This window comes from Paenarthrobacter sp. NPDC089322, assembly GCF_040684895.1.
Classification (GTDB): Bacteria; Actinomycetota; Actinomycetes; order Actinomycetales; family Micrococcaceae; genus Arthrobacter.
Genome location: NZ_JBFBGW010000001.1, coordinates 365,040 through 420,331, shown reverse-complemented (window position 1 = coordinate 420,331; position 55,292 = coordinate 365,040). Strand labels below are relative to the sequence as shown.

The window sequence follows — 55,292 nt, the reverse complement described above, 5'->3', positions numbered from 1 at the left end:
CGCCCCGGACGTTAAGGCTCTCCTTTTGGGCGCCCTGCAGGATCAGGAGGGAAACGAGGTTGGCCACAGCACCCAGGACCGCAGCCCACAGCATCACGTCTGTGTGGATCTCGGGTGACTCCCCGAACCGCCTGACGGCCTCAATCATGATAACCACGGCGATGACGATAAGGATGAGGGCATTGGCCAACGCGGCCAGCACTTCAGCCCGTTGGTAGCCGTAGGTGCGCTGGTCGCTTGCGGGTCGCGTCGCGATCCAAGCGGCCATGAGGGCTATGAAGACACCTGCTGCGTCGGACAGCATGTGGCCTGCGTCGGCAAGCAATGCCAACGAGCCCGACAAAACGGCGCCAACCACCTGGATGCCCACCACGCCCAAGGTGATGGCCAGTACGGCAATAAGCCGCTTGCGGTGTTTGCCCGTAGCTGTTACTCCGTGGGAGTGGTTGTGGTCGTGCCCCATGTTTATAAGGCTAGCCCCAGCCGAGCTCATGCAGGCGGTCGTCGTCGATGCCGAAGTGGTGCGCGATCTCGTGGACCACCGTAATGGCTACTTCATCGATCACTTCCCCGCGCGTAGTGCAGATATCCAGGATGGGCTGGCGGAAAATCGTGATCCGATCCGGCAGGGAGCCCGCTTCCCACCACGAATCACGCTCGGTCAACGGCACGCCCTCATACAGTCCCAGCAGGACGGTGTCCGGGTCTTCACCCGGTTGCGGCGTGTAGTCGTCCTCGATGAAAATCGCGACGTTGTCCATGGCACTGGCCGCTTTGGGCGGTATCAGTTGGAGGGCATCGCTCACGGCTTCCTCGAATTCCTCCGGGGACATCTCGAACGGAGCACCATCGGGGAGCCCTTCTTCCTCGACAGGACTGTGTACGGCATTGCGGTCCGAGAGCGGTGATGACGGGCGCTCGCCGTCAGGAACGATGGGCAGGCCGGGAGGAAGATTCACGGGCATGATTCGACTGTAGTCCGCGGAACCACCATTGACGCTATGTGTGATGGGAGATACAGTTTTCCGGGTTCGGTTATGCGTATAACTAACCCCATCGACTCCCATCCGACGACAGGTACCCATGACCCGCCAAGGCAATAAGCACGGCCCCACGATGCACGACGTCGCGGCCGCTGCCGGAGTGTCGCAAGCGACGGTTTCGTTGGTCCTCAACGACGCCGGCGGGGCAAGGTTTTCCGAGCACACCCGGCAACGCGTGCACGAAGCTGCGCAGCAAATGGGCTACCGCACCAATGCGCACGCGAAAGTCCTGCGCGACGGCGTAGCCGGAATGATCGGCTTCGTGGGAGACCACGTGGCCACAGCGCCGTTCGCCGGCAAGATCATCGAGGGTGCCCAAGCCAGGGCATGGGAAGCCGGGATGCTCCTGCTCACCATCAACACCGGCGGGGACCACGACCTCGAAGCCGCTTCCTTGGAGGCCATGCTCTCGCACAAGGTGGCCGGGGTTGTCTACGCGTCCATGTATCACCGAATGGTCGATGTCCCGCGCGCCTTGGGTGAGGTTCCCGCCGTCGTACTTAATGCCCAGGACCGGAGCGGCAGGTTCCCGAGCATCGCGCCGTCCGAAGTGCTGGGAGGTTACACCGCCACCAAGCGGCTGCTCGACGCCGGCCACCGCCGGGTTGCTTTCATCAACATCGGCGACGTCGAAGAAGGGCTGCCGGCCGTCGTCGGGCGTCTTGAAGGCTACCGGAAGGCGCTGGCCGAGGCAGGCATCCAGCCCGACGACGAACTCCACCGTCCGGGCGACGGGCACGAAGACGGCGGCTACCGCAACACGCTTGCCCTGATGGAAGACGGGAATCCGCCAACCGCCATCTTCTGCGGCAACGACCGAACAGCCTGGGGCGCCTACCAGGCGCTCGCTTCCCTCGGTTTGTCCGTTCCGAAGGATGTTTCCGTGGTGGGCTTCGACAACCAGGATTCCCTGGCGCCCTACCTCCGGCCGGGACTGACTACCCTTGAACTTCCCTTTATCGACATGGGACGGCGTGCCGTGGAGCTGATCCTCTCAGGCATGCCCTCCCCGGGTCACACTGAATTGTTCGAATGCCCTTTGGTCGAACGGCATTCCGTGGCCCAACCCTCGCACCTCCCAACCAACGAACAGGAACCGTATGACCGCCAACCCTTCCCTCGCACCCGAGCCCCTCGACGTCGTCGTGGTTGGTGAGGCGCTCATCGACATCGTGCAATCACCGGACGGGCAGACCGAATACCCCGGTGGGTCACCGGCAAACGTCGCCTACGGACTCGGCCGCCTGGACGTTAAAGCCGGCCTGTTGACGGCGATCGGCCGCGACGAGCGCGGCGACGCTATCACTGAGCACCTCCAAAGCGCCGGTGTGGTTTTGCTGCCCGGGTCGAAATCACTGGGCAAGACGGCGACGGCTACCGCACAGATTGCCGCCGATGGCTCCGCGGAGTACACGTTCGACATTGACTGGGCCCTCGCACCGATCACGCTGCCCTACGCCCCGAAGATCCTGCACACCGGATCCATCGCCACGTTCCTTGAGCCCGGCGCGCACGTGGTCCGCAGCTTGTTGGAGCAGGCGCAGGGCGGGTGCATGGTTACCTATGATCCCAATATCCGCACCGACCTTCTGGGCAGCCACCACGAGGCGCTGTCGCTGTTCGAGGAACTGGTGCCGCTCACTGACGTCGTGAAGTTGAGCGAGGATGACGCCCGCTGGCTGTACCCGGGCAAGGCCCTGGAGGACACCGCCGGTCACCTCCTGGCCCTTGGAACGGGACTGGCGGTGGTGACCCAGGGTCCCAACGGTTCGTTGATGGCCACCCGGCAGATGCAGCTCAATGTGCCGGCCATCCCCTCCGACGTCGCGGATACCATCGGCGCGGGTGATTCCTACATGTCGGCGCTCATCATGGGGTTGCTCCTGCGGGGCAGCGACGGGCTGGCTCCCACCGTGCTGGAACGAATCGGCACCACGGCGTCCATGGCCGCGTCCATCACCGTGGGCCGTCCCGGCGCCAACCCGCCCACGCATCGCGAGCTCCTCGCCGGCATGGCACGCTAGCTTTTCGCCGCGGCGCCCGTCCTCGGCTTGGACGTGCGCCGCGTGAGGGCCACGCCGAGCAAACACACCACACCGCCGATCAGCCCCCAAATCGTGGGGACTTCCTGCAGCACCGCCCAGGAGATCAGGATCGTGGTCCCGGGGACCAGGTACGTAGTGGCGGCCAGCTTCCCGGCGGAGATCAAGGACAGGGCGTAAGCCCAGGTGGTGAAGGCGATGGCCGTGGGGAAAATGCCCAGGTAGACCAGCCCGAGGGTGGCCGGCAGGGGCGCCGATTGGATCTCACCCACCAATTGCCCCGTCCACGGCAGGCAGCAGACCGTGCCCACCATGATGCCGAACCACGTTGCCTGCCCGGCGGTGAATTTCCGCAGCACCGGCTTTTGCAGGATCGCGCTAACCGAGGCAAGCACAGCGGCAAGCAGGCACAACAGCACACCGGCGACATCCGCCGTCGAACGTTGTCCGGAACCCAAGGCGATCATCGCGACGCCGCAGAACGCTACGCCGCTTCCGATCAGCAGCCACCGCGGGAAGCCCTCCTTGAGGACCACGCCCGCAAGGACCGCGATGAGGATCGGCGACACATTGATCAGCATGGCGCTGGTGCCGGCGTCGAGCATGTGTTCCGCCGCGTTCAGGGCCACGTTGTAACCGGCGAACCACATCACGCCGTACGCGACGATTGGCAGCCACTCACGGCCGCTTGGCCACACCTTCAGCGACGGCAGCACCACGATTCCAAGAACGACGGCGGCAACCGCCAGCCGTCCGAGGGTCAAGGACCCGGGTGAAAAGTTTGGACCCACTGCGCGGATCCCCACGAACGCAGAGGCCCACAGGATTACGGTCACGGCAACGGCGATGATGCCCGATTTGCTGATCCGTGCTGCCGGCGCGGGGGTGTTGCGCGGAGGCAGGTCGGAGGACGGCTGGCCGGGTTCGGCCGGGGTTGTGGTTGTCATAGAGCCAATCTAGCCCCGGGCCGGTGGGCTCGGCTGGCGGTTTTCGGTCGCGTCACGGCAAGAAACTGCCATTGTTTTACGGCGGCCCCGGCGACGTGTCCGAGGTCACGCCGCCCTCGATTTGGGAATATCGGTGACTATGCTCTAAAGTTTTAGAGTCCAGTTCGGACGAGCGAGAGCTGAAAAGAACGCATAAAGCGTTGTTTCCTGCTGCAAAATCCGAATTGAGTTCAGGCCCCCATCGTCTAGCGGCCTAGGACACCGCCCTTTCACGGCGGCGGCACGGGTTCGAATCCCGTTGGGGGTACGCAAGGCAAGTGGTAAATCGGACTGAAAAAGTCTGGTAAGCTGGAAGCCTTGAAAAAAATGCAGTAGAGATACTGCGACGCGGTAGAGATGCCGCAAGCAAGGCCCTGTAGCGCAGTTGGTTAGCGCGCCGCCCTGTCACGGCGGAGGTCGCGGGTTCAAGTCCCGTCAGGGTCGCTCTGAGCGCCGGAAGCAATTCCGGTTCTCATGGTGACATGTCACCTAGGCTCTGTAGCTCAGTTGGTAGAGCGTTCGACTGAAAATCGAAAGGTCACCGGATCGACGCCGGTCGGAGCCACCAGCGAAAACCCCGCAGTTCCCAGTCATATTGGGAATCTGGCGGGGTTTTTCTTTGTCTGATGCAGAGTCAGGATTCGGCTTGGATCGGGTCGAATCGGGAGAGTTTTGAGCCAGGGCTCTGGTATTCCCATGGTAGCTGGCGGCCCGACGCTGCCTCCCGGCCCCACCCGCGCAGCATGCCGGGGGGGGACAACCCCTATTCGAGTGTGACAACTCCCTGACTCTCTGGGATTTACCGACGGCTGTGACTTCTCCCAAGAACCGGGCTTCTCGTGATACTGCTTACGCGGCATCCCGCAGGGCCAGTCCGGCCCTGAGTATGTTCAACGCTGCATTGATGTCAGCGTCATCACGGTGCCCGCACGAAATACACAGAAAGATCTTGTGGTCTCGATTGGCCGGCTCTCGATGCCCGCATGCACTGCAGGTTTGAGAGGTGTAGGCGGGGTTCACTTGAATGAACTCGCGCCCGGCGCTTTCAGCCTTGGCGCAAATCAGATCCAGGAACAGACCCCAACCTGCATCGCGTATGGACCGGTTGAGGCCGGTCTTTGAGTTTCCTCCATTCGGGAGGTATCCGCCGTTTCCGTCAGGACGGGGTGCGGCCCGTCGGGTCATATTGACCGGCTTAAGGGCCTCCACGACTATGACATCGTAAGCATCCACGAGTTGTCGGGCAGTCTTGTGGAGGTAGTCTCGGCGTTGATTGCGTGTCTTTTGGTAGAGGCGGGCAACTCTATCCCATGCCTTCAGGCGCCTCCGGGAGCCGCGTTGGCACCTAAATACCTGGCGCTGGGCGCTGGCGATTTTGCCTGCTGAAGTGGCCCCGAACGTCGGGTTCTCGATGCGATGCCCGAGAGAGGTGAAGGCCAGTCCGTTCTTTCCGGTTGCGAGATCCAGCCCAATCATCGCGCCGGTTTTCGGAAGTGGAGCGGGTTGTTCTTGCTCGGCGACGAGGTGAACAAACCACCGATCGCCGTCGAGTTGCGCTGAAAGTCGCTTTACCTTCCCGATAACTGGACGATGTTGTTTGACCTTGACGTGACCAACGCCCTGAAACATGGCTCGGGTCTGTGTGGGATGGGTAACTGAATCCCACTTGGCCCCATCACCGTTGCGGTGTTCCACGGAGGTGAACCGGCGCGGACCCTTGTACCTTGGGTAGCCCGCCTTATTCTCCCCGGCCCGAATCCGGCGGAAGAATGCTTTAAAAGCTTTGTCCAGACGACGGAGCGTCTGTTCCTGGGCGGAGTAGGACCATCGAGCCTGATCGGGGTCGCTCGCGCGTATCGCCGTCAGCTGCGCATCCTGGTCCTTGAACCAGACTTGCTTCCTTCTCTTCCAAGCTTCTCTGCGCTCCTGCAGGGCGGCGTTGTAGAGGTCCCTGTGGTCGGCGAGCATGGCCCGCAGCAGTGCTTCCTGCTTCGACGTCGGATACATCCGGAACTTATACGACCGGATGATTTCGTCCACCCGCGGTCTTCATGTGGCGAAAGCCACCCCCTCGATAGGCGCCTAGTTCTGCCATGTGTTACTAGTGCGGCAGACAAAGCAAGTGTACTTCAACTGGCATTGAATAGTGCCTATACGTCCGCAGCAGTCTTCAGAAGAGCAAACGCTCCGATGGGCTGATCGGCGGGCGCTTGTCGGGGGTCGCATCCGGGAGATTCGCCTTGAGCAGGGTTTGTCACAAGAGGCCCTGGCGCTGGAATCAGGTCTGAGTCGCACTATGATCATCGGAATCGAGTGGGGCCGGAAGAGTGTTGCCTATGAGCGGTTGTGGGACATCGCGGCCGTCCTTGACTGTGACATCACGGACCTGTTTGTCCCTGCCCGGAGCCGCCCATTCGTCAACCCATACCGGGGTGGAAGCAGGGCGATGAGCAAGCCATAGGGGAACGGGAGCCATTGGATGACCTTTGCCCGGGCTGGACGATTGCGCTCTGTCGCAGACGTGCGCGCCCAGGGGCCCGGCATTGGGCGTGGGTACTTTGGCGTCAAGCGTTACCTACGCCGGAACAGTTGCTTTATGGGCGGATTGACTGCGGGTCCGGCCACGTTCTCGAACGGCTGACCGTCCAGCCCGTACGCGAAGGGCTCTCCACCGGGAGTGGCCCGACCAATGGGCAATCCCTGAAGCATGGCCCACAGCACTGTCTGCTCGCTCATTTGCTTGATTCCGAAGAGATCCTTAATGACAAGGTCAGGGGTGTCGGATGCGCGATGGTGTTCCAGTTCGCTGTTGCGGCGCGAAGTCATCGGCACCATGTGGTCAGGGCGCACGCACAGGGAGTTGCGGCACACATGGTCGAGCGTCAGGCGGTTCCCATGGCCGCCCATGAAGAGTCCATAGGAGTATCGATGGGCAAGCCACTCATGATTGTCTATGCTGATGACGCCGTAGCCGGGCCGCACTTCACCCGTTGGGCTGACACCCACCTTGTTAATTCTCCCTGTCCAGGGCCAGCATCCGAACAGGCCCGCCAGACCTTCCTGAGTTGGGGCAATTTGGCTCAGGAAGTTGCTCAGTGTGCGGGCCATCGCTTCGGGCGTCCGGATGGGCTCTTGCAGCAGCATTGGTTCATGCATCCGGCAATAGCCTTGGCGCGAATATCCGGACTCCAGCCGCGTCCGACAACCTGCTACCTTGCAAGTGGGCTTTTTCCGATGTTCTTGTCGATAGTGCATTTCGCAAAGCCCTTTGGCGTAATGCGGTCGCGGTGGGACGTAGCCTTGCTTGCCGAACTTCAACACCCTGCAGGTCACCGCCACTGGAACACCGGTGGCGAGCCAGCCCGGTGTCGGAACGGGACTGGATCGATGCGCACCTGGTCAACACCGCCTTGGATATCGATGTCGACGACCCGGCAGTGGGATGTTCGGTGATGTCTGTCAGCCACGGCTCGTTGGGAGCCGCGGCAGTGAAGTTCCGCTCTACCAGGTCGTCGTGGACCGGCGGCCCTGGGTTTGCGGTTCAGGCCACGATTGTTAAGAACACGGACCGGATGCCATGGTCCCTGCATAACCGTCGGACCTTGTTCTCGCCGGCCGTGATGCCTTTCTCGGGAATTTCGTCGGCGACAAACCGGTACCCGAATGCCGGGGCAAGCTCTACCTCTGCGCCGTGAAAGACGTCTATTCCGGCAGGATCGTCGGTTATTTGCTGGACTTGCGGACGAAGTCCTCGCTGGCCGTGGCCGTACTAGAGAAAGCGGTGCGGGCACGCCGCCAGACAGGAATCATAGTGCACTCGGCCCGAGGGTCCCAATTGCGCTCTCGCCGTTTTGTTAAATCACTCCGACACCATGGCCTGACAGGGTCGATGGGCCGGGTCGGTACGTCCCGACAACGCCGCCATGGAATCGTTCTTCTGCTGCTGCAAAAGACTGTCCTGGACCCCCAGCGGTGGGTCGCCCGGCAAGACCTCCGGCTGGCGGCCTAAGGCCCCGAGTCAACAAACCGGGGCAGTCCCACATTATGGCTGAGGGACTGCCAGCGTAGCTGGTGCCCCAATTGTGGCCCATTTACAAGCGAACTGAATCAACGTGTGCCCCTTCGCGGAAGTGGCCGACCGTCGATAGTCGTAGCAACCGCGGGTTCGGTCCTTTGCTTTTTATGTCGCGAATGAAGTCACGGTTCAGTTCCTCGAGTTGAGCGACCAGGTTGACGTCGTCGAATAGAACGACGTCGATACCGGCATCGCGTAACGCGAAGTAGCCCAGGCCCCGGATGGCTGGGTTCGGGTCGAGCATACCGATGACGACTCGCTTGAAGCGACGCTCAATGACGCGCTCAACACATGGCACTTTTAGATGGTTTCGCGTGGTACAAGGTTCCAACGTCGTGTAAAGGGTTGGGCCAACGAGCGTCGCGTCCTTAAGCTTCTTCTCAAGGAGCACGTACTCCGCGTGATCACCTGGGTCTTCTTCTCCGCGGTATGCCTCATCGATGGGAACTCCACTTGGACTGACAACAACTGCGCCCACCTTCGGTGATTTACGACCAGGCTCACTGACAGATTGCGTGCTCGATCAACGGCGAGTTCCATCATCTGTCGATCACTTGGTTTTTTATCACCTAATGATGCTAACGGGCGAAGCGACTTAACACAGGGATTACTTCTTTGGTGCCTTGGCTGCGGCTGCTGCCGGAATCCATCGGTAGAGGAGGGCACGGAGATCCCTAGGGCGTCTGCGACATCTCGAGGCTGTGTTCCGAAGTCGGCAGCATCTTCATGAAGGCTCTGGAAGATCGGTGTGGCTTTCCATTCCAACCAGCGCCGGCAAAGGCCGCTGGAGTCTTTACCCGTGGCGCGGTAATCGTTGTGGCAATGTCAGGGCGTTGTGTCAGACTGCCAACATGGCGCAGCCGTCGGACAAGTGGGGTTGGGAGCAGACAGGGCCGGTTTGGGGTGCCCGGGCTTTCGCGCCGCGGGGCGGTCAGGACCACCTAGGTCTGGGCTCGGTAAGTTCGGACCGGATCCTGCCGCTGTTGTCGCCGGGCGTCAACGTGCTGACGATTCATCCGCGCTACTGGTCGTTCTACTCATGGGTCCTGGACACCTTTTGGGGCACTGAGTTGCCGCGTACCCGGGCAGCGTTTCGCGATTTTTATCGGCCTCGGGAGGCTCTCTTCGCGATGGCTTGTCACGTCTGTGACGCGCTCGAGCACGCCACGTTGGGCGGCAACATCGTAGGGTCGATGCGGGTCCGAGGCCTGGCAGATCGTGATGAGTTTGATCCGCAGTTCGACTACATCAAGGAACCGCTCGGCGGATACGGGCTGTACTACCGCTCCACCATGGAGATGATGGGCGCCCTGGTCGTGGCCGGCCCGGCCAACGGTTTCCCGTTTGACGCGCCGACCCCCGTGGGCAAGGCGCTGGCTGCGGCCTTTGGCCGGGCCGTCAAAGCCACAGTCTTGGGGCAGCGCATGGTGGACGATGGACTGGACGCCGTGGTCCCCCGCGATGACCTGGTCGCGTTCGCCCGACAGGCCTGCTTGTGTCAACTGCGGGTCGCAGACGAATTCGACCTGCCGCTCCTGCAGGACCTGTTCCTCCATGCCGGTGCGCCCGCGGAGTCTGCAGCTCGCCGGAACACACTGCGGCTGATTCTCGACCTGAGCCAGCCCAGCCAGGATGTGGGAATCGGCCGAACTCAGTTCCGCGAACTTATCTACTTTCGCACCCTCGGAGATGCGATCTATGAGCCTCAGTCCGATTTGGTGGCTGTGGCCCGCAGGTGGCGGATCTACCAGGCCCGAGAGTACTTCTCCTTCGCCTTCAACCGACTCTTCGGCTGGGTCGTGCGTCGAGGCCTTCAGGAGTCCGCCGACGGCCTCAGCTTGGTCCCCGCTGCCCGACTGTGGAACCTGATCGACGATGCTCTCGACAACAACGGATTCGCAACAGATCGCCACCTTGGAGGCCAAGGAGTCGTCGGTGCCGGGACGTCTGTGGCCGTGTTCGTCGATGCGATGTCTTCGATCGTCGATCTGGAACCTGGCCTCGACGCTCCGTGGCCGCGGGCCGAGCTGCTTGACGAGCAGGCACTTTACGACTCGTGCCACAACGTCGATGACGACGCTGAGACTGTGGTCGCCATGCTCGCGCTGCTGCTGTTATTGTATCGACGGTTCGGGACCCCTATCCGAACTGCCGAGCTAACCGCTGATCAGGACCTAGTCGCCGAAGGCCGGTCGCTGCGCATCGGCATGGCCCGATTCTTCACGTTGATGCACAGCAAGGTCATAGCCGGCGCCACTATGTCGGAGCTGGCGAAGTGGGTGATCAAGGACTTCGTGATAGTGCAGCACGAACGCGTCGCCACGAGCAAGCTCCCGGACGACACCTTCCGTTTCCGACGGGTCGGAGACCACATTCGGTTCTTCGTGCAGGAGGCGCCCGCCCAATTCAACAACAGCCGGTTCGACGCCCTAAGTGCGACCGTCCACGAACTCGGCCTGGTCTCCGCGCTCCGCGACCCGGCACACAGGTTGACGTCGGCGGGCCGCCGTCTCCTCCGAGACGGAGATCTACCGACCGGTGCGCTGGAGGAGGCAGTGAGTGAGTACGCATCCCAGCCGGGGCGGGCGTCATGAAGGACAGCACTCCGCAGCCCACACTGGTCCTGCCCGAGCTCCTACAAGGCCAGTGGTCCAGCTCGTTGATCCTCACTTACGGCGCGGACCTCGGTTTCTTCGAACATCGCTTGGCTGGCCAACTGGCCCGAGTACCGTTGCGGTTGGTGCTGGGCGACGGTCGAAGGTTGGGGGAGAAACTCGCCGAAGCTGCCACGACTGGGCAGCGCTTAAGGATGGCCAACCGGTCCTACCTGGCGGCGCCGATTCGCCACTCTAGGGCAGCACACGCCAAGCTCATCCTGCTCCTGGGGCCTCGCGAGGGTGTTCTCGTGGTTGGTTCGGGGAACCTCGGACACGATGGCTACGCTTCGCCCGGCGAGTTGTGGCATGTGTTCCGCTACCACGAGGAGCAGCCCCAACATCTGGATGAGTTCGCTTCCGCACGGGCTCTCATCGAAGGTTTGGCCATTCGGGAGCTGCTGGATCCACCAACGGTCGACCTGCTCCAGACGCTCTGGGGCATGGCTCCCTGGCTTCCCACCGCACCTATGGCATCCGCCGCCGTGCGCCACAACCTCGACCAGCCGCTGATCGACCAGCTTGCCGCTGTAGTTGACTGGCCGGTCCGCGAGATTATCACCCACGCACCGTTCCACGACCCAGAATGTGCGGCATTGGAGCGCCTCGTGGAATTGTTCACACCCGAGAGGCTCAGGGTTCTGGTCAGCAGGGACACTTCCGTTGACCCCAAACGTCTGGTTTCGGCATTATCGAAGACGACGAATGCGGCGCTGGAGATCATCGAGGTCGCCTCCGACCCCGCGGCCTACATACACGCCAAATGGATCCATCTCAAGGGCGACACCGCCGAGACGATCCTGACAGGCTCCGCCAACCTCTCCCGATCCGCACTCTTACGTACGGCGCACGATGGGAACGTTGAAGCCGGGATCATCACCACCGTAGACCCCGGCGGCTTCGCAGCGATCTACGACCAACTGCGGCACAGCGACGTCACTGACGCCACAGCGATTGGCCTGACTTTTCGCTCGACTGAAGAGACAGTGGAAGCGTCAGCACATCCGGTCGTGCTGTGGAGCCGACTCGACGGACGCCGCCTCACGATCATGTTCGACCGCGCCGTCGACGATGAACTCGAGCTCGTGATCTCCGCCTTCAGCGCGGGCGTCATGTGGACAAGGAAGCGCTTGAACGGCCAAATCGTGGAGTTTGACCTCAATGATGAGTCCGCCGCGGTGGTCGCCGAAGGTGGCGCCCTCACCATCCAAATCGGGAAGGATGCATCCAAACCCAGTTATAGCTGGCCGTACCAGCTGGCGGCTATCCGGGGACGCCTACAAAAGGCCGGCAGCCGGGACCAGTTGCAGCAAATCGGCAACCTGCCCGACCGTGATGCCGACCTCTACGCGCTCCTCCAGGAATTGGAGAGCAGCCTGGTCTTCGACCCCGTCTCTGCTTGGCGTGTTGCTCAACCGGGCAGCCAGCCAGCGGCCTCGAGCGGCATCGGCGAAGTCATCAGCTGGGAAGACCTCGACTGGAGCAGAGTCCGTCGCGATCCGCGCTTCACCGGATACCTCAAAAGCGGGCGATCCACCGGAGAGCCACTCACCGACATCCAACTCATTCTCGCCGCCATCGCCGGACGTTTAGGGGACCTCGGCGTCGAAACAACCACAGCGGGGGCCGGGGCGGAGGACGACTCTGAACTCGCCGACGAAGGAACCCAAGACGCCTCGGAAATTGCCGAGGATATCGAGAATGAACTCGACGATGAGCTCGCTCGCCGCTCCCTGAATGTGACCACCCGAACCCGCATGGCCTATAACCGCTTCGTGAAGCGGTACACGGCTGCCACCGGCGACCGTGCCTTCACCGACGAGCTCGGCCCCATCGTGTCCGCGAAGAACGCGGCTATCTTCAGCAACCTCCTCGCCAGCCTGCTGGAACGCGGCGCCGTCGACCCCAACCTCGCAGTCAAAGCCCAAGTAGTCATCTGGCGGCTTATCTGGGGAACGCCCGACGCACCAGGCCTTCTCACAAACCTTGAGGCCGACGAACGAACTCAAGTCGACAAGCTGCTCGAGGACACCAACGTCCGGGCGACGACCCTGCGCGCGATAGCGCGAACCAGTGGCCTCGATTTGGACCCGAATACTCGCACAGCCGTGCGCGACCAAGTGCGCGGCCTGATCGTCGACGACGACTTCGACCTCAATAGGAACCTCTTCACAACCGCGCAGCCGCAACTCGAGCTCGTTCAAGAACTCGTGGCGGTCGTGACCAACCTCGCGACGGAGTCGACCCCCGATGAACTTATCGTTTTTGTTATGGGTCCACTTGGGCTTAGGAATACCTCGGCTGAATGGAAACAACGCAATGTCCGGCGACGACTCGGGGCACGAACCATCGATTACAGATCTGATGTGCTCGAAGTTTTGGCACCGATTTCGTCTCTCACTCACGACATGGTGCGGCATGCGTTAGAGCGGCTCGCAGTTGCAGCCTTCCTCGGCGGGCTGGACGGGTCCTACCTACGAATCCGTTTCGCCGGAAACGGTTCAGACGTGGCCTACTGGGATCGGCAAGCCAAGGAAGGAGTCGTGATGGTGCAGCAGGTGGATCGCAGGATTGACACCTTCGACCCGCCGTGGCCTAAATGGCTAATCAAACTCAGAGAAGTCTCGGAAGCAATCAGAGTCAGCACAACATCTGATGCAGTGTAAGAATCACTCCGTCAAAGCAGACGTATTCGGAAAGGCAAAACTGCCTGGCACATTACTGACTGTTTTACCCCAGCTTGTAGGGTTCCCTCTGCGGGTTCCCCAACAATGATGGTGTCGCCAGACTGATGACGCTAGCTGGCCGTTGCAACCGCACGGAAGCAGTTGCCCTCTACGAGAGTGTAGTGGGTGCGCCCAACCAGGCCGCGCACTGGTAGGGGACACACCGGCGATGCCAGTGTCTCTGCAATCGCCATCCCGGAGTCTGCGTGTAGGTCCGTGACCCTGATTGCCGCATGGGATTCAACAGGCTACACCCGAAGTTCGACCCTCCAGCGAAGGCGACTGAGGAGCCACAACCCTCGGCGACGTCATGATGCCTTAAACCGACCGTTGAACAGCACTAAGGTGCCGTAGAGGAGTTCTTAGTAGTGCTTTACGTGCATTAGGTGAGGTAACGAAACACTCCCCAAACCGGGCTTTTCACGACGCAGCCTTCTCGATGGCTGGCGCCGAAGGTCGGTCGCCGGTTGGCCGATGAAGACTGAAATACTGCCGGGGCTCCGCAACCCAAGCAGATAAAAGAGGTGCGTAGATGTCGCTGCACGCCCGGTTCCTGACGGTCAAATTCCTCAGCTTCCCACTCTCGGCCGTCCAAATCACTCTTTGCCCATCTCATCCCATTAGATCGGGCTCGGCTGCGGCCCTCGATCGCCTATTGGCCTGAGGGACCGCAGTCGCCGCCCGTTTGGACTTCCTACGTACCGGCAGGAACGGCTATGCCGACGTACTGGGTGGAAAGGTATTCCTCAATGCCCTCAAGTCCACCTTCGCGACCGAGTCCGGATTGTTTTACTCCACCAAAGGGGGCTGCCGCATTAGAGATGATCCCTGCGTTCAGCCCCAGCATGCCGGTATCAAGCTTCTCGCTCATCCTCAAACCACGGTTCAAATCCCTAGTGAAAACATAGGCAGCAAGCCCGTACTCGGTGTTGTTGGCGAGTCGGATCGCTTCCTCCTCCGTTGAGAAGGTAACGATGGGTGCGACGGGGCCGAATATCTCTTCGGAGAGGATGGGAGACCCCTCGGTGACTCCTGTGAGAATTGTTGGCGCGTAGAAGTAGCCAGGCCCATCAATAGGGGCCCCGCCGGAAACTGCCGTGGCGCCGGCAGATACCGCCTCTGTCACCAAGAAGTGGATTTTGTCCCTGCTTTTGGCATCGATTATGGGCCCGATCTGTGCGCCTGGCTCCGTTCCGCGGGCGGTAGTCAGTGAGGCCATGCGTGCTGCAAATTTCTCCGTGAACTCGTCAGCGATTGACTCCTGGACGATGAACCGGTTCGCAGCGGTGCAGGCTTCGCCCATATTGCGAAGCTTCGCAAACATGGCGCCATCCACGGCGGCATCAATGTCCGCATCGTCGAAGACTACGAACGGCGCATTCCCACCCAATTCCATCGAGGTTCGAAGCACCATCTCCGAGGCATCGGCAAGCAGGCGCCTACCGACCTCCGTGGAACCGGTGAAGGATAGCTTCCGCAACCGGGAATCTTTGATCAGCGGTCCGGTCGTGGCGCCAGCCCTCGTGGACGGAACCACGTTGAGAATGCCGGCGGGAAGGCCGGCCTCTTGCATGACCTGGGCAAATAGCTGGGAAGTAAGTGGAGTCAATCTGGCTGGCTTGAGTACCACGGTGCACCCCGCGGCCACGGCGGGCGCGATCTTCCTTGTGGCCATAGCGAGGGGGAAATTCCACGGTGTAATCAGGAGGCAGGGCCCCACCGGCTTCTTCTGAACCAGAAGACGTGACTTTCCATCGGGCGAAACCGAGTAGCGGCCCCATGTGCGGACGGCTTCTTCCGAAAACCAGCGCAAAAACTCGGCCCCATAAGCGACTTCACCCTTGGCTTCGGTCAAGGGTTTGCCCATCTCAAGCGTCATAAGCAGGGCAAAATCATCGGCCCGCTCTGTGACCAACTCGAAAGTGCGGCGAAGGATTTCGCCGCGGTCCCTCGGTGCCACCGCGGCCCATGACTCCTGGGCGGCAACGGCTGCGTCGAGGGCAGCCAAGCTGTCTTCGGGGCCAGCGTCCGCGATGCTTGCCAGGACCTTGCCAGTGGCGGGATCTTCGACGTCGAATGTTGCGCCGGAGGTAGCCTGACGCCATTCGCCGCCAATCAGTAGGCCAGTGGGTACCGAGGCGAGCAACTCGCTCTCGCGCGGGACAAATGTCATCTTGTTCTCCTTGCCGGGTGGTGTCCTCAAATTCTATCGCTGTGCGGACGTTCTGTCTGTAATGCGGGAACATATGTTTCTTGCTTGGGGCTAATCCGCCCCGTATCGTCGATGTGAAAAGGTTGTCCGCGGGGTGAGAGAAGCAATATGACTGAGAATGCGGAGGCTTCCGCCGGAGGCATGGGCTTGGTGAGTAAGTCGGTCGCCGTTCTTCAGGCGCTGGCCGCGTCGGGGGAGCTCACTGTTGGGCAGTTGTCAGCGGCGACGGAGGAGCCCGTGAGCTCGCTGTACCGATTGCTCTCGTCGCTGGACGCGATTGGGTGGGTTGAGCAAGGCACCAAGCGCGGCAAGTTCCGCCTAGGCTTGGACTTCCTCCTGTTGGGATCTCGACTCGAAGCCCAACTTGACCTTCGCCGGCTTGCCCTCCCGGAACTGACCAGGCTCCATGAAGCCTCCGGGGAGACCGTGTTCCTCTGCATTCGTCGTGGCTTCTCGGCCGTGTGCATCGAGAGAATTGACGGGCGGGATGTCCAGATACACAGCCTTCGGCTGGGTGAGTCGCTGCCGCTGGGGGAAGGGGTTGCCCCCAGGGCGATACTCGCCTTTGAAGCCCCGGAGTTCGTGGCCCGATACCTTCAAGATTTCGCCTCCAAGTCCCCCATTAGCGCCATAGCCCCCGACGGTGCTCAGCTGGTAAAGCTATTGGCTGAAACAGCTGCGAGTGGTGTGGCAGTTGCCGAGGCTGACTGGGTTGATGGCATTGGAGGTGTTGGCGCTCCGATCTTTGACCATAGGGGTCACGTCGTGGCTGCCCTATCCATCAGCGGACTGTCGCGCCGCCTCTTTTCCGGCGAATTCGATGCCGTTGCGTTGGTGACCCAAGCGGCGCGGGCCGTGAGTGAAAAGCTCGGTTCGGATTTACGTGATGGGGGGGTGGACCATGGCCAAGCCAATCCAGTTGCTAGCTAAGAGTAGTAAGCTGCTCCACTCCTTGGCCGAGAAGGGAGCCCTGCCAATCAGCGAATTGGCGGAGGAGCTCGATATGCCGCGGCCCAGCGTCTACAGGTTGATCGATGCGCTGAAGCTGGTAGGTCTCGTCTCCACGGCCGAGGATGGGCGTAGTCAGCTTGGTGTGGAAGTACTTCACCTGGCCCGCGCGGTTCTGGACGCGCTCCCCGAAGCCAGGGCGGCGCAAGGCGAACTTCAGCGGTTGAATCAGGTCACGGGCCAAACTGTGTATCTTTGCGCCCCTAGGGGTAGCCGGGTGGCCTGCCTTGATTGGGTCAGGGGCACCCGGGTCTCCCTGCTTGCTCTCAGTCCTGGCGGCACGTTGCCGGTCAACGCTGGCGCAACCAGCCGGGTTATCCTTGCGTATTCTCCCGGCCTGCTTGCTCGACTTTCAGGTGCTCCACTTGAAGTATGGACGCCCAAAACTCTGACTTCGTTGGAGGAGCTGGAACGCGACGGCAGGGAGATTCGCGAACGCGGCTACAGTGTCTCGAACGAAGATGTAACCCTCGGCGTTTCGGCACTTGGTGTTCCGGTATTCGGGCGCGCTGGCGAACTCAGCTGTGCCATCTCACTGGCCGGGTTGACTGGTGAAATATTGGGGAACGAGTCGGAGTACGCCACCGAACTGCTGACGTCCGCCTCCAGGATCCAGGAAGCGCTCAAGGCCCCTTAATATATTGCTGCCGCGGCGCAGCCACCCCGCACCTCTTTTAATTGCCCTCAATACGCGCACTCATCTTCTATTCTCATGGCATAGACAGGCTGTCCGTTTGGCGGTAGATTTAGATCACGTCGTTGAGAGAGGTTTACCCCATGAATACAAAAACCGAGGTCCTCACGGACGTGGACCTGAGCGGCATCATTCAGGAAGCCCGATGGCGGGTCATTGACACTGTTGCATCCAGCAAAGCCGGACACATCGGTGGACCCTTGTCTGCTATGGAGGTGCTTGTATCGCTGTACTTCAGGCATTTGCGAATAGATCCAAATAGCCCTCAGGACCCTGACAGGGACCGGTTCATCCTGTCGAAAGGCCATTGCGCAATCGGCCTCTACACGGTCCTAGCCCTACGCGGATATTTTCCAGTCGACGAGCTGGCCAGCTTCGATCACGGAAACTCCCGGCTGCAAGGGCACCCGGACATGCTCCTGACCCCCGGAGTGGATGCGTCCACTGGATCATTGGGCCAAGGACTCTCGAGCGGTGCGGGTATGGCGCTCGGGGCCAAAAAGCTGGGAAAGGATTTCCATACCTGGGTCATGCTGGGTGACGGCGAGATCGAAGAGGGCATGGTGTGGGAGACGGTCCTATCCGCGCCAAGGTTTGGGCTCGACAACCTCACCGCGATCGTGGACGTCAACGGACTTCAACAATATGGTTGGCCGGCGGGGCCGGGGGACCGCTTCGACCGCAGCGAACCCGTGGGGCACGTGGACCTGGAGGCCGTGTTCACCGGCTTTGGCTGGAACACGATCAGCATCAACGGGCACGACCTGAAAGAGATATCGGACGCGCTCAGTTTTGCCCAGTCGTTTCGCGGAGTTTCCGGGAAGCCCACAGCCATTATCTCGAACACTACCAAGGGGTTCGGCGTCTCCTTTACCCAAGGAACTTACAAGTGGCACAACGGCATAGCCACTGAAGAACAACTGCGGATCGCCCGCGAAGAACTCGGCCAGAACATGGAGGCAGCCAAGTGAGCACCAAAGCGCAGCGTCAGGTTTGGGGTGAGACGCTATCTGAACTTTCGGACCTGGACGAGCGGATACTCGTTCTGGATGGCGATCTTGCAACGTCAACGAGGGCAGATATCCTGGCCGAGTCTCACCCCGAAAGGTTCATCCAAGTCGGCATTGCCGAGCAGAACATTGTTGGCATGGCCTTCGGCCTCAGCACCGTCGGATACCGGCCATGGTTGTCCTCGTTTGGCGTCTTTTTCACTCACCGGGCCCTGGACCAGGTGAGAATGCTGGTTTCACAGACCAAAGCACCGGTTCGTATTGCGGCGGCCTACGCCGGCTTGCTGAACGGTTCCAGTGGCAAAACACACCAGGACATCGAAGACTTCGCCATCATGCGGGCCATGCCGAACATGACCGTCATCGCCCCCGCAGATGCTGTGGAAGCGCGCGCGGCGATCAAGTGGGTGGCGGAGTACGACGGACCCGTTTACATTCGCTTCGCGCGCGACGCCGTTCAGGCCGTCTTTGAAGACGACTATGTCTTTACCCCGCACAAGCCTGTGGTCCTGCGGGACGGCACAGATCTCACGGTAGTTTCCACGGGAGTGCAGACCTCAAGGGTTTCGCAAGCCTTGGACTCCCTCGAGCTGGAAGGCATTCGGGCGAAGCACATTCACATACCGATGTTGAAGCCCCTGGATGACCATGAGTTGCTGCATGAACTCGGAGGCGCTCAGCTGATTGTCACGGTGGAAGAACACAGCGTGCTGGGTGGACTTGGCGGGCTCGTTTGCGAGCTTACTGCTGGATCACAAGAGCCCGCGGGGGTGATCCGGATCGGACTCGCGGATCGCTGGTCCGAGTCTGCACCCAACGATTTCCTTTTGGATAAGTACGGGTTGTCTCCGGCCAAGGTCGCCCAGCAGATCAAGGCTAGCCTGAACACGCGGAAGTGAATGAAGGCCACCATGACCAAGCCACTCCAGACCCTGAGCCCCCGTGGCACAGTGAAACAGGCCCCGCCGTCATCCGTGTCGCGTATCGTCACCCTCACTCCCGCCCCGGCGATAGATAGGGTCTATTTCCTTGATCGAATGGTCGAGGGCCACGTCAACAGAGCCACCAGGGTGGAAACGTACCTCGCAGGGAAGGGCATCAATGTTGCTCGCGCCCTCAGTCTGGCCGGGAACGTTGCCACCGCCGTGGTACCCATCAACGCCGAGGACCTCGAACTGGCCGAAGGAAGCGAAGGCGTTCGCAAGAAGGTCTTCAAGACCGTGGAGGTCACTGCACCTACACGAGTGAACGCCATCATTGTGGACACGGACGGTGCGACCACAAACTTCAATGAAAGTGCGGCGCCACTGTCCACCGCAAAGTGGCAACAACTCTGCGCGGCAACACTTCATGAAGTCGAACGGGTCAATGCGGACTGGCTCGTCCTCGGAGGATCGCTCCCAACGGACATCTCCACAGGCCGCGAAGTCGATCCCGGGAATCTCTTCAGGGCGGCCCGCCGGGCAGGTGCCTCAACCTGCCTGGACACCTCAGGCGACGCTCTCAAGGCCTGGGCGTCCTCATCAAATCCGGTGGACCTCGTGAAACCAAACAAAGAGGAACTGGCAGACATCACCGGTACGCAGTTGAGGACCATGCGGGATGTCGTCTACGCCGCAAACCTGCTCCGGAAAAGGGGAGTCCGGACAGTCTTGGCCAGCCTGGGAAGTGACGGACTCGTTGAGGTGAACGAGCATGAGGTTCTCTGGGCGCGAGGCCCCTCTGCCAAAGTCCTCAACACCACTGGGGCGGGGGACGCTGCCTTGGCCGGATATCTCAGCGCGCTGCCCCACGCCTCAGCTGCCCCCTACCCACGTGAGGTGGTTCGTGAAGCACTTGCCCGCGCGGTTGCCTGGGGTGCGCTCGCCGTCCAGGAACCCACTACCATCCTCCCAAGAGTCGTTTTCTCCCCAGAGGGCATCTCCGTTTCCGCACCGGACCCCGACTACCTGCTCTCCCGGTAGGCTCGCTGTGACTTACCGGCCACAATCCGCCAGGGCCCGAGCCTCGCAACCACGGGCCCTGGCTTCCTTTTTCCAGCGTTTCCAGCGGCTGGTGCCTAAGGAATGTAGCGGTTGCTGCGCAGGAAGCCCAAGTGGTTCAGGAGGCTCTGGTGGGTGTCGATGCAGTCGTGGAAGCCAGCCTGCCGGATCTTGATGGTGCTCTGCAGCATGTCAAAGTCGGACGCCAGCCAGCCCTCGACAAAGGGCCACGAGGCAATGGTGTCCCATGGGGTTGGACGGAGTCCGTGCACGCGTACCATGTTTTGCCAGAGGTCTTCCTTATCGCCCATGTTCTCAACCAGCGGCAGTGGCTGGGGTTCCGCCGTCGGGATGTCGAAGAACGCTGCCAGGTCGTCCCAAAGCTGGCTCCAACGGAAATTATCGCCGTTGGTGACGTTAAAGATCTCTGCGTGTGCGCTGTCAGCGGTCAGCGCCCACGCAATGGCGCGTGCCAGGAGCGCCGAATCCGTGGCTTGATGCAGGGCATTCCACGTTCCCGGGAGGCCAGGGAAACGCAGCGGCACACCCTGCTCCTTGCTGACTGCGGCGAAAACGGCCAATCCGTTAACAATGTTCATGGGAGATCCCGCGCTGAAACCGAACACTCCGTCGGGGCGCAGGACCGTCCAGGAGAAATGCCGGTCGAGAGCGCGCTGTTTCAGGGCGTCTTCCTGGTTGTTGTAAAAAATGGGTCCCAGGAAGCGTGGATCAGATTCCTTCGCGGGCGTCTTGTAGTGGCCGAGGTGTTCACCATAGGACTTTCCGCCTCCCACCATAACCACTCTCGTGAGTTTGGCGCCCAGGAACTGCAGGGCATCCAGCGTGTTCACCAGCATGGCGGTGTTCGGTGCAACGGCTGCTCGCATCGGCATGTCCATGTAGGCGGCGTAGACCACGTGCGTGACTGCCGTCAGGGATGCGAATCGTTCCTTCACTGACTCCGGATCGAGGAGGTCTACGCTGACGTGCCGAACGTTGCCTCGTGCTTTCAATTCCTCCAGCGGTCCACGCCTGGCAACAGTGACTACATCCCACCCTGTGTCCGCGAGGTGCAAAGCCGCGGCCCGCCCTATGACTCCGTGTGCTCCAACCACCATGACCTGGCCTTTGCTCACTTTCTGAACTTCTTCCATCACATTCCATTCCACATTGCCGGGTTTCCATCTGAAAATAGCTTGGGCCGGGCCATAGGCCCGGCCCAAGCCGTTATGCACGCGTGGTGAGCGCGTTGTTGCCGTAACGTTCGACGGCGGTTCCGCCCTTAGCGGGAGTCGGCACCTTCGAGCGCATCGTCGTTCGCCACGGCCTGGACGTGGTCGTGCGGGTCTCCCTTGTAAGCCCAGATCCGCTTGTATGAGCCGGACCCGAGATCGTCCAGGAGGTCAGGTCCTACGGGATTCCAACCCAGCTCCGTGCGAGCTTTCGCTGAGTCAACACGGCTGTTGCTGGAAATTGCCACGTCCACCCAGCGCTGGCCCAATGCCTGGTACGCGACCTCCGGCGTGCATGATTCCGCGCCCTGGAGTCCAACCAGCCGGGCGATGGTTTCGGCAATGTCTCCCATACGGGCTTCACCGGCCGCCAGGTTGTAGGCGCTGCCGGCCGGAGCCTTGTCCAAGGCCAGGAAGTAGGCTTCAGCAAGGTCAGCGATGTAGACATTGGACCAACGGTTGTCACCTCGGCCAACGAAGAGGCTGCGTCCGGATGTTATGGCCTGGCGGATGAGCAACGGCAACTGTTCGCTGGCGCCATCGCCAAAGATCATCGAGGGACGTATGACCACGGTGTGAATGCCTCTGCTGGCGGCGTCGATCACGGCAAGGTCCGTAGCATACCGCGTGGCAACAATCTCAGCAGGGGAGTGCTGGACCTCTTCGGTGTAGATCGTCGGGTTCAGCTCGCCCTGTGCCAGGTCGGTGTATATACCCGTTCCGCTGGTGCGGATGAATTTCTTGTTGGTTCCCTCCAACGCAGAGAGGAACACCTGAGTGGATTCAGCATGATCGGCCGTTGCCGTATCGACAACTGCATCAGCAGCCAAGGCTGCTTCCCGGAGGACTGCAGTATCGTCCAGCCCTCCGAGTACAGGAGCGATCCCGCGGGCACGCAGCGCCTTGGCGCCGCTTTCGCTCCGGACGAGGCCGCTGACCGTGTGGCCGGATTGGAGCAGCCGTTGGGAAACGGCCTGTCCGATGTATCCTGTGGCTCCAGTGACGAAGATATGCATGGGGTTCCTTAGTGTTTGCGTAGTTTCTCGGTGCGGAGTTGTCAGGCCGGTTGGCTTAGCTGCTCATCCTGCTGGCCTGCGGGCAGGATGCTGGGACGGTCGTCGTCCAAGAGGAGTCGCCGAATGCGTGAGCAGACGCTTTCGGCCAGGGCTCCGATCGGGGCGTGGTCCGGGTGTACGAGGTACCGTTGGTAGTCCTCTTCCGAAGCGAAGACGGACACATAGCCGGTGACGTTGAAGTCGTCGAATGCGCGGATGACCCGTACGTCTTCCAGTTCCGGGATCTTTCCTGGAAGGCTCCGCAGAGTGTCCTCAAAGGCGGTCCGTGCCTCACTCGTGATGTCCTCGGGAAAGGTGAAGCTGACGAGTTGGTAAAACATCGTGTTTCTGCGCCTATCTCTGTTGTTGTTTCATTTGTTCGGTATTGGATTTGTGCTCAACGGTGATGAAGGCCAGCTGGGACTGTCCGATGTTTTCCAGATCGTGAAGTAGGTATTCGCCGGGCCCGAAGTGAAAATGACGGGTATCACCCACTGCGTAGTCCACTTCCCTGGTGGTTCCATCGTCTTCGTGCTGCCTGCTGTGTCCGGCGCTGACAGCGGTCCAAAAGTAGTCCAGGACGTGGCGGTGGGCGTGGAGCCGTTGACCCGGATCCAGCCTGATCTCCCACACCCTCACGTCCTCCGTTTCGGAGACGATGCGCTGTCCCACCGTGAAGTTGTAGGCGTTGTCATGAAAGTCCTTGAGGATTTCGGCGGACCAGTCATTGAAGTTCCGGGCTACGATGGTCCCTGCCCGCTGGCTTCCCTGCGGAACGGTGGCTTGGTTTTCCTGGGTTGTCACGAAGTGTCCTCTCGATATGGGGCGAGGGAGGATCACACGAACGTCGTGACGCCTCCGTTGACGGTGTATTCGGCCCCGGTGATAAAGCCTGCGGCCGGTGAGGCGAGGAAGAGGATCACTGGAGCGACGTCGTCGGCTGTCCCAAGTCTCCGTACCGGGAGCCCTGAATCTTCCACGAAAGCCTGGATTGCTTCTTCCCGTGGCACATCGAATTTGCGGGCTTGCGAGTCAAGGAAACCCCCGGGCCGATCCCACATTGGTGTGTAGATATGCGCCGGAGCAACAACGTTGGACCGGATTCCTTGTGGCCCGAATTCCCGCGACAGGAGCTTGGACAAGGACAAAATCGCTGCCTTTGAAACGCTGTAGTCCGGAGCGTCCACCAACGGGGTTCGTCCTGCTTCTGACCCCACGTGAATGATTGATCCGGAACCGGCTTCAAGCATGTGGGGAAGAACCTCCCGGCTCATCCTGACGTAGCCCATGAAGTTGAGCTCCATAGTGGATTCCCACATTTCATCGGTGACATCGAGGAAGCCCTTCCGGACCGCTACAGCCCCTGCGTTATTGACCAGGACGTCGATCCCGCCAAAGCGTTGCAGGGCCTGCCGGACTGCGGTCCCAGGTGTACCGGGAAGGGACAGGTCCGCGGAGATGTGGAGAAAGTGGTCGGCATTTGTGCTGGTTGTGCTTGTCATTTCCCCAAGTTCGCGGCTGACTCCAACAACGTTCGCTCCTTCCTTGAGGAAATGTTGCGCGGCCGCGAGCCCGATTCCTTGGCTCGCACCTGTAATGAGGACAGTTTTGCCACTGAAAATTCTGTTCATGGTCCAATTGCCTTCCTCTGTTCATGCAAATCAGATGTTCGCAGAGGACACCGAGCCTAGCTGCCAATTGGCGGCGGGTCTCGGGTTCGAGGGTCAGGAATTGGCTGTGTGATTTTGCGTTGGTGGGTGGTGGAGAATCCTGAAGCCCTCGATCGGGGCTTGTCTCAATGGTTCCACGAAGGTGGGCGGGGCGTCCAAGACCAGAATGCAATACCGGACCAAAGCGCTGCTTATGGCTTTGGTCCGCCGAATTTCGGCCGCTGGCCTGGAGTTCAGGACCACATCAGGGCGTAAGATCCCTCGCGGAGCTCGTCCTGCAGGCCGGGACCTTTGGGCTGCCATCCAAGCTCGATTCTGGCCTTGGTTGCATCAACACGGCAGTTGCCGGCCAGAACACCGTCGACGAAATTCACGCCGTACGCCTCGTAGGCAGCGTCCATGGTGCATGACTGTGCGTCCGGGTACCCAAGCATTGTGGCGATGTCCCGGGCAACGTCAGCGAGGGAAGATTCGCCGGCAGCAATGTTGTACAAACTCCCGGTGGGCGCCTTTTCCATTGCCAAGGCAAATGATTCCGCGAGGTCCGCAATGTACACATGTGATTGCCTGTTGGCGCCAGGACCAACATAGAGGCTTCGCCCCGCCGTGATGGCGCGCTTGATCAGCCCACCTATCACCGGCCCGCTGGCCTCTCCGTAGGGAATGGAAGGCCGTAAGACGGTGGTGTGAATGCCTCTTTCGGAGGCCTGCTGGACCTGGGCATCCGTTTCGAGGACTTCAGCCAGTCCGCGAATGGGAGATACGGCCTTTCCCTCTTTGTGGACGATCCTGCTCAGTGAACCGAGTGAGGCGTCCACGTACACCCTGGAGGTGCTGTTTCGAATGTATCGTTTGCCGGTCCCCTCCAACGTGGCAAGGAATAGCTTGGCAGCTGGCAGGTGACCGGAGACGTCTACCACCGCATCAACGAGCTGAGTGACATTCCGGATGGTTTCGCCGTCTTCAAGCGTGGCCAGGATCGGAGTTATGCCCCTAGACTCCAAGACTTTCGTCCCTGTTACGGTGTCTGTGAGCCCGAATGTTTCGTGGCCCGCCGCTTTGAGGCGCAACGCAATGGCCAGTCCGACGTATCCGGCTGAGCCGGTGACGAGTACAGACATTCTTGTTCCTTTCGGCTGAACGCCTACCAGACGCTGCGGATCCCGCACTGTACGCCCGCCAACATCGTTTCATGGTAACTGTGGGGCCTCTAATAGAACTCCGTTTTGGCCCCCATGAGCATTGGTTATGGCTGGTGGTAAATTTACCTGCGGCGATGGCTTTCGGGAGGTTCAAGAACGGCGGGAAGTTTCTGCAGAAGTTCCACATATCTTTTGGCCGTTGGCGAGAGTTTGGTGCGGCTGTACACGGCGAGGTCGCGGGTCAAAGCCGGAAAGGGCTCCACAGCGACCCCAGGACCGTCCATAGGCAGGGCGTTTGCCGGGAGCAGGGCAACTCCCGCCCCCGCGCCGGCCAGTTTCACGGCGCTGTCTATTTGACCTGTGTGGAACACGAAGTCCGGGGTGACGTTGGCGGATTGCATGTATTCACGGATGAATTCACCCAGCCCATGGTTTCCCTCGAAAGTGATCCAGGAATGCGCATCGAGCGCGCTCACCGGAAGGACCCCCCGCGATTGTGGCGCGCCCTTGGGCACCTTGCCTTCGTAGGGCTGGACCTTCTTCAGGATGGGGTCATCCGGAGCCAGGTACAGCACGAATATTTCATGTCCGAGATCGATGACGGGTCCGCTCCACTGCTTGGGTGTGGGCCCAACGGCGAGATCGCCGGCCCCGGATGCCACGGACTCTTCCAGCGTTCTCCTGTGGGCGTATTCCAACAGGGTGACCGGGATCCTGGGATTGTCCGTGTGCCATCGGAGGAGGGACGGAGGAAGGATTCCGGCGGCGATCGAAAGTACGGTGGCGATCACCAGTTCCCCCGCTTCTCCGCTTAGGACCTCGCGGGCGGCCTTCCTTGCATCTTCGGCTGCCTTCAACGCAATCCGGGCATGCTCGGCATACGCCCGCCCGGCCGGGGTCAGGCGCACAGTTCCCGTGGTCCGCTCAATAAGCTCCCCACCTGCCGCACGCTCAAGCGCGCGGATCTGCTGACTGAGCCCCGGCTGGGAAACGCGAAGGATCTCCGCGGCGCGAGTGAAGGATCCTTCCTCGGCAACTATCAGTAGGTACTCCATCTGCCTCAAAGTCACCCTATAAGCATAGGTTATGCAACCTGCTGGAAATAGCTCTTGGACTTTCCTGAGCGCTGCGCCACAAGCTGGAGGCGTCACATCATGCAAGCGGCTTGGCGTCCGCAGTTCAAACGCCCAAGTGCCGAGCGTCGCCATTGCTGCAGCACTGCATCAATCCTTGGAGGAAAAACGATGAAAAACGGTATGTTCGTCTTCGACTGCGTGGTTCACACGCAGGATTTCACTGACCGGCAGGTCCGGCCCGGCGGGGACGGCCGCCAGGTCCGGTCCCACCGCACCAACCAGGGACAATTCAACAAGCTCATGGCAACCAAGGGGCCCGCCGACAAGCCGGACTTCTATGATCCAGTGGACGTTGAATGGGCAAACAAGACGCTTTTTGAGGAGTCGGACACCGATATAGCCATGGTGTGCACCGTGCCGCTTTTCGGGCAGTGGCAGAACTCTTTGGGCCCGGCAGAACTGAACTATCAGCTGGCCGCTTCGAACCCTTCCCGGTTCTACTTCACCGGCGGAGTTGACCCAGTGTGGCAAGGGCTGGATTTCGCGCTGGAGGAGATGGAACGGCAGGTTAAGGAATGGGGAGCGGTCAGCTTCAAGTTCTACCAATATCACGACGAGAACCATCACTGGCGCGCAGACGACAAGGAGATCGCCTACCCATTGTGGGAAAAAGCCATTGAGCTCGGAATCAAGATGGTTCAGTTCCACAAGGGATACCCCTTGGGCATGCAGCCAGTGGAAGCGTTTCGTCCCAACGACATCCAGCTGGCAGCCTACGATTTCCCGGAATTGAACTTCGGTATCCACCACCTTGGCGATCCGTACGTTGATGAACTGGTGAGCATCGCGTCCCGCTTCCCCAACATCTACCTGATGCTTCCGCTGTGGCATAACCAGTACTACCTCCAGCCCTATCCCATGCTGCACCGCCTCGGCCAGACTCTGCTGTTCGTCGGAGCGGACAAGCTCTGCTATGGATCAGAGGGGTTCTTGTGGCCACACATGCAGACGTACATCGACACGTGGGCAAACCTTGAGATGCCTGAAGAACTCCAGGACAAATACGGCTACCCGGAGCTGACCCCTGAGATCAAAGAGCAGGTCTTCGGCCTGAACTTCGCCCGGGGACTTGGGATTGATCTTGAGGTCAAGAAGAAGGAACTGGGGCTGCTGTGACAACGATCGAGAGCGCGGGTCCTTTGGAAGAGGACCTTCAGGAGGCGCTGTCCTACATTCGGCCCCTGCTTAAGGGCCACTCCGGCGACCTGACAATCGCAGCTGTGGAGGACGGTGTGGTCACTGTTGATTTCCACAATGCTTGTCACTCATGCCCTGCTATTTCGGTGACGTTCGCCGGCCTCGTCCGGTCCCGCCTGATGCAGGTGGACGGCGTCCAAGATGTCAGGTCTTCGCAGGTCCATGCATCACGCAGGGCCTTGGACCGTATCGCCGCGACGCTGGGAGGCCCGGCGCACTACAGGCCCGCCCAGTCGACCTCAAGGCCGTCGCTTCCGCTCCTACCTAAGCAGCCCTCTGCCTGCCAATCGACGGCACCCGCCGACGCGGGAGGGCATTGACATGAGCCGTGGCAAACTCTCGTTCAGACTCGACGACGGCGTCGCGATGGTGACCGGTGGGGCGTCCGGCATAGGTAGTGCCATAGCCATGGCCTTAGCCGAAATGGGCAGTCATGTGGCACTGGTTGACCTGCCTTCCAGCGATGCTTCGGCAACTCTGAAAGCAATCGAAGCAGAGGGAAGAAGTGCCGAGTTTATTGCGGCCGACGTGACCAGCGCTGAGCAGATGGAGGCTGCCGTGCGTCGGGCAGAGGGCGCATTGGGCCCCCTGACCACGGCAGTGAACTCTGCGGGAATAGCGCATGCGGTTCCAGCGGAGGATATGACTGCTGAGCAGTTCGAACGCGTCTTTCGTGTGAATGTCACCGGGGTCTTCCTTAGCTGCCAGGCGCAATCCCGGGCCATGAGGGAGAACGGAGGGGGTGCAATCGTCAACTTGGCTTCCATCTCCGGAATTGTTTCCCATCGAGAGATGCTGCAGTCGCACTACAACAGTTCCAAGGCCGCTGTTGCGCAACTGTCGAAGTCGTTGGCTACCGAATGGGCGCGGTACGGCATACGCGTCAACTCCATCTCTCCCGGTTTTACGCGAACGCCCATGAACGATCGCGCCGAAGTGGCGAGCATCCTGGATGAGGCCGTAACCCGCAACACACCGATGGGGCGCCCTGCAGATCCGTTCGAAATGGCAGGGCCAGCACTGTTTCTCCTGTCTCCTGCTGCCAGCTTTTGCACGGGTGCGGACCTCGTCGTCGATGGAGGGTTCACCGCTTGGTGAGCGCCTCTGGCTCATTGGATCGATAACCCAGGGTTATCAGGTTCGAAGAAACTTTGACTTGGACTTATCGTGACGGTCCTCACAGACTGGAAATAGCTTCGCAGGTTCCCGGCATTGTCGCCGGCACCGCGGTAAACCCCGCTACCCCCACACTGCGAAAAGCCACACTCCCCAACCCTCATCACCCTTCGAGATTTTCTTACAGAGAGGTAAGGCCCATCGTGATGAACGAATCAAGCCGCACAACGCAAACAGAACCAGTCCACGTTGGACAGCGGAGGAAGCCGCGTTCCCGCCGCCCCTTGGGCGTCGCCTTGGCAATGCTTGCCACAGCCGCTTTGGCTCTGACTGGTTGCAGTGCGGACAACGCCGCCAATGCAGGCGGGACGGGCAAGAAGACAATCGGTGTTTCGATGCCTGAATTTCATTCCCTCTTCTACGTCGCAGCAGTTGACGGCATGAAGAAGGCCGCTGCTGACGAGGGCTATGAGCTGGTGGTCCTCAATGCGAACGGCAATTCGTCGCAGCAGGTCAACCAGGTGCAGAACCTGGTGACCCAGCAGGTCGGGGCAGTCATCTTCGCCATGCAGGATGCAACAGCCGGCGCAGCGGGAGTGGCGGAGGCAAAGGGCGCCAACATCCCCGTCATTGCCATCGACCAGCGCCCTCAAGGCGATGTGACCACGTTTATTGGCAGCGATAGCGTCAAGGCGTCCACAGAGTTGTGTGATTACCTGGCCAAGCAGATGGGCGGCAAGGGCAACCTCGCCATCATCAAGGGTGTTCTCGGGTCCTCCACTGAAATTGAGCGTTCCAAGGGATGCGGAAGCATTTTGGAAAAGAATCCGGACATCAAGGTGGTCTCCACGACCAACGCTGACTGGGACGAGAACAAGGCCTATAACGTGGCCCAGGACGTGCTGACTGCCAACCCTGAGCTGCAGGCAATCTTCGCCCAGAACGATGGAATGGCCCTGGGTGCGGCCAAGGCTGCAGCCCAGGCCGGCCGCTCCAACCTCAAGATCGTCAGCGTGGACGGATTCCCACAGGTTTACGACGCCATCGAGTCCGGACAGGTTTTGGCCACGATGTCGCAGGAACCGTATCAAATGGGCGAGCTCGCCGTCCGCACTGCCATCAAAGCCATGAACGGCGAGGCCGGCTCCATTGAGAAGGAACAGCTGCAGCCCACCGTCCTGGTCACCAAGGAAAACCTCGAAGAGGCCCGTTCCGCCGGATACTACGGCCCCGCGAAATAGCAGAAGTCCGGCCTGCCCGGAGCTCCACCAAACTAAGAAGGAAATCATGTCAATCCTGAGCACGGGACCGGCCCATCTTAACGGAGGATCGCTGACCGAGGAGCCCAAAGCCCTCAAGGGCATTGGCCTCACCAAACAGTACGGCGGCAACACTGTGCTGCATGGAGTGGACATCACCCTGCGAGCAGGCACGGTTCTTGGATTCATCGGGGAAAACGGCGCAGGCAAATCCACCCTCAGCTCCATACTGGCAGGCATCAAATCCCCGGATGCCGGAGAGATGTTCCTGAATGGGCTTCCCTACGCCCCTACAGGCCCGGCTTCGGCGCTGAATAGCGGGGTGGCCATTATTCACCAGGAAATCAAGATGGTCCCGCGGCTTAGCGTTGCCGAAAACATGTTCCTGGGGCGCTGGCCGAAAAAACGGGGCCGCGTGGACACGGCTTCCATGGCTGAGCAGGCCGAGGCGGCCTTGGCCGTCCTAGGTGCCAAGATCAACCCGCGCCAGGCGGTTGCCGGGCTCTCGATGGCGGCGCAGCAGGAAATAGAGATCGCAAAGGCCATCCTACGGGATCCGTCCTACGTGATCTTCGACGAACCGTCAGCTTCTTTGGGACAGGAGGAAACGGAAAAGGTTCTCGACCAAATCCGGGTTCTTCGTGACCGGGGTGCGGGCGTCATTTACATTAGCCACCGACTGGATGAAATTTCGGCTATTGCTGACGAAATTCTTTGCCTTCGTGATGGGCACAGGGCCATGGCATGGGAGAGGGGCGATGTCAGCAAGGACCAGATGATCCGCGCCATGGTGGGCCGCGAGTTCGTTTACGCGCATGAAGCTCCGAAGCCGGCAGAGCCGGATGTCGTGTTGGAGGTCAAGAACCTGGCTCGTCAGGGAGTCTTCAGCGATATCTCTTTCTCTGTGCGCAAGGGGGAGATCCTTGGGATGTCCGGCCTCGTAGGAGCAGGCCGCACCGAAGTTGTCAGGACCCTTGCCGGCGCCGACCGTGCGGACACGGGCACCATCACCGTCGACGGCAAAGCCGCGAAGATCAGCAACGTTGCCAGTGCCATTCGACAAGGCATTTTTATGGTTCCTGAGGACCGCAAAGGCCAAGGACTGAACTTGGGCAGAAGCGGCGGAGAGAACATGGTCCTGCCGTGGGAGAAGACGCTGACCCCCAGCGGATTCGTGTCCAACAGGACCGTGAAGCGCGTCGAGCGCGAACAGGCCCAGGAGTTGGACATCCGGGGGAACCTGGACATTCCTGTCCTATTCCTCTCTGGAGGAAACCAGCAGAAAGTCCTTTTGGCGAAGTGGCTGGTTCGGAAACCAAAGGTCCTCATCCTCGACGAGCCCACGCGTGGCGTGGATGTCGGTGCAAAGGCTGCCATCTATGAAATTGTCCGCAAGCTGGCCGCTTCGGGGGTAGCCATCATCGTTGTCTCTTCCGAGCTCGAAGAGGTTCTCGGCCTCTCGCACCGTGTACTCGTCATGGCGGGAGGGCAGCAGCGCGGAATCCTCAGCCGCGAGGACGCCCTCCCGGACCGGGTCATGGAACTCTCAGTGCCCTAGCGCACCCACACCCTTCACAAAAAGAAAGATAAGACCGTGCCCTCTACAAACACCGTCGGCCCCAAAGTCGAGCCAGGCGCCCGGGCGAATTCCGCCTCAAGTATTGGCCAGGAGTCAGTGCAAACCAGAATCAAACAGCTCGCCAAGAATGTTCCCGGCCCAGTGGTAGGGCTTGTGGTTATTTGCATTGCAATGTCACTGCTCTCGCCCTACTTCCTGACGCCGAACAACCTCATCAACGTCCTTAGCCAGGTTTCGTACATCGGGATGATGGCAGTAGGCGCTGCCTTGGTCATTATCCTCGGTGGTATTGACCTTTCCGTGGGCTCCACCATGGCATTGTCGTTCATGGCCACTGCGTTCCTTTACAAGGAAATTGGCTTGCCCTTTTGGCTCGCGATGGTCTGCGGGCTCATTTTGGGGGCTTTCATTGGCCTGGTGAACGGACTCTTGGTGACTTTCGGGCACGTTCAGCCATTTATCGCCACGCTGGCAACCATGTTCGCCGGGGCGGGGCTTGCTTTGTACATCACCAACGGAAACCCTGTCATCGGCTTCCCTGATTGGTTCCTCGGCCTGTCGCGGACCCGCATGCTCGGAATACCGCTGCAGGTGTATCTGATGCTGCTGGTCTTTGTCCTCGCAGCGCTTTGGTTGCGGTATCGACCCTCCGGAAGACAGCTCTATGCCATTGGTGGCAATGAAGAAGTCGCACGCCTTTCGGGTATCAGCGTAAGGCTGGCCCAAGCGCGCGTCTATGTCATTGCCGGCTTCCTGGCCGCCTTGGCGGGGCTGGCGGTGGGAGCCCGGCTGGATTCGGCGCAGCCAACCGCGGGCAGTGCTTCAGATCTCCTGAGCGTAATCGCGGCGGTAGTCATCGGTGGTGCCAGCCTGTCAGGCGGTGTTGGCTCGATGTTCAGTACCTTCATAGGGCTGCTCATCATCGGAGTCCTCAATAACGGGCTGACACTGTTGAACGTATCGCCGAATCTCCAGCCTGTGGTGATTGGAGTGGTCATTGTGCTGGCCGTGATCAGCGACCGCGGCAATCTCCCGCTTAAGCGGACCTGACGCACGTTGAACCAGCGAAGCTCCCTGCGCGCATTGCGCAGGGAGCTTTTCGTTCCTACACCCGGACAGGGCGCAGGGGGCATTACTTGCTGCGAGGGCGAATCGCGGGTGAATCGTCGCCACGACTAGCAACAACGCCGGTATCCACGAATCAGACCACGCGAAGCTTCCCTTCCAAGCCCACAACCAGCAGTGGGATGGAGCTAGGCAGTCCGATCAGGCCAATCGAAAAGTCGGTCCAGATTTCACGTCCGCTTGAGGCTCGAAAGCGATGTCTCCAGAGACGTTGGATGAGAACCACGTTGATTACGGGAAGTCCCGAAATGACGACCACTCGTAAGGCAAGGCCGAGCATTCAGTCTTCGTTAGCATCCCAGGCCATGAGCCCTCGAAGTGCGGCGATCAGAACAGCCGCGAGCACGAACAACCAGCGATAACGCTTGAGATCCGTTCCGTTTGAGTACTTCCAGAGATTGGCCCGCGCTCTGCGCTTCCGTCCGGTGGAGACCCTGTTGACGTGCCAAGCTGATGTTCGGACAGGTTTCCCCAGCAACCAGTCGAATATACCGAGAGAGAGAGTCTAACCGCGTGCCCACGCGCGTCGCCGGACCTTGATGCCTTGCGTCAGGTCACCCGGAACCGTCTCGGAGTAACCGATGCGATTCCGGGAGACGCGGTCATGTCTATAGATCGTTGGGATTGGGCTGGCCGTTCCAGGCCGTCACACCACCATCTGCTGTGAGGATGTGCCCGTTGACATAGGAGGCATCAGACGAGGCCAAGAAGGTAAAGACCGGTGCTATTTCTTCGGATGCCGCTATGCGGCCCAGGGGGATGGAGCGTCCGAATGCCTCCTTCAGCCCCTCCATGGAGTCGAGGTTCTTCTGCAGCAAGGGCGTAAGGACTGGCCCGGGTGCCACGGCGTTGCAGCGCACACCCCGTTGGGCGTAATCGACCGCCACGCTGCGCGTGAAGTTAATGACAGCACCCTTCGAGGCGTCGTAGGCGGCATAGTTGTAGTCCGCGCCAATGCCGGAGACGCTTGCGGTATTGACAATGTTGCCTTGGGACCGAATCAGGTGCGGGAGCGCAGCCCGTGTTGCGTAAAACAAACCATCCACGTTGACCTTCATGACGGACCGCCAAAGTTCGTTAGATGTAGCCGCTGCGGGCCCGGTCGGAGCTATCCCAGCGTTGTTGACCAAGACATCCAACGCCCCTAGTTCTTCCACGCTGTCATTGATGATTGCTTCGATAGCATCGGAGTCACCGACGTCGCCAACTTTGAGCGTCATTTGACCGGACAGGACGGAGTTCCGCTCACGGAACCGCTCCATTGATTCTGCGCTGAGGTCCACGCCGATTACGTTTGCTCCTTCAAGGAGGAACCTCTTGAATACGGCAGCGCCTAACCCAGACCCAGCGCCCGTGACCATGACTGTTTTTCCCAGGAATCGATTCTGATCCATTTCCTACTCCACTTTCATCAAGCCAAGCGCCTGAACGCCAAAGAAATCATTGATGTATCTATCGTATTGCGGACAGATTGTCCGTAGCATAGAAAATAGAGTACTTCACTCGACAGCCGTTTCGAAGGGATTCCATTCACCATGAAGATAGATCTCACCGGTAAGACCGCTTTGGTTACAGGCTCTTCCCAAGGTATTGGCTTGGCCATCGCCAAGGAGCTCACCAAGGCGGGAGCGACGGTGGTGCTCAGCGGTCGCAGCCAGGATTCGCTGGACAGCGCCGCTGCCGACATCTCGGCCACCGCTGATGTCCGCAAGCCCAGGACCGTAGCTGGGGACCTTGGCACCAAGCAAGGGGTTGCGGCGCTCGCCAGCGAGGTAGGAGGAGTGGACATCCTGGTGAACAACCTCGGTATCTACGAGTCGAAGGATGCTTTGGATATTACGGACGAGGACTGGCAAGAGTACCTGGACGTCAATCTCCTTTCCGCTGTTCGGCTGACGCGGGCACTCCTGCCACGCATGATGCGCCAAAAATGGGGGAGGGTTCTCTACCTCGCTAGCGATGCAGCCATCTCCGTGCCGCATGACATGCTGCATTATGGCGTTTCCAAAACTGCCCTGGTGGCCGCGGCCAGGGGCTATGCCAAGGTTGCCGCGGGCTCCGGCGTCACGGTCAACTCGGTGATTGCAGGGCCCACCAAGACCGATGGCGCCGTCCGCTTCATCAGAGAGAAGTTTGGCTCGGAGTTGCCATGGGAAGATGTCGAGGACAAATTCATGTCCACCGAGCGTTCTGCCTCCCTGATCAAACGGCTCATCGACCCGCTGGAGATTGCCAACATGGTGGTTTACCTCAGCTCGACCCAGGCCTCGGCCACCACGGGAGGCGCTTTGAGGGTAGATGGCGGATATGTCGACTCGATCTTCCCTTAGGAAAAAGCCGGCAGGACGTGCTTCGCAACCTCCTCCAAGGCGTCTTCGACGGGGCGCTGGCTGGGTCTGAAATTCAGCGCCACATGCCCGACGCCGGACTCCTCCAGCTCCTCGAGGTACCGGGCAAGGGAGTTGCGACCCAGCCGGGCGCCAAATCGGATCGGTTCGGACGGCGCCCAGGGATCTTCGACCAAGTCAAGCAGCATGGTTGTCAGCAAGGGCTTGTGCTGGCCGTCCGGGACTGCGTGGTTCCACCGGTTCACGACTGGTTGCATCAGTGGCCCGGTGCGGTGGTAGGTCATGTAGCCGTCCATGGTGGAGGCGATCCAGTCAGTGGTTTGTTGCGCGCGTCCCACTGCTACCAACGGAATGGGGTCCTGGGCGGGCGGGGGGAGGACCTTCACGGTGTCCTTCGGTCCCAAACTCTCCCGCCAAGCCGTCCGGATGGCGTTGACTGACGAACGGAACCGCTCCCCGCGGGAGTCGAAATCGGCGTCGAACGCCGGATATTCGTTGGGCCGGTCGCCTGAGGCAACCCCGAGTATGAGGCGGCCTCCGGACAACTGATCAATGGAGGCAGCCATTTTGGCTACGTGGAGCGGATTGCGCAGAGGCAAGACCACTGCGGCTGTTCCCAGCAGGATCGAATCCGTGACCCCGGCCAGGTATCCCAGGTAAGGGAACGGGTCAAACACCTGACCGGCGTCACCAAAGGCTGGAACCCACAGGGGAACATCGCGCAGCCATAGGGCCTTAAAGCCCAGCCGATCCGCCAATTCGGCCCTGCGGCGCTGGTGGGTCAGGTCCGGAATGCCGAACTGTTCGGACGACCCTGGTCGACCATGCCTGGCAAAGTCGTTGTCCAGGGGGAACTCGACGCCGATACTCAAGCCGGAACCGTTCCGGCAGAGGGCATTAAGGGCGGGCGAACGAGCAGGAAAGGGGGCTGTTTCCAAGGTCATTATCATCTCTCGATCCGGGGAGGGCTAGAGTTGGGATCCCGCGAGTTGCTGCTCAGTTGGTTGCTGTTCTGCGGGTGATTGTGCCACTCGCTGGGCGGCGCGTCGGGCGGCTTTTGCAGCGAACACCATGACGATGAGCCCAAGTAGTGTGACCCCCGCACCTGCCCAAATAGGGGAGGTGTAGCCGAGGCCCGCAGTGATGGTGACGCCGCCCAGCCAGGCTCCCAAAGCGTTACCCACGTTGAATGCGCCTATGTTTGCCCCGGATGCCAGGGTGGGGGCACTCTTGGCATAGGCCATGACGCGCATTTGCAGACCTGGGACGGTAGCAAAGCCGAAGCCGCCCATGAGTACCAAGGACACGATGGCAAGAGGCTGGTTGTCCGCGGTCAGGGCAAACGCCACCAGGACCACAAACAGCACGGAAAGTATCACCAGCAAGGTCCGGTCGACGTTTCGGTCGGCTGCCTTTCCTCCGAGTGCGTTTCCCACGAAGAGTCCCACGCCGAAGAGGATCAGCAACCAGGGGACGGTGGCGGCCGGGAAGTGCGAAACCTCGGTCAGCGTGAAGGCGATGTAGGTAAAGGCTCCAAACATTCCGCCGTATCCCAGGATGGTGACGGCAATGGACAGCCAAACCTGCCCCGACTTGAACGCCCTGAGTTCGCTGCGAAGGCTCGTGGACTCAGTGGAGTCGGCGTCCTTTTGGCGGGGGACCAGGGAAAGGATTCCCACGAGTGCCAAGATGCCGATCACGCTGATGGCCCAGAAAGTGGAGCGCCAGCCTGCTGCTTGTCCCAGCATGGTGCCGAACGGCACTCCCAGGACGTTGGCGGCGGTGAGGCCGGTAAACATGATGGCAATGGCAGCGGCCTTCTTGGTGCCGTCCACCATGCCTGCTGCGACGACGGAACCGATGCCAAAGAACGCTCCGTGTGCCAACGCGGCAATGATCCGGCCCGCCATCATGGTCCAATAGTCCGGAGCGAATGCCGATAGGACGTTTCCTACGATGAAGACACCCAGGAGTATGGCAAGGGCCGTTTTCCTGTCCATGCGCGACATCGCCAGCGTCAGCAGTAATGCGCCCACCACTACGGCGAGGGCGTAACCCGAGATCAGCCAGCCGGCTGTCGCCTCGCTGACCGCGAAATCAGCGGCGACCTCAGGGAGAAGTCCCATGATGACGAACTCCGTGAGTCCGATTCCGAAGCCACCTAAGGCTAAGGCTATGAGCCCAATGGGCATGACGTTCTCCTTTTAACTGTACGGAAGAGGATAGTGCGCGTAAGCTGTTAGTTGCAGGCGCTGTATAAATCATTGCATACGAAAATATAGCGCGCAAGCAACTATCTCTAATTCGGTGTCACGCCGCCTCGAAAGGAACAACCATGAGCATCAAAGACGACGCCGTAGAAGTGCGCGCCCAAGGCTGGAGAACGTTGACTGCCCTCCATGGGCTGATTGAAGGAGCGCTTGAACAAGCACTCCAAACTACGGCGGACCTGTCCGTGGTTGAGTACACCGTCCTAGACGCTTTGGACCGGCAAAACGGATGGCACATGCGCATGCAGCAGCTGGCGCGGGCCACGGCTCTCTCTCCCAGCGCAACGACGCGCCTGGTGAACAGGCTTGAGCAGCGCGGACTACTGCGGCGGATCCTCTGTGCCGATGACAGGCGCGGTATCTACACGGAGCTCACAAGCGAAGGGAGCGAATTGCTTGCTTCAGCGCGGCCCGTGCATGACGGCGCCCTGGAACAGGCACTAGCGGAGGCCGAAGGAATTGCTGAACTGGCACCCCTGGTGCGCACTTTGCCGCAAGCATCCTTCATGTGACCAGCGACTCTCGTGGGACCAGGTTTAGTGTGCCCCTGCATCACGCGCGGTAAGAACATCCTCCAGCTCCAAAGCGGCGGCGAGATGCGTCAGGGTGGCCACATTCGTCAGCTCCCTACCCAGGAGTTTCTCGACCAACCGTCGGTCCCTCGCAATCGCATCTATGTCCAGTGATAGCTGTGCGGCTGTCACGCCCTCGTCCAGGTTGTTCCGCATCAAGGTCCTGAGCGTCTGAAGCAGGGTTGTCCGTCGGGACGAGTCATGCCGGCGTAAAGGCCCCAGGACTTCCTCGCAAAAGGACCGGACCTTGGAGGAGTCCGGCACCTGAAGCAATAGCCCCGCCGTCCCCAAATCGGACACCAGCAGGGTTCGCCCGCCGATTCCTCTGAGCCGGGCCAGGTGGGCCGCGCCCATGACCACAGAGAACGCCTCGAGGTAACCCTGCGGGCCGGATAGCGGTCCCGTAAGTACCGAAAGGGAAGCATCGATTCCCTCACCGCCATCCCTCAGGACGAGGCGCAGACTTTCTGCGACGGGGCGGACGGACTCCACTGGGCTGTCCCCTAAAGGCCACAGCGTGACAACAAAATCATGGTGAAAGCCCATCAACGGTTGGGGACGGGTGTACTCCACCAGGCGGTGAACCGCGCCAGCGAGCCGATCCTGCAGGCCAGTGGTGTTCTCCGGGATGCCAGACCAAAGGATTAGGGCATGCGATTGGGATAGATTGTGCCCCATCCGCGCAGCCCGTGTGATGAGTGAGGCCGGCAGCGGACCCCGGGTGGTAAGGATCTCCCTGAGGATTTCCCCCGCCTGGTGCCAAGCCACTTCGGCGGCGCTCCGGGCGCTGAGGAGTTCCAAGGCAACAACTGTGGCCGCGTGCTCGATCGCTCTCAGGTCCAACGGGGTGAATTCTTCTACGCTGCCGATGGTCCATATCCAGGCTACGACTTCTTCCTTGACCACTACGGCAGCACGAATGGCAGAGGCTCGTGACCCATCACCGAGGCGCAACGTGACGTTGGTGAGGCCTGTGCCGGCTTTTACGGGATGTCGAACGTCTTGAGTTGCCTCTTTCATCAGCGCTTCCAACTGCATGTCCGACTTAAACGCGGATCCGCACATCACCGTTTCGTGGCCGCTTCGGATCACCACGGCGCGTGAAAGCAGCTCTGAAAGCGCCGTTCCTATGTCATCCAAGCCACCTCCGCTGAGAGCCAAGGACGTAAGCCGCTGGTGAACTTCGGCCACTTGCCGTTGGAGCTCGTATTGTTCCTCCAACGTCTGATTCAGCGCATTCAGCTTAACAATGGTGCTGGTTTGATCGGCACGAAGTCGGGCGGTGTTGATGGCGATTGCAGCTTGGTCTGCCAGGACCGCCAGCAGTGAAACTTCCTCCGGGTCGAAATGATGGGCCCGCCGTGTGAAGCAATTGAGGATCCCCAAGGTGCCACCCGGGGCGTTGAGCGGGATAGCGATCATCGACGTGTAGCCTTGCTCCAGCGCTGCCGCGGCCCATGGGCCAAGGGACGGATCGGTGCCGGCATCCTGGATTTGGATGGGGATGCCCGTAGCAAAGGCCTGGCTGGACGGGGAGCGCAAGGACGTGCCTCGCAAGCGGATCGGGTGGAGTGAGTTGACGTCCCGGATGTACTCATCGGAGAGGCCGTAGGAACCTCGGATCTGCAGGACCGTACCTGTGGCATCGGGGACTGTCACCGAGGAAAAATCGTAACTCATCAATTCGCTGGCGGTTTTGGCGACCATGGTCAGAAGCTCGTCAACGGATACTCCCTGGTTCACTGCAGAACCTATGGATCCGAGCGCCTTCAGCCAGTTCCGGAGGCGTTCGGCCGCTCGATCTGACCGCTCTTTCACAGTCTCAGTATTGCCATTGTTGGGTTGGGAGGATAGAGCTAAACGACGGCGACGCCACCGCGCCGCGGTTAACAGCGGTCCGGTCGGGTCGCTGTCGTTGGCGGTTCTTAGTGGCCGAACCTACTCGGCGAGTGCGGAGACGACGGCGGCCGCTACAGCCTCGCTGGACTGCGGGTTCTGACCGCTGATGAGGTTGCCGTCGCGGACCACGTAGCTGCTCCACGCAGGGCCTGACTTTACGATCGCGCCCCGCTCGGCGAGCGTGGTGGCCACCAGCCAAGGGGTCTTCTCGCCGGTGCCGCCCGTGAGCTCTTCCTCGTCCGTGAACACCGTCAGCTGACGGCCGGCGAAAGCGAAGCTGCCGTCCGGGGCGGTGGCGCTGAGCAAGCCCGCAGGGCCGTGGCAGAAGGGAGCGATGATTTTTCCGCTATGGTCCGCCGCTACGAGCAAGGCACCGAGCTCGGCGTCCGTGGCAAGATCGGCCATGGGACCGTGCCCGCCCGGCAGGACGACGGCGTCGAATTCGGCCACATTGACGGAGTCCAGGGAGTAGGGAGTTTCGAGTTCGTCTGCTATTTCCCCGATGTACTGCTTGAACTCCTCAACCTTTTCCTTGTCGCCCACGATGTCCGGGTTCAACGAGCCAGAGTCCACCGTTGGCTTCTTTCCGCCCGGGCTGGCGATGGTGATGGCTGCGCCCGAGGCTTTGAGGGCTTTATGGGCAACTACGAGTTCCTCGGCCCAGACGCCCGTGGGGTGGAGGGTGCCGTCAGCGAGTTCCAGGGAATCGGCTGCTGAAACAACCATAAGAATGCGGGACATGAGGTTCCTTTCGGGAGAAGGTAAAGCGGGTCGCTATTCGATGGTGCTCCTCGCGACTGCCGCGTTGGCATAGAGAATGCTGTGGCCCCCATAGGAATTCTTTGGGGGGGTGCCCATGCGAGGATTGCACCGATGGCCACTCACAACATGGAACACTTACGGACCTTCCTCACGGTTTACCGTGTGGGGTCCCTGACCGAAGCCGCAAGAATGCTGGGCATTTCGCAGCCAACAGCCTCCACGCACGTCCACTCCTTGGAACTGAATCTTGGCTTGCGGCTCTTTGAGCGGAGCCCGGCGGGCGTCACCCCGACTCCTAAAGCCGACGAATTGGCGCGTGACGTTGGCCCGCACATCGACGCCTTGGACGATCTCGCCTTTGTGTACAACGTTTCAGGAGCAGATGAGTCTCTTCACTTAGGCGGTCCGGCAGAGTTCGTCACGGCCATGCTTTTGCCGGGAACCCCGGAGCTCACCCAAGGCATTGGAGTCAGGCTAAGGATTCGCTTTGGCCTGGTTGACGACTTGCTTGAGCAGTTGCGCGCCGGCCACCTGGACATGGTGGTCAGCGCAGTCCGTCCCCGGGTCCAGGGGGTTACGGCATCGCCCCTCTTCGACGAAGACTTTGTACTGGTGGCAGCGCCGTCCTGGCAAACCAGCCTCCCGGGTGACGAGCCAGTGGAGGCTGAACTGGCAAGGATTCCTGTGGTTGCCTACGCCGAGAACCTGCCGATCGTTCGCCGTTACTGGCGGACCGTCTTCCAGAGACGTCCTGATGATCTCAGGAGCAACTGCATCGTTCCGGATCTTCGCGGAGTGCGCGCGGCCATTCTGGCTGGTGCGGGAATGTCTGTGTTGCCCAGCTATTTAGTGGAAGAAGATATAGCCGCGGGTAAACTCGTGGCCTTGCACACCCCCGAGTTTGCGCCGCTGAACACCGTGTATCTGGCCACCCGAACCGGCGACCTTAACCGCAGCCATCCGTTACGCTCCCTCGCATCCGCTATCGAGCGCCTAAGTCAGACCTCTGGTAAGAGTCCAACAAAGCCGTGACAGTCAGGCCACCATCTCGGTTGGGTGCGATAGTAAGTTGCCCGCCATGCGCCTCGGATATCTTCTGTACCAGCGCCACGCCGAGTCCATGTCCTCCATTGCGATTGCCGCTCCAACTGCACCGCGCAAGATGGAGAGCAGCAAGCCTCGATCGCAGATGCCAGCAAGGGGGTGGGGGTATACCCCTTCGAGGTTCGGCCCCCTGCCCATAGCGCCTGACTAGGCGTACGAGTTTGACAGTGACCAACGGAGGACACACAGGGGGAGTGTGTACGCCGGCTGTAAAACTAACCCCTGAGGTCGGCGCTCTAACCCGGCCGGGATCAGGGGTGAGTGCCCCAGTAGGGTACCAGTCCCAGGAGCGGGACGGGCGCGGCCGCGCGCCAGCAGCTGGCAGATCGCCCGCGTCTGGATCTCCGGGGCTCAGTGCCCATTGAGTGATCGGTGTGCTGCCGGTCCTAGGTCAAGATGGATAGTCCAGGCATGCTGAGTGCATGATGGCCACCGTCGCGGTACTTTCTATCGGGTGTTTCGGCCCTGTGCGGCGGAGGTGATGAGGTCACTCTTGGTCGGTGTTGTGCCCGTGCGCAGTGCTGCGGTCCAGGTCGCGGTGTCGGTGACGGCTGCCCAGTTCGAGTGCATCAGTGCCATAAGGGTCTCGTGGACTTGGCGTGCGGACGCGGTGCCGGCGTCGTTGGCGAGGTCGATTGCTCCGGTCGCGTCGCTGAGGACTTCGACGGTGAATCCAAGAGGCTCGGCTGCCGCGGCGGAGGCGACCACACAGTTGTTTGTCATGTAGCCGGCCAGGGTGATCGTGTCGATGCCCTGCTCACGCAACCAGGCCTCGAGATCGGTGTCGGCGAAGATGGTGGAGTACTGCTTGTTGATGAGCCTCGCTGCCGCGTTCTCGTGGACGGCCACCTGGGGGTGGTTCTGCCAAGTCGCTGATCCGGCTGCGAACACAGGGGCTTCTGCCGGGAGTTCATGCTGGACGACCACGACCGGCGTTCCGGTCTGCTCTGCGGCCTTGATCGCAGTCTGGATGCTGGTGATGGATTGGTCACGGTCCGGGTACTGGATCGGAAGCAGTCCGTCGAAGTATTCCTGTTGAGCGTCAATGACGATTAGGGCTCGGTGGGGGGGGCGGTCATGGGGTTCTCCTTCAAGGGGTGTGTTGTGAACGTCGGAGTGTTGAAATGGCGCTATTGCGGGCAGAGGTGCGTTCAGGTACGGGAGTTGGTAGTGATCGGCGATCAGGGTGATCCCGTGTTGGTCTAGGGTTGGTGAGTGGCCGCCGACGACGAGCATCACCTCGTCAACGCCCGTGCGCTGGTGCAGGGCTTCGAGACGGTCGGCGACAGTGGCTGCGGTGCCATGGAAACTGCGGCTGGTGTAGGCGTCGAGGATCTGCCGCCGCTGAAGTGTCGTTTGGTAGGCCTCAACCTCGTCGGGGGGGAGGAGCAGGCAGCCTTCGTTTTTGAACATGCGAAGCATCGCCATGGCCGACGTTGCCGCCTGCCGTTTGGCCTCGAACGGGTCGTCGCCGATCGCCGCAGGCACGCTGACGAGGGTGTGCGGCTCGGCCAGCACAGCGGAGGGCTGGAAGTTCTCACGGTAGAGACGCATGGCCGTGTCGATGTCAGCGTCGCCGAACTGCAACGCGAACGCATACGGCCTGCCGAGCCGCACGGCCAGTTGTGCTGAGTACGGAGAGGAACCCAGCACCCACACCTCCGGGAAGGTCGAGGGTTCAGGTACCCGGTTTTCTCTTGCCTGCCAAGGGCCGGGAACCGCGTGGACACGCCGGTAGGTGTGCCCGGGAGGGACGTCGTCATTCAGGAACCCGAGCAACTCGTGCACCTGCTGGGGGAATCTGTCGTTGGCATCCCCGCCCCCGGCGCAGAGCCGCAGCAGTCGCCCCATCGGTACCGGGGGCCCGTCCCAGCCCAAGATCGATCCGGCCAGGGGCGAGAGCCTCCAGCATCCCGAACTGCTCGGCGATCAGCAACGGGGAGTGGTTGGGCAGCATAACCCCTCCGGCGCCAAGGCGGAGGGAGGCGCCCAATCCTCAAAGCCCGTCTCCCCAAGCTCTCCAGGCACCAAAAACCCCTCCGAATAAACGGAGTGAAGGACATCCAGAACCAACTGCTTCGTACCTGGGGTAATCGCGCCTCCAGTGCCCCACCACACGACGTTATGCAATGAAACCCAGTCGGCTAGACCTGATACGAGTAACTTACGGATGACTTCGTCTTTGCTTACCATGGCACGCCTTCCGCCAGATGTACGTCCGGACTGATCCCATTCCAGGGAAGATATCGATCGATAGTCCACTGGTCCCGGAATTAGGACTTTTCACAAGAGCCTCGCGCCATCGAGCAAATGATAGACACTAGAGTCCTGCTGCCTATCCCGTCGTCGCAGAGATGGTCCAAGCTCGTACTAGTCAGGGCAGACTGGCTGCCGCTATGTACGCAGAAGCGTATCGTGCACCGCCACGTGCTCGCCGACCTGAACGGTCAATAGACCGCCCAGTCCCTCACAGCGGGACCACACTCGGAACTCTATGCGTCCATCCTCGTTACGCACGGAGATCTTCGATGCGGTCTCCCGCTCAAGAGCAAGCCGCACTTCGTCACCGTTAAGCCAGCGGACGTTCGCTGACCCAGCGATCTCGTCCCATGTCAGATTGACGGTACTCCCGTCGTTCGGATGGGGCCATATGCGTCCTCTCCTGGCCCCATGCAGGGCACGAGAGCGGTAAAGTCCGATCGTGAAGACACGATGGTCAACGCCTATCGTTATTGGATCGCTGATGGGCCTCGCGGCGTCGGCAGGTGCATGCTCCGCACCCATCCAAGAGCTGTCCCCATCCCCTTCCGCGTCGCAATCCTTACGCCTCGTCACGATCAACGCACCCCAGAACGGTGCCATGGATGCGAACTTTTCCGGCACGTTGACCATCGATGACAAAGGGTGCGTCCAGGCGCGTCAGGGAGCCGACAAGTCCACGGTTTACACTCTCGTCTGGCCCAAGGGTTATACAATTCAAGGCGATTCGAAGGCCTTCGAAGTTGTAGATGCGGATAAGAAGGTGGTGGCACGTTCAGGATCCGGGTTTCAGATCGGGGGCGGGCTCGGTCTTCCGAACTCGCCAGGTGAAAACTGGACGGAACGCGACTGCGCCCAAGGCCATCTCTGGATAGTTGCTCCACTGCCCATCCATTCTGGATTCCCTCGGTGAGCGCGCGGCACAGGGCGCAGGTGGGGCTGAAGATTGACCGCAACGATTCCGTGTAGCCAGTCTCATAGCTATAGGACAGTTGCGCATACCAATACCGTATGAACGCCTCCAGCCCCTCCTTCGAGTTCTCTTTCGCCAACTCCGGCATCACGGGCACCGGCACATTTTCCGCCTTGCCGTTCGCGTCTGCCGGCTTGTACACCGCCGAAGCAGAGGAAACGGGAACCGGGGTGCCGGTCGCGCTTAGAGTGGGGGACGCCGTCGTCGAGCCTGTTTCAGTGGCCGTACCGGAAGGTGTGCCACCCTGCCAGCCGCCGCCCTGGCAGCCGCTCAAAACGAGTAAAGCGGCCACTCCAACGGCGAAACCTCGCATGCGGGCGGACGGAAAAGAGGCAAACGAAAGGCGTGGCATGACAGGCTCCCCAGCGGCTGTTTTGGCGTAGTGTCGGCAAGTCTAGATGGGGGAGGACGCAGTTGGCTTGTCGACGATTCGAGCCTGTGGATAACCCGGGCTCTATCCAGGGCAGGCCTGCGGGCGTATTCTTTCCTCGCCGGTTGGTCTTCGCACACACATCCATTGGGGGAAACATGGTCACGATCGCACGCCCGGGCACGGCTCAGAAGAAAACGGACAACGAGGAAACAAAGACCAGCCGCACGCGCAGCCGCCTGCACGTGGGCGCCGCGCTTGTAGCCGCATTGTCGCTGAGCGCATGTTCGTTTCCCCTTCCGGTAGCGCAGCCCACGCCTAAAGCTTCGGCCTCGAACGCCCAGGAGCCCAGCGCGGAACCCTCTGCCGAAGTCACGGCAGAGGACAGCGCGAGTCCCGAACCCACGGCAATCCCCGACGCAACGTCGGGCAACGCCGGCCCTTATGGCGAGTTCACGTCGTTGTCCGAGGCCTGCCTGTCCGTGAGCGCCACCATGTTGAGCGTGACCATCCTCCCGCTTGCGGCGTTGGTGGGCGGCAACCCTGAGGACATCGAAAAGGCGAAACAGGAGTTGTCCCAGCTGCAGGGCAAGGTCCCGGAAGAGTTGAAGCCGAGCTTCGAGAAGCTGCGGGCCTTCACGGAAGAGGCAGGCACCGACTTCAGCAAGTACGGGGATCCGGAATTCGAGGAGCTTATGAAGCCCATCCAGGACTGGATGGACAAGAACTGCAAGTAGTCTGCGCCGCGCAATCCCTCGTCTCCCAAAGCGTCAGAGCCAAGCGCTAGGGTGGTAGTCAAGAGAAGGGGAGTGCTCGATGTCAGAACAAAGCTTGCAGATCGATCCTGTTCCTGAGGGCGAGGTCCCCGGTACCGGACGCACCATCATCTCCGAGGCTGCCGTCGCCAAAGTTGCCGGTATCGCTGCCCGCACGGTCCCGGGTGTCTACTCCCTGGGCTCGGGTCCTTCCCGGGCGCTGGGTGCCATTCGGGATGCTGTCGGCAGTTCGGACCACGCAGCAGGTGTCCGCGCCGAGGTCGGCGAAACGCAGGTGGCAGTGGACATCAACCTCGTGGCTCTCTACGGGCATCCCCTGCACGGAGTCGCCAACCAAGTGCGGGCTGCTGTATACAGGGCTGTCCAGGAACTCGTCGGGCTCCAGGTCATCGAGGTCAATATCGAGATCACGGATGTCTACGTCGCCCCGCCGCCCAAGCCGGCAGGCGTCAAGACGGTCCACGTGGAAAAGGAGGCGCTCCAGTGAGCATGACCGTGGTGGGTATCGCAATCGGCGCGTTCGTGGCGTTCATGTCCTTCCAATTCGGCCTCTGGGGCTTCCTCGTCTCGCTGCTGTTCATGGGCATCGGAGCCCTCCTCGGCCGAGCGGCGGACGGCAAACTGGACCTTCGCAGCGTCCTCGACGCCATTACGGGCCGGCGCTCTTCCTCATGAGCGTGGCTGAGGCTGTGGAACCCACCACCAGCCTGGCCGGCCACAACCGGATCAGTACCCAGGCTTTGACAACCTTGGCCCAGGCCGCAGCCGCCGAGGCACTCGGCGTCGCTCCGGGGGATATCCGTGCGGATTGGTCGGACGACGACGGCCTGCTGGCTTTGTCGATCGTCGCACCCATCAGCGTCCCCGCCTTGGGTGAGGTGCTCCGAAATCCACAGCGCATACAAGGTTTTGGTGGCTCCATCTGGGACCGCGCCGTAGCGGCGAAGGCTTTCGTACTGGACAGCGTTACGCGCCTTAGCGGGTCGCAACTCAGCAGGGTGGACATCAGGATCAGCGGGGCCCACGTCACGGAAGGAGGCCGCGTCAAGTGACACACGATCAGGAAGCGAGCACGGAACCGTTGAGCGTGCGCCCCGATGCAGGACCAAGCGGCGCGAGCCCACTCGACCCGGGGTCCCTGGGCGGTGCCGCTCCGGTGGCCGGCGAAGATCCTGCCATGAGCCGCATCCTGCGCAGGGAAACCCATTCATCCCGGGCCGGGGCAGCCGGCATCGCGGCCGTACTGGTCATCATCCTTTGCGTGTACGCCTTGCTGGAGTCGGTGGTCCGTGCCATCGGTCAACCACCGTGGCTTATCGATCCCGGGACGGCGGCTGAGCGGATCATCGCACTCCCGTCCGGAATTTCACCGCTGTTGTTGGGCGCCAGCGGTGCCGTCATCGCCATGGTTGGCTTGTTCTTCTTCCTTCATGCGGTGCTGCCCGGCAGGCGGGCCCGCCATTTGCTACGGGACCCGCGCACCGCCGTCGTGGTTGACGATGAAGTCCTGGCCTCTGCGCTGGCACGTCGAGCGCGAACCGCGGCGAACGTGACGCAGGAACAGGTCATGGTGGTTGTCTCGCAGCAGCTTGTTGTGGTCAATGTGCGGCCCACATCCGGGAGCAGGGTCAGTGAAGAAGCCGTCTTGGTGGCGGTGCAGGCCGAGCTTGAGGAAATGTCGCCTGTGCCGATGCCCGCTGTTCGCGTCAACTTGGCGTCGTCGGGGGTGATCGGGGCATGAACGGAACGCCACGGGCGCTTAACAGGGTGTTGCTATTCATCATTGGCGTGAAGCTCCTGGCGGTTGGCCTGCTGCTCCTATTGCTGGCGACTGTTCCGGCCGTTGCCACGTGGTGGCATGGTTGGGCCGCCTCCGCTTGGGCTCGCGCTGAGGATGCCTTCAGGCAAACGCGTTTCCCGGGGCGCGAGGAAAGCTGGCTGTGGATCGTGGCCGGTGTTGTTTTGCTGGCCGTCATCGTGGGCATGGTTGCGTGGCTTTCACAGCAGGGCAAAGGCAGGGCCAACCTGCTTGTGGCAAGCGACGACGAGAGCCATGTGGCCGGTGAGGTTCAGATCGGTGGGGGCGTAGCCGAGCAGGCGCTCCGTGCTGCATTGGCGGACCGGACGGACCTTGCAGGCGCATCGGTGGCCACGTACGAGGTCCAGGGACAGCCGTGCTTGCGGGTGCGCATCCAGCCGCGCCAAGGCGTGGCCCCGCATTTGTTGGCGGCCGAGGTGTCGCGCCTGGTGGAAGCCTTGGACTTGGTCATTGGCAAGAAGACCCCCGTGTTGGTCCACATGGTCTCGGGAGCCCGCGCGAAACTGACGCGGGCCGAGCGGGTGCGCTGATTCAGGGAATGAGGGAGCCCCCGGGATGGGCGCCCGCTCGGTGGACAGGAGGCTCCCGTGGCAGGGACAACAGCGGCAGGGACAACAGTGGCGGGGACAACGCTTGCAGAGGTGATGGCCGAGCTGGCCACGTTGGAGGAACCCAAAGTCCGCGAGGTCAACGAAAAGCATGGTGACGACCACGGGGTAAACCTGGGTAAGTTGCGCGCTGTGGCCAAACGCTTGAAGACCCAGCAGGAACTCTCACGGGAACTTTGGGAAACGGGCGATACTGCGGCCAAATTGCTGGCGTTGCTGGTGTGCCGTCCGAAGGCATTTGAGCGCGATGAACTGGACGCCATGCTGCGCGGGGCACGGACGCCCAAAGTTCACGACTGGCTCGTGAACTACGTCGTGAAGAAAAGCCCCCACGCCGAAGACCTGCGTGTTGCGTGGTTTGCCGACCCCGATCCCGTGGTCGCCAGTGCAGGGTGGGCGCTGACCTCTGAGCGGGTTGTCAAAGACCCGGCAGGGCTGGACCTCGAAGGACTGCTGGACATCATCGAGGCGGAGATGAAGGATGCTCCGGAACGCCTGCAGTGGGCGATGAACCATTGCCTGGCACAGATCGGAATTGAGTATCCGGAGTTTCGGGCCAGGGCGCTGGACATTGGCGAGCGGCTCGAAGTTCTCAAGGATTACCCCACTCCGCCCAACTGCACGTCTCCTTTCGCGCCCACCTGGATCAACGAGATGGTGCGACGCCGGAAGTCGTAGTCAGGGAAGTCAGCCCCTGTTGCGGTGCATCATCCGGTAGGTCAGTTCGGCGAGAAGTTCCTCGTCGGAAAGGTGCGAGGCCCGCGCGATGGGTGCCGCAGGAACCACGACGCGTGGCCCTGCCGACGGCCGCGAGTCGTCTCCCGAGCGCATGTCGTCAGGCGTGATTTGGTCCGGCGCGAAGTTCGTTTTTCCCTTGAGGACGTCCGAAACGGATCCGGCGCGCCAGCCCAGGGCGTGCTCGAGTTTGCGCTGGTTGATCTCCTGCGTCCGTCGTGTGCCCGACTCCAGCGTCCGCACGGTCTTGATGGCTGTCCCGGCCTGCTTGGCCAACTGCACTTGGCTAAGGCCTTGAGCCAGGCGTTCTTCTTTGATGAGGCGGCCTATAGTTTGAAGTGCTTCTAGTTCATCCACACTTCCCACTTTTGCATAGGCAAGATTTGGCAATCAAATCGAGCCGCCGCACGTAGGGGCAGTGGGGCCTTGCCGAGCGCGGGAAAACGTGAGGCTCGACGGCGGACGGCCGGGGAGGCTGCCCGGCTTCTGAGCCGCGATACAAAGGTTACTTTGTATCGTTGTGGTTACGGTCGGTGTAAGCGCTTGCATTTCGCCGGGAAACCTCGCTAGTGTGAGGGCCACCACATCAATTGCGCCACGCTTTTCTTGTACTCAGCGAGGAGTCTTTAGCATGAAAAAAACCAAGTACCTGCTCCCGGTCGCAGCGGCCGGCGTTCTGGCACTTACCCTTTCCGCCTGTAGCGGAGACGGCGGCGGCGGCGGAACCACCGCCGGCTCGGATGATTGCTCCGCCTACGAAAGCTACGGAAAGCACGACGGCAAGACTGTCTCGGTCTACTCGACGATCGTCGATATCGAGGCAACCAACCTCGAAGAATCCTGGGCGCAGTTCGAGAAGTGCACAGGCATCACAGTCAAGTACGAAGGCAGCAAGGAATTCGAAACGCAGATCGGCGTCCGGGCTCAGTCCGGCACCGCCCCTGACGTCGCAATCTTCCCGCAGCCCGGTCTTCTGGCAACCCAGGCCCGCGCCGGTTACCTGAAGGCTGCTCCGAAGACCGTGTCCGATCTCGTGGACAAGAATTGGTCCCCGGACTGGAAGAAGTACGGCACGGTAGACGGCACGTTCTACGCCGCTCCGATGCTCGCGAACGTCAAGGGCTTCATCTGGTACGCACCCAAGACATTCTCGGACAAGGGCTGGGAAGTCCCGAAGACCTGGGACGAAATGATGGAGCTCACCAAGAAGATCGCGGCGGACGATCCGAACATGAAGCCGTGGTGTGCAGGATTCGAATCCGGTGAAGCGACGGGCTGGCCCGGAACCGACTGGATCGAGGACGTTGTCCTCCGCGCCCACGGGCCTGAGGTTTACGACCAGTGGATCACCCACCAGATTCCGTTCAACGACCCTAAGATCGTTGAGTCCTTCAACAAGACCGGTGAAATCCTGCTCAACCAGGATTACGTCAACGGCGGCTTCGGTGACGTCCGCTCGATCCTGAGCACGGGCTTTGCCCAGGCCGGCCAGCCGGTTCTTGATGGTACGTGCGCCATGCACCACCAGGCGAACTTCCAGGCAGCCAACTGGCCTGCAGGCACCAACGTTGCAGAAGACGGCGACGTATGGGCTTTCATGGCACCGCCTATTGACGAAAGCAAGGGTAAGGCTGTCACCGGCGGCGGCGAGATGGTAGGTGCATACAAGGACACCGCGGAGGTCCAGGCATTCCTGGCCTACCTTGCAAGCGCTGACTTTGCCAACAACCGCGTCAAGCTGGGCGGCGTTGTTAGTGCCAACAAGGGCCTCGATCCGAACAACGCACAGTCGGACCTGGACAAACTGACCGTCCAGATCCTCCAGGACCCTGAGACGGTCTTCCGCTTTGACGGTTCCGACCTGATGCCGAGCGCAGTTGGTTCCAACTCGTTCTGGAAGGGCATCGTGAGCTGGGTCAACGGCACCCCTGCCAAAGAGGTAGCTGACAGCATCGAGTCCAGCTGGCCCAAGAGCTAACTACAAAGGCGCTGCCTCCCTTGGCTGGTGTGCCCAGCCAGGGAGGCAGCGCCTTTCCCGGAACTTAGTGATTCACTCACGCCCCGGAGGTTGGGTATGGAATTTATCGGAGGAAAACTCCTTCAAGTAGTGATTGCGCTGGCGATCTTCGCCGCAGTGATCGGCATCATCATGCTCCTGGTGGACAGGGCACCGAAATCGGTCAAGGACAGGGTTACCGTGGCCGGCTTCCTTGCCCCCGCTGCCATTCTGATGATCGTGGGTCTGGTCTATCCCGCAGTACGCACGTCAATGCTGGCCTTCACGGATGCCAGCGGCGCGCCAAACGGCATGGACAACTTCGTGTGGATGTTCACGCAACCGGAGGCGTTGACCACCCTGCGTAACACCGTCATCTGGACCGTGCTGGTTCCCCTTTTGTCCACGGGCTTCGGCCTTGCCTATGCAGTCTTCATCGACAAGGCCAGGGGGGAGCGGGTCCTGAAGTCCTTGGTCTTCATGCCCATGGCTATCTCCTTTGTGGGCGCCGGCATCATCTGGAAGCTCGTCTATGACTACCGCGGCCCGAACATCGAGCAGACCGGTGTCATCAACTTTTTCCGCGACGCCTTGGGGATGGATCCCAAACAGTTCCTCTTGGACGCCCCGGAAAACACGATCTTCCTGATCATCGTGATGGTCTGGATCCAGACCGGTTTTGCCATGGTGATTCTCTCCGCTGCCATCAAGGGTGTTCCGGTGGAACTCATCGAGGCAGCCCGCCTGGATGGGGCCAACGCCTGGCAGCAGTTCCGCAATGTTACGGTTCCCGGCATCCGTGGAGCGCTGGTGGTGGTGTTGACCACCATCACGATCGCCACACTGAAGGTCTTCGACATTGTTCGAACCATGACGGCCGGAAACTATGACACCTCCGTGGTGGCCAACGAAATGTACACCCAGGCTTTCCGTGCCGGTGAACCGGGACGCGGTGCCGCTTTGGCCCTCATCCTGTTCCTGATGGTGCTGCCCATCGTCGTGTACAACGCTCGAGTCCTTCGCAAGCAAAGGGAGATCCATTGACAGCCACGCCAGCCCCGAAAGAGGCCCAGACGGCCACCCGGCAGCGTCCTGGATCGGATCCCACGGAGGACGCCCAGCCGATCATGCGCCGCGTCAAGACCAAGCTCACGTCCAAGTGGGCAACAGCGGCAGCGATCATCATCGCCGTCGTATGGTCTGTACCGACAGTGGGTCTGTTCGTCACCTCCTTCCGTCCCGCCGCCAAGCAGATCGGTCCCCGCTCGAACGGTTGGTGGAATGCCTTCGTGGACTGGGACTTCACGTTCAAGAACTACGTGGACGTGCTCACCCCGGCAGGCTCGCAATCGGCCAACCTCCTGCAGTACTTCGTCAACTCCATCGCGATCGTCATCCCGGTCACGGTGTTTGTCCTGGTGCTGGCTTCCATGGCCGCCTATGTATTCGCATGGGGCAAGTTCAAGGGCCGCGACGCACTCTTCATCTTCGTCTTTGCCCTGCAGATCATCCCGCTCCAGATGGCGCTGATTCCGCTCCTGCAGTTCTTCACGCAGACCCTGCAGCTGCCGGCGGGATCGTACGCACAGCTGTGGATCGCCCACACTATGTTCGGCCTTCCGCTGGGCATCTTCCTCCTCCACAACTTCATCTCCGAGATTCCCGGTGAGGTCATCGAGGCGGCAAGGGTGGACGGTGCCGGACACAGCACCATCTTCTGGCGCATCATCCTGCCGCTGTCGGTACCCGCACTGGCGTCCCTGGCGATCTTCCAGTTCCTGTGGGTCTGGAACGACCTCCTGGTTGCCCTGGTGTTCTCCGGCGGTACGGCAGACGTAGCCCCCATCACCCAGCGACTCGCCGAAATCTCCGGTACGCGCGGTGCCAGGGATTACCTGAACCCGGCCGCGGCATTCGTCTCGATCATCATTCCGCTCCTGGTGTTCTTCGGCCTCCAGCGATACTTCGTGCGGGGCCTGCTGTCCGGCGGCCTCAAGGGATAACAACAACTGCAAGGTTGGTTACGCAGCGGATGACACTCCGCTGCGTAACCGAAGCCTGCACAAAATAGACTGTTTCTTCGCCGTAGGAAAGCAGAACGGCGGACTGAAGGCAGCCGGAGAGGGGGGCCTGTGGCAAAGACAACGGGTAGGTCCCAACGCGGAGGGCATACGGGCGTCAGCATCGAGGACGTTGCCGCGGCTGCCGGGGTGTCAACCGCCACCGTGTCCCGGGCTGTTCGCGGATTGCCTCGGGTTTCCCCCGCAACCCGCGAAAAAATACTGGAAGTGGCGGCTTCGCTCGGATACGTCGCATCCTCGTCCGCTTCCGGGCTGGCAACCGGACGGACGCGTACCATCGGCGTCCTGGCCCCGTTCGTCAGCCGTTGGTTCTTCTCCAAAGCCATCGAGGGTGCAGACCGCGAACTGCACTCCCGCAAATACAACCTTTCCCTGTTCAACCTTGGAGGCCACGGCAGCAACCGGGAGCGGTTGTTCAGCTCCACCATGGTCTACAAACAGATCGACGCCCTCTTGGTGCTGTGTATGGCGCTCAGCGAGGAAGAGCTGGAACACCTCCACAAGATCGACATCCCCTTGGTTGTGGTTGGCGGGCACGTTGAGGATTGCGCGTACATCGGCATCAATGATTACGACGCCGCGTCCACCGCTGTGCGGCACTTGCTGGACCTGGGGCATAAAGACATCGCGCTGCTCCATGGCGACGACGAGACTGACCTTAACTTCGACGTTCCCCGCGTGCGGATCCGGGCTTTCCAGGAAGTCATGGCCGACGCCGGTTTGGAGGTCCGTCCAGAGTGGGACGAATGGGGCGATTTCACCGTGGCCAGCGGACAGCAGGCCTTCAACAGGCTCTGGAGCCAACCCGGCAGGAAGCCCACGGCGATCTTCTGCTCGTCAGACGAAATGGCAATGGGAGTTATTTTCGAGGCCGGGCGGCACGGTGTCCGGGTGCCGCAGGACCTGTCCGTCATCGGCATCGACGATCATGACTTCTCCGAGTCCCTGGGCCTCACGACTGTGGGCCAGCGGCCGGACAACCAAGCGGAACTCGCAACCAAAATGCTCCTCGACGAACTCGACGGCATCGCGGGAGCCGTGCATTCGCAGGTAGCGCCCCACCAGCTGATTATCCGGGAGACCACCGCGCCTCCCTGCGCGAACTGAGCCTGCGCAAACTGCGCGAACTGGGCAGCCAGTCCTAAGAAGCCCGCGCCAACTGCCTGATGGGGATCCACCGCGAAGCGAGCCTGCGGTAGGCAGCCGCAGCGCCGGTCATGTCGCCCTCGGCCAGGCACTCAATGCCCAGGCGGACATCCATGGGTGACTCATCCGGGTACACCTTGTCCGCAACGGCTCCGTAATCCAGTTCCACCATGGATTGCACGTGGAACAGTTCGAGCCATTCCGTAAGCTGAGTCAGGTCGTCCAGCATGTCCAGATCCGGTGCAGCCAGGGCCAAGTGGGCTACCGCGAACCTGGCCCGATCCAGTGCTTCGGTCAGCGGCGTCCACACGCGGACCGTGAGGATGTGGCCGTCCGACTCCACCACGTCCTTGCGGTCGGATTCCGCAAAGAGCGAGAACCAACTGAACGGGATGCCCCACGTGGAAGCCCGGGTGTGCACGCGCTTGGCGTCCTCGCCTGCGTTGATGCGATCGATCCTGGCTTGGTGCTTGTCCCGCTGCGAAACCGGAATCAGCAGATCCGCCAGGGGACTGTGCACGCCATCCATCAGGGCATTTGCCGCCAAGCCGGCCCGAATCACCAGTTGGCTGGGGCAGTAAAGCAGCCGCCCGGCGTCGTGATCCTTTGCTTCCCCAGCCTCTTTAGAAGC

General features: G+C 61.0%; 54 protein-coding genes, 3 tRNA genes and 3 pseudogenes (2 of these 60 cut by a window edge). 34 read left to right on the top strand and 26 right to left on the bottom strand.

Going from position 1 to position 55,292, the window contains the following annotated elements; translation table 11 throughout:
- A protein-coding gene (locus tag AB0N65_RS02000) for a cation diffusion facilitator family transporter (RefSeq protein WP_364156934.1) crosses the window boundary here: on the bottom strand, nt 1-463 show its 5' portion. 458 nt of this gene lie to the left of the window's left edge; the window shows 463 of its 921 coding nt (coding positions 1-463); it begins with the start codon at nt 461-463; its stop codon lies beyond the left edge, outside the window.
- A gap of 10 nt (nt 464-473) precedes the next feature.
- Nucleotides 474-965: a metallopeptidase family protein gene (locus AB0N65_RS01995; protein WP_364156931.1), complete on the bottom strand. Its 492-nt coding sequence runs from the start codon at nt 963-965 to the stop codon at nt 474-476.
- Nucleotides 966-1,083: 118 nt separating this feature from the next.
- Between AB0N65_RS01995 and AB0N65_RS01990 the strand changes: the two genes are divergently transcribed.
- Together AB0N65_RS01990 and AB0N65_RS01985 are read left to right on the top strand one after the other, a co-directional pair.
- A complete protein-coding gene (locus tag AB0N65_RS01990) occupies nt 1,084-2,199 on the top strand; it encodes a LacI family DNA-binding transcriptional regulator (RefSeq protein WP_364156929.1) in 1,116 nt (371 codons plus the stop codon).
- A complete protein-coding gene (locus AB0N65_RS01985) occupies nt 2,144-3,067 on the top strand; it encodes a carbohydrate kinase (protein ID WP_364156927.1) in 924 nt (307 codons plus the stop codon). Before AB0N65_RS01990 ends, AB0N65_RS01985 begins: the two co-directional genes overlap by 56 nt.
- Here AB0N65_RS01985 and AB0N65_RS01980 read toward each other — a convergent pair.
- On the bottom strand, nt 3,064-4,032 hold the full coding sequence (locus AB0N65_RS01980; RefSeq protein ID WP_364156924.1) for a DMT family transporter: 969 nt from the start codon (nt 4,030-4,032) through the stop codon (nt 3,064-3,066). The genes AB0N65_RS01985 and AB0N65_RS01980 overlap by 4 nt on opposite strands.
- 234 nt (nt 4,033-4,266) lie before the next feature.
- On the opposite strand from AB0N65_RS01980, the gene AB0N65_RS01975 reads away from it, so the two are divergent.
- The 3 genes from AB0N65_RS01975 (at nt 4,267) to AB0N65_RS01965 (ending at nt 4,639) form a co-directional block, all read left to right on the top strand.
- Nucleotides 4,267-4,339: transfer RNA gene (locus AB0N65_RS01975), tRNA-Glu, on the top strand.
- A 102-nt stretch (nt 4,340-4,441) separates the two neighbouring features.
- Nucleotides 4,442-4,515: transfer RNA gene (locus AB0N65_RS01970), tRNA-Asp, on the top strand.
- A gap of 48 nt (nt 4,516-4,563) precedes the next feature.
- Nucleotides 4,564-4,639: transfer RNA gene (locus AB0N65_RS01965), tRNA-Phe, on the top strand.
- A gap of 281 nt (nt 4,640-4,920) precedes the next feature.
- Here the strand turns inward: AB0N65_RS01965 and AB0N65_RS01960 are convergent.
- Nucleotides 4,921-6,111 carry a transposase gene (locus tag AB0N65_RS01960; RefSeq protein WP_364156921.1) on the bottom strand — a complete coding sequence of 397 codons (1,191 nt, stop codon included), beginning with the start codon at nt 6,109-6,111 and terminating at the stop codon, nt 4,921-4,923.
- Between the two features lie 106 nt (nt 6,112-6,217).
- Between AB0N65_RS01960 and AB0N65_RS01955 the strand changes: the two genes are divergently transcribed.
- Nucleotides 6,218-6,532, top strand: coding sequence for a helix-turn-helix transcriptional regulator (locus tag AB0N65_RS01955; RefSeq protein ID WP_364156918.1), 315 nt, complete (start codon nt 6,218-6,220; stop codon nt 6,530-6,532).
- 110 nt (nt 6,533-6,642) lie between these two features.
- On the opposite strand, the gene AB0N65_RS01950 is transcribed toward AB0N65_RS01955, so the two are convergent.
- Together AB0N65_RS01950 and AB0N65_RS01945 are read right to left on the bottom strand one after the other, a co-directional pair.
- On the bottom strand, nt 6,643-7,215 hold the full coding sequence (locus AB0N65_RS01950) for a hypothetical protein (protein WP_364156916.1): 573 nt from the start codon (nt 7,213-7,215) through the stop codon (nt 6,643-6,645).
- Between the two features lie 295 nt (nt 7,216-7,510).
- A pseudogene (locus tag AB0N65_RS01945) lies at nt 7,511-7,741 on the bottom strand (IS3 family transposase); the annotation flags it as partial.
- On the opposite strand from AB0N65_RS01945, the pseudogene AB0N65_RS01940 reads away from it, so the two are divergent.
- A pseudogene (locus tag AB0N65_RS01940) lies at nt 7,742-8,074 on the top strand (DDE-type integrase/transposase/recombinase); the annotation flags it as partial.
- Nucleotides 8,075-8,162: 88 nt separating this feature from the next.
- Here AB0N65_RS01940 and AB0N65_RS01935 read toward each other — a convergent pair.
- Nucleotides 8,163-8,627: pseudogene (locus AB0N65_RS01935) on the bottom strand (hypothetical protein); the annotation flags it as partial.
- Between the two features lie 370 nt (nt 8,628-8,997).
- Between AB0N65_RS01935 and AB0N65_RS01930 the strand changes: the two are divergent.
- Both AB0N65_RS01930 and AB0N65_RS01925 read left to right on the top strand, forming a co-directional pair.
- On the top strand, nt 8,998-10,740 hold the full coding sequence (locus AB0N65_RS01930) for a hypothetical protein (protein WP_364156913.1): 1,743 nt from the start codon (nt 8,998-9,000) through the stop codon (nt 10,738-10,740).
- A complete protein-coding gene (locus AB0N65_RS01925; protein WP_364156911.1) occupies nt 10,737-13,466 on the top strand; it encodes a hypothetical protein in 2,730 nt (909 codons plus the stop codon). The genes AB0N65_RS01930 and AB0N65_RS01925 overlap by 4 nt, the downstream gene beginning before the upstream one ends.
- Nucleotides 13,467-14,220: 754 nt before the next feature.
- Here the strand turns inward: AB0N65_RS01925 and AB0N65_RS01920 are convergent.
- Nucleotides 14,221-15,699 carry an NAD-dependent succinate-semialdehyde dehydrogenase gene (locus tag AB0N65_RS01920; RefSeq protein ID WP_364156909.1) on the bottom strand — a complete coding sequence of 493 codons (1,479 nt, stop codon included), beginning with the start codon at nt 15,697-15,699 and terminating at the stop codon, nt 14,221-14,223.
- Nucleotides 15,700-15,846: 147 nt separating this feature from the next.
- Here AB0N65_RS01920 and AB0N65_RS01915 point away from each other — a divergent pair, with 147 nt between their 5' ends.
- From AB0N65_RS01915 to AB0N65_RS01895, 5 genes are all read left to right on the top strand, one after another.
- Nucleotides 15,847-16,668, top strand: a complete 822-nt coding sequence (locus AB0N65_RS01915) for an IclR family transcriptional regulator (RefSeq protein WP_364156906.1) — start codon at nt 15,847-15,849, stop codon at nt 16,666-16,668.
- On the top strand, nt 16,640-17,383 hold the full coding sequence (locus AB0N65_RS01910) for an IclR family transcriptional regulator (protein WP_364156903.1): 744 nt from the start codon (nt 16,640-16,642) through the stop codon (nt 17,381-17,383). The genes AB0N65_RS01915 and AB0N65_RS01910 overlap by 29 nt, the downstream gene beginning before the upstream one ends.
- A 140-nt stretch (nt 17,384-17,523) precedes the next feature.
- On the top strand, nt 17,524-18,411 hold the full coding sequence (locus AB0N65_RS01905; RefSeq protein WP_364156901.1) for a transketolase: 888 nt from the start codon (nt 17,524-17,526) through the stop codon (nt 18,409-18,411).
- The gene (locus AB0N65_RS01900; protein ID WP_364156898.1) at nt 18,408-19,349 is read left to right on the top strand and encodes a transketolase C-terminal domain-containing protein; all 942 of its coding nucleotides are present in this window, start codon (nt 18,408-18,410) and stop codon (nt 19,347-19,349) included. Before AB0N65_RS01905 ends, AB0N65_RS01900 begins: the two co-directional genes overlap by 4 nt.
- A gap of 12 nt (nt 19,350-19,361) precedes the next feature.
- Nucleotides 19,362-20,414: a 1-phosphofructokinase family hexose kinase gene (locus AB0N65_RS01895; protein ID WP_364156895.1), complete on the top strand. Its 1,053-nt coding sequence runs from the start codon at nt 19,362-19,364 to the stop codon at nt 20,412-20,414.
- Nucleotides 20,415-20,509: 95 nt separating this feature from the next.
- Here the strand turns inward: AB0N65_RS01895 and AB0N65_RS01890 are convergent, their stop codons facing one another.
- From AB0N65_RS01890 to AB0N65_RS01860, 7 genes are all read right to left on the bottom strand, one after another.
- Nucleotides 20,510-21,568 (bottom strand): SDR family oxidoreductase, encoded by a 1,059-nt coding sequence (locus tag AB0N65_RS01890; RefSeq protein ID WP_364156893.1) that lies wholly within the window; start codon nt 21,566-21,568, stop codon nt 20,510-20,512.
- Nucleotides 21,569-21,714: 146 nt separating this feature from the next.
- Nucleotides 21,715-22,680, bottom strand: a complete 966-nt coding sequence (locus tag AB0N65_RS01885; protein ID WP_364156890.1) for an NAD-dependent epimerase/dehydratase family protein — start codon at nt 22,678-22,680, stop codon at nt 21,715-21,717.
- Nucleotides 22,681-22,721: 41 nt separating this feature from the next.
- A complete protein-coding gene (locus tag AB0N65_RS01880; RefSeq protein ID WP_364156888.1) occupies nt 22,722-23,060 on the bottom strand; it encodes a Dabb family protein in 339 nt (112 codons plus the stop codon).
- Nucleotides 23,061-23,073: 13 nt separating this feature from the next.
- On the bottom strand, nt 23,074-23,523 hold the full coding sequence (locus AB0N65_RS01875; protein WP_364156885.1) for a hypothetical protein: 450 nt from the start codon (nt 23,521-23,523) through the stop codon (nt 23,074-23,076).
- A gap of 32 nt (nt 23,524-23,555) precedes the next feature.
- A complete protein-coding gene (locus tag AB0N65_RS01870; RefSeq protein ID WP_364156882.1) occupies nt 23,556-24,350 on the bottom strand; it encodes an SDR family oxidoreductase in 795 nt (264 codons plus the stop codon).
- 272 nt (nt 24,351-24,622) lie between these two features.
- On the bottom strand, nt 24,623-25,510 hold the full coding sequence (locus AB0N65_RS01865) for an NAD-dependent epimerase/dehydratase family protein (protein ID WP_364156880.1): 888 nt from the start codon (nt 25,508-25,510) through the stop codon (nt 24,623-24,625).
- A gap of 143 nt (nt 25,511-25,653) precedes the next feature.
- The gene (locus AB0N65_RS01860) at nt 25,654-26,586 is read right to left on the bottom strand and encodes a LysR family transcriptional regulator (protein ID WP_364156878.1); all 933 of its coding nucleotides are present in this window, start codon (nt 26,584-26,586) and stop codon (nt 25,654-25,656) included.
- Between the two features lie 189 nt (nt 26,587-26,775).
- On the opposite strand from AB0N65_RS01860, the gene AB0N65_RS01855 reads away from it, so the two are divergent.
- From AB0N65_RS01855 to AB0N65_RS01830, 6 genes are all read left to right on the top strand, one after another.
- Nucleotides 26,776-27,783, top strand: a complete 1,008-nt coding sequence (locus AB0N65_RS01855; protein ID WP_364156876.1) for an amidohydrolase family protein — start codon at nt 26,776-26,778, stop codon at nt 27,781-27,783.
- Nucleotides 27,780-28,184 carry a NifU family protein gene (locus AB0N65_RS01850; protein ID WP_364156873.1) on the top strand — a complete coding sequence of 135 codons (405 nt, stop codon included), beginning with the start codon at nt 27,780-27,782 and terminating at the stop codon, nt 28,182-28,184. Before AB0N65_RS01855 ends, AB0N65_RS01850 begins: the two co-directional genes overlap by 4 nt.
- A gap of 1 nt (nt 28,185) precedes the next feature.
- On the top strand, nt 28,186-28,962 hold the full coding sequence (locus AB0N65_RS01845) for an SDR family oxidoreductase (RefSeq protein WP_364156870.1): 777 nt from the start codon (nt 28,186-28,188) through the stop codon (nt 28,960-28,962).
- Nucleotides 28,963-29,186: 224 nt separating this feature from the next.
- Nucleotides 29,187-30,221, top strand: coding sequence for a substrate-binding domain-containing protein (locus tag AB0N65_RS01840; protein WP_364156867.1), 1,035 nt, complete (start codon nt 29,187-29,189; stop codon nt 30,219-30,221).
- Between the two features lie 46 nt (nt 30,222-30,267).
- On the top strand, nt 30,268-31,797 hold the full coding sequence (locus AB0N65_RS01835; RefSeq protein ID WP_364156865.1) for a sugar ABC transporter ATP-binding protein: 1,530 nt from the start codon (nt 30,268-30,270) through the stop codon (nt 31,795-31,797).
- 192 nt (nt 31,798-31,989) lie between these two features.
- On the top strand, nt 31,990-32,868 hold the full coding sequence (locus AB0N65_RS01830) for an ABC transporter permease (RefSeq protein ID WP_286176767.1): 879 nt from the start codon (nt 31,990-31,992) through the stop codon (nt 32,866-32,868).
- 683 nt (nt 32,869-33,551) lie between these two features.
- Here the strand turns inward: AB0N65_RS01830 and AB0N65_RS01825 are convergent.
- Entirely contained in the window at nt 33,552-34,337 is a 786-nt protein-coding gene (locus tag AB0N65_RS01825) for an SDR family oxidoreductase (RefSeq protein ID WP_364156861.1), read from the bottom strand.
- A gap of 141 nt (nt 34,338-34,478) precedes the next feature.
- Between AB0N65_RS01825 and AB0N65_RS01820 the strand changes: the two genes are divergently transcribed.
- Nucleotides 34,479-35,273, top strand: coding sequence for an SDR family oxidoreductase (locus AB0N65_RS01820; protein WP_364156859.1), 795 nt, complete (start codon nt 34,479-34,481; stop codon nt 35,271-35,273).
- On the opposite strand, the gene AB0N65_RS01815 is transcribed toward AB0N65_RS01820, so the two are convergent.
- Both AB0N65_RS01815 and AB0N65_RS01810 read right to left on the bottom strand, forming a co-directional pair.
- Nucleotides 35,270-36,235 carry an LLM class oxidoreductase gene (locus AB0N65_RS01815; RefSeq protein ID WP_364156856.1) on the bottom strand — a complete coding sequence of 322 codons (966 nt, stop codon included), beginning with the start codon at nt 36,233-36,235 and terminating at the stop codon, nt 35,270-35,272. The two genes, AB0N65_RS01820 and AB0N65_RS01815, sit on opposite strands and share 4 nt — an antisense overlap.
- A 24-nt stretch (nt 36,236-36,259) precedes the next feature.
- A complete protein-coding gene (locus AB0N65_RS01810; RefSeq protein ID WP_364156853.1) occupies nt 36,260-37,483 on the bottom strand; it encodes an MFS transporter in 1,224 nt (407 codons plus the stop codon).
- Between the two features lie 143 nt (nt 37,484-37,626).
- On the opposite strand from AB0N65_RS01810, the gene AB0N65_RS01805 reads away from it, so the two are divergent.
- Entirely contained in the window at nt 37,627-38,073 is a 447-nt protein-coding gene (locus AB0N65_RS01805) for a MarR family transcriptional regulator (RefSeq protein WP_364156850.1), read from the top strand.
- 24 nt (nt 38,074-38,097) lie between these two features.
- Here the strand turns inward: AB0N65_RS01805 and AB0N65_RS01800 are convergent, their stop codons facing one another.
- Together AB0N65_RS01800 and AB0N65_RS01795 are read right to left on the bottom strand one after the other, a co-directional pair.
- Nucleotides 38,098-39,876 carry a GAF domain-containing protein gene (locus AB0N65_RS01800; RefSeq protein ID WP_364156848.1) on the bottom strand — a complete coding sequence of 593 codons (1,779 nt, stop codon included), beginning with the start codon at nt 39,874-39,876 and terminating at the stop codon, nt 38,098-38,100.
- A 195-nt stretch (nt 39,877-40,071) separates the two neighbouring features.
- Nucleotides 40,072-40,773, bottom strand: a complete 702-nt coding sequence (locus tag AB0N65_RS01795) for a type 1 glutamine amidotransferase domain-containing protein (protein ID WP_364156845.1) — start codon at nt 40,771-40,773, stop codon at nt 40,072-40,074.
- Nucleotides 40,774-40,905: 132 nt separating this feature from the next.
- On the opposite strand from AB0N65_RS01795, the gene AB0N65_RS01790 reads away from it, so the two are divergent.
- Entirely contained in the window at nt 40,906-41,826 is a 921-nt protein-coding gene (locus AB0N65_RS01790) for a LysR family transcriptional regulator (RefSeq protein ID WP_364156843.1), read from the top strand.
- Here the strand turns inward: AB0N65_RS01790 and AB0N65_RS01785 are convergent.
- From AB0N65_RS01785 to AB0N65_RS01770, 4 genes are all read right to left on the bottom strand, one after another.
- Nucleotides 41,777-41,905, bottom strand: a complete 129-nt coding sequence (locus tag AB0N65_RS01785) for a hypothetical protein (RefSeq protein ID WP_364156840.1) — start codon at nt 41,903-41,905, stop codon at nt 41,777-41,779. The genes AB0N65_RS01790 and AB0N65_RS01785 overlap by 50 nt on opposite strands.
- Before the next feature lie 440 nt (nt 41,906-42,345).
- Nucleotides 42,346-43,677, bottom strand: a complete 1,332-nt coding sequence (locus AB0N65_RS01780) for an isochorismatase family protein (protein WP_364156837.1) — start codon at nt 43,675-43,677, stop codon at nt 42,346-42,348.
- Nucleotides 43,658-43,855 (bottom strand): LLM class flavin-dependent oxidoreductase, encoded by a 198-nt coding sequence (locus AB0N65_RS01775; protein WP_364156834.1) that lies wholly within the window; start codon nt 43,853-43,855, stop codon nt 43,658-43,660. Before AB0N65_RS01775 ends, AB0N65_RS01780 begins: the two co-directional genes overlap by 20 nt.
- A gap of 880 nt (nt 43,856-44,735) precedes the next feature.
- Nucleotides 44,736-45,443 carry a DUF6318 family protein gene (locus AB0N65_RS01770; RefSeq protein WP_364157016.1) on the bottom strand — a complete coding sequence of 236 codons (708 nt, stop codon included), beginning with the start codon at nt 45,441-45,443 and terminating at the stop codon, nt 44,736-44,738.
- A gap of 215 nt (nt 45,444-45,658) precedes the next feature.
- Between AB0N65_RS01770 and AB0N65_RS01765 the strand changes: the two genes are divergently transcribed.
- The 7 genes from AB0N65_RS01765 to AB0N65_RS01735 all read left to right on the top strand — a co-directional run bounded on the left by AB0N65_RS01765 (nt 45,659) and on the right by AB0N65_RS01735 (nt 49,381).
- Nucleotides 45,659-46,237 (top strand): hypothetical protein, encoded by a 579-nt coding sequence (locus tag AB0N65_RS01765; RefSeq protein ID WP_364156831.1) that lies wholly within the window; start codon nt 45,659-45,661, stop codon nt 46,235-46,237.
- A gap of 79 nt (nt 46,238-46,316) precedes the next feature.
- Complete coding sequence (locus tag AB0N65_RS01760; RefSeq protein ID WP_364156828.1) at nt 46,317-46,763, top strand: Asp23/Gls24 family envelope stress response protein; 447 nt, start codon at nt 46,317-46,319, stop codon at nt 46,761-46,763.
- Nucleotides 46,760-46,951 carry a hypothetical protein gene (locus tag AB0N65_RS01755; protein ID WP_364156825.1) on the top strand — a complete coding sequence of 64 codons (192 nt, stop codon included), beginning with the start codon at nt 46,760-46,762 and terminating at the stop codon, nt 46,949-46,951. Before AB0N65_RS01760 ends, AB0N65_RS01755 begins: the two co-directional genes overlap by 4 nt.
- On the top strand, nt 46,948-47,328 hold the full coding sequence (locus tag AB0N65_RS01750; RefSeq protein WP_364156822.1) for a hypothetical protein: 381 nt from the start codon (nt 46,948-46,950) through the stop codon (nt 47,326-47,328). The genes AB0N65_RS01755 and AB0N65_RS01750 overlap by 4 nt, the downstream gene beginning before the upstream one ends.
- Before the next feature lie 86 nt (nt 47,329-47,414).
- Nucleotides 47,415-48,017: a hypothetical protein gene (locus AB0N65_RS01745; protein ID WP_364157014.1), complete on the top strand. Its 603-nt coding sequence runs from the start codon at nt 47,415-47,417 to the stop codon at nt 48,015-48,017.
- Entirely contained in the window at nt 48,014-48,625 is a 612-nt protein-coding gene (locus AB0N65_RS01740; protein ID WP_364156820.1) for a hypothetical protein, read from the top strand. Before AB0N65_RS01745 ends, AB0N65_RS01740 begins: the two co-directional genes overlap by 4 nt.
- A 114-nt stretch (nt 48,626-48,739) precedes the next feature.
- Complete coding sequence (locus AB0N65_RS01735) at nt 48,740-49,381, top strand: DNA alkylation repair protein (RefSeq protein ID WP_364157011.1); 642 nt, start codon at nt 48,740-48,742, stop codon at nt 49,379-49,381.
- Between the two features lie 9 nt (nt 49,382-49,390).
- Here AB0N65_RS01735 and AB0N65_RS01730 read toward each other — a convergent pair whose 3' ends face one another.
- Complete coding sequence (locus tag AB0N65_RS01730; protein WP_364156817.1) at nt 49,391-49,795, bottom strand: helix-turn-helix transcriptional regulator; 405 nt, start codon at nt 49,793-49,795, stop codon at nt 49,391-49,393.
- Nucleotides 49,796-50,069: 274 nt separating this feature from the next.
- On the opposite strand from AB0N65_RS01730, the gene AB0N65_RS01725 reads away from it, so the two are divergent.
- From AB0N65_RS01725 to AB0N65_RS01710, 4 genes are all read left to right on the top strand, one after another.
- Nucleotides 50,070-51,416, top strand: coding sequence for an ABC transporter substrate-binding protein (locus tag AB0N65_RS01725; RefSeq protein ID WP_364156814.1), 1,347 nt, complete (start codon nt 50,070-50,072; stop codon nt 51,414-51,416).
- Between the two features lie 96 nt (nt 51,417-51,512).
- Complete coding sequence (locus AB0N65_RS01720) at nt 51,513-52,478, top strand: sugar ABC transporter permease (RefSeq protein ID WP_364156811.1); 966 nt, start codon at nt 51,513-51,515, stop codon at nt 52,476-52,478.
- Nucleotides 52,475-53,437: a carbohydrate ABC transporter permease gene (locus AB0N65_RS01715; RefSeq protein ID WP_364156808.1), complete on the top strand. Its 963-nt coding sequence runs from the start codon at nt 52,475-52,477 to the stop codon at nt 53,435-53,437. The genes AB0N65_RS01720 and AB0N65_RS01715 overlap by 4 nt, the downstream gene beginning before the upstream one ends.
- Before the next feature lie 129 nt (nt 53,438-53,566).
- Nucleotides 53,567-54,622, top strand: a complete 1,056-nt coding sequence (locus tag AB0N65_RS01710; protein ID WP_364156806.1) for a LacI family DNA-binding transcriptional regulator — start codon at nt 53,567-53,569, stop codon at nt 54,620-54,622.
- Nucleotides 54,623-54,656: 34 nt separating this feature from the next.
- Here AB0N65_RS01710 and AB0N65_RS01705 read toward each other — a convergent pair whose 3' ends face one another.
- Nucleotides 54,657-55,292, bottom strand: partial view of a hypothetical protein gene (locus AB0N65_RS01705; protein WP_364156804.1) — the 3' portion only. Its footprint extends 291 nt past the window's final position; only the last 636 of its 927 coding nucleotides appear in the window; its start codon lies beyond the right edge, outside the window — the gene reads right to left on this strand; its stop codon occupies nt 54,657-54,659.

What these genes read in the sequence shown, in the direction of transcription:
- AB0N65_RS01925 (WP_364156911.1), top strand. Translation starts at nt 10,737, where the DNA reads ATGAAGGACAGCACTCCGCAGCCCACACTGGTCCTGCCCGAGCTCCTA.
- AB0N65_RS01750 (WP_364156822.1), top strand. Translation starts at nt 46,948, where the DNA reads ATGAGCGTGGCTGAGGCTGTGGAACCCACCACCAGCCTGGCCGGCCAC.
- AB0N65_RS01895 (WP_364156895.1), top strand. Translation starts at nt 19,362, where the DNA reads ATGACCAAGCCACTCCAGACCCTGAGCCCCCGTGGCACAGTGAAACAG.
- AB0N65_RS01880 (WP_364156888.1), bottom strand. Translation starts at nt 23,060, where the DNA reads ATGTTTTACCAACTCGTCAGCTTCACCTTTCCCGAGGACATCACGAGT.
- AB0N65_RS01860 (WP_364156878.1), bottom strand. Translation starts at nt 26,586, where the DNA reads ATGGAGTACCTACTGATAGTTGCCGAGGAAGGATCCTTCACTCGCGCC.
- AB0N65_RS01765 (WP_364156831.1), top strand. Translation starts at nt 45,659, where the DNA reads ATGGTCACGATCGCACGCCCGGGCACGGCTCAGAAGAAAACGGACAAC.
- AB0N65_RS01725 (WP_364156814.1), top strand. Translation starts at nt 50,070, where the DNA reads ATGAAAAAAACCAAGTACCTGCTCCCGGTCGCAGCGGCCGGCGTTCTG.
- AB0N65_RS01845 (WP_364156870.1), top strand. Translation starts at nt 28,186, where the DNA reads ATGAGCCGTGGCAAACTCTCGTTCAGACTCGACGACGGCGTCGCGATG.
- AB0N65_RS01915 (WP_364156906.1), top strand. Translation starts at nt 15,847, where the DNA reads ATGACTGAGAATGCGGAGGCTTCCGCCGGAGGCATGGGCTTGGTGAGT.
- AB0N65_RS01855 (WP_364156876.1), top strand. Translation starts at nt 26,776, where the DNA reads ATGAAAAACGGTATGTTCGTCTTCGACTGCGTGGTTCACACGCAGGAT.
- AB0N65_RS01735 (WP_364157011.1), top strand. Translation starts at nt 48,740, where the DNA reads ATGGCCGAGCTGGCCACGTTGGAGGAACCCAAAGTCCGCGAGGTCAAC.
- AB0N65_RS01830 (WP_286176767.1), top strand. Translation starts at nt 31,990, where the DNA reads ATGTCACTGCTCTCGCCCTACTTCCTGACGCCGAACAACCTCATCAAC.
- AB0N65_RS01865 (WP_364156880.1), bottom strand. Translation starts at nt 25,510, where the DNA reads ATGTCTGTACTCGTCACCGGCTCAGCCGGATACGTCGGACTGGCCATT.
- AB0N65_RS01835 (WP_364156865.1), top strand. Translation starts at nt 30,268, where the DNA reads ATGTCAATCCTGAGCACGGGACCGGCCCATCTTAACGGAGGATCGCTG.
- AB0N65_RS01795 (WP_364156845.1), bottom strand. Translation starts at nt 40,773, where the DNA reads ATGTCCCGCATTCTTATGGTTGTTTCAGCAGCCGATTCCCTGGAACTC.
- AB0N65_RS01930 (WP_364156913.1), top strand. Translation starts at nt 8,998, where the DNA reads ATGGCGCAGCCGTCGGACAAGTGGGGTTGGGAGCAGACAGGGCCGGTT.
- AB0N65_RS01920 (WP_364156909.1), bottom strand. Translation starts at nt 15,699, where the DNA reads ATGACATTTGTCCCGCGCGAGAGCGAGTTGCTCGCCTCGGTACCCACT.
- AB0N65_RS01820 (WP_364156859.1), top strand. Translation starts at nt 34,479, where the DNA reads ATGAAGATAGATCTCACCGGTAAGACCGCTTTGGTTACAGGCTCTTCC.
- AB0N65_RS01870 (WP_364156882.1), bottom strand. Translation starts at nt 24,350, where the DNA reads ATGAACAGAATTTTCAGTGGCAAAACTGTCCTCATTACAGGTGCGAGC.
- AB0N65_RS01910 (WP_364156903.1), top strand. Translation starts at nt 16,640, where the DNA reads ATGGCCAAGCCAATCCAGTTGCTAGCTAAGAGTAGTAAGCTGCTCCAC.
- AB0N65_RS01805 (WP_364156850.1), top strand. Translation starts at nt 37,627, where the DNA reads ATGAGCATCAAAGACGACGCCGTAGAAGTGCGCGCCCAAGGCTGGAGA.
- AB0N65_RS01995 (WP_364156931.1), bottom strand. Translation starts at nt 965, where the DNA reads ATGCCCGTGAATCTTCCTCCCGGCCTGCCCATCGTTCCTGACGGCGAG.
- AB0N65_RS01770 (WP_364157016.1), bottom strand. Translation starts at nt 45,443, where the DNA reads ATGCGAGGTTTCGCCGTTGGAGTGGCCGCTTTACTCGTTTTGAGCGGC.
- AB0N65_RS01815 (WP_364156856.1), bottom strand. Translation starts at nt 36,235, where the DNA reads ATGACCTTGGAAACAGCCCCCTTTCCTGCTCGTTCGCCCGCCCTTAAT.
- AB0N65_RS01950 (WP_364156916.1), bottom strand. Translation starts at nt 7,215, where the DNA reads ATGCTGCTGCAAGAGCCCATCCGGACGCCCGAAGCGATGGCCCGCACA.
- AB0N65_RS01775 (WP_364156834.1), bottom strand. Translation starts at nt 43,855, where the DNA reads ATGCTGCCCAACCACTCCCCGTTGCTGATCGCCGAGCAGTTCGGGATG.
- AB0N65_RS01885 (WP_364156890.1), bottom strand. Translation starts at nt 22,680, where the DNA reads ATGCATATCTTCGTCACTGGAGCCACAGGATACATCGGACAGGCCGTT.
- AB0N65_RS01760 (WP_364156828.1), top strand. Translation starts at nt 46,317, where the DNA reads ATGTCAGAACAAAGCTTGCAGATCGATCCTGTTCCTGAGGGCGAGGTC.
- AB0N65_RS01740 (WP_364156820.1), top strand. Translation starts at nt 48,014, where the DNA reads ATGAACGGAACGCCACGGGCGCTTAACAGGGTGTTGCTATTCATCATT.
- AB0N65_RS01810 (WP_364156853.1), bottom strand. Translation starts at nt 37,483, where the DNA reads ATGCCCATTGGGCTCATAGCCTTAGCCTTAGGTGGCTTCGGAATCGGA.
- AB0N65_RS01985 (WP_364156927.1), top strand. Translation starts at nt 2,144, where the DNA reads ATGACCGCCAACCCTTCCCTCGCACCCGAGCCCCTCGACGTCGTCGTG.
- AB0N65_RS01790 (WP_364156843.1), top strand. Translation starts at nt 40,906, where the DNA reads ATGGCCACTCACAACATGGAACACTTACGGACCTTCCTCACGGTTTAC.
- AB0N65_RS01990 (WP_364156929.1), top strand. Translation starts at nt 1,084, where the DNA reads ATGACCCGCCAAGGCAATAAGCACGGCCCCACGATGCACGACGTCGCG.
- AB0N65_RS01905 (WP_364156901.1), top strand. Translation starts at nt 17,524, where the DNA reads ATGAATACAAAAACCGAGGTCCTCACGGACGTGGACCTGAGCGGCATC.
- AB0N65_RS01825 (WP_364156861.1), bottom strand. Translation starts at nt 34,337, where the DNA reads ATGGATCAGAATCGATTCCTGGGAAAAACAGTCATGGTCACGGGCGCT.
- AB0N65_RS01980 (WP_364156924.1), bottom strand. Translation starts at nt 4,032, where the DNA reads ATGACAACCACAACCCCGGCCGAACCCGGCCAGCCGTCCTCCGACCTG.
- AB0N65_RS01720 (WP_364156811.1), top strand. Translation starts at nt 51,513, where the DNA reads ATGGAATTTATCGGAGGAAAACTCCTTCAAGTAGTGATTGCGCTGGCG.
- AB0N65_RS01840 (WP_364156867.1), top strand. Translation starts at nt 29,187, where the DNA reads ATGAACGAATCAAGCCGCACAACGCAAACAGAACCAGTCCACGTTGGA.